At 54.4% G+C, this 55,949-nt stretch carries 53 protein-coding genes, 3 tRNA genes and 1 pseudogene (1 of these 57 running past the window's edge); 21 read left to right on the top strand and 36 right to left on the bottom strand.

All coding sequences use genetic code 11. The features are described from left to right. On the bottom strand, nt 1-321 hold the 5' portion of the coding sequence (gene rsmD / locus BM114_RS09195) for a 16S rRNA (guanine(966)-N(2))-methyltransferase RsmD (RefSeq protein ID WP_092112705.1). 258 nt of this gene lie to the left of the window's left edge; the window shows 321 of its 579 coding nt (coding positions 1-321); its start codon is at nt 319-321; its stop codon lies off the left edge, out of view. Continuing rightward, nucleotides 318-1,136, bottom strand: coding sequence for a DUF3822 family protein (locus BM114_RS09190; RefSeq protein WP_092112702.1), 819 nt, complete (start codon nt 1,134-1,136; stop codon nt 318-320). Before BM114_RS09190 ends, rsmD begins: the two co-directional genes overlap by 4 nt. Nucleotides 1,137-1,262: 126 nt before the next feature. On the opposite strand from BM114_RS09190, the gene BM114_RS09185 reads away from it, so the two are divergent. The 3 genes from BM114_RS09185 to BM114_RS09175 all read left to right on the top strand — a co-directional run bounded on the left by BM114_RS09185 (nt 1,263) and on the right by BM114_RS09175 (nt 4,534). Next, entirely contained in the window at nt 1,263-2,687 is a 1,425-nt protein-coding gene (locus tag BM114_RS09185) for an ATP-dependent DNA helicase (RefSeq protein WP_092112700.1), read from the top strand. An 80-nt stretch (nt 2,688-2,767) separates the two neighbouring features. Further along, on the top strand, nt 2,768-3,859 hold the full coding sequence (locus tag BM114_RS09180; protein WP_177207085.1) for a metallophosphoesterase: 1,092 nt from the start codon (nt 2,768-2,770) through the stop codon (nt 3,857-3,859). A gap of 24 nt (nt 3,860-3,883) precedes the next feature. Then, complete coding sequence (locus BM114_RS09175; protein ID WP_092112698.1) at nt 3,884-4,534, top strand: SprT-like domain-containing protein; 651 nt, start codon at nt 3,884-3,886, stop codon at nt 4,532-4,534. A 43-nt stretch (nt 4,535-4,577) separates the two neighbouring features. Here the strand turns inward: BM114_RS09175 and BM114_RS09170 are convergent, their stop codons facing one another. The 3 genes from BM114_RS09170 to alaS all read right to left on the bottom strand — a co-directional run bounded on the left by BM114_RS09170 (nt 4,578) and on the right by alaS (nt 9,652). Beyond that, nucleotides 4,578-4,985: an OsmC family protein gene (locus BM114_RS09170; RefSeq protein WP_092112696.1), complete on the bottom strand. Its 408-nt coding sequence runs from the start codon at nt 4,983-4,985 to the stop codon at nt 4,578-4,580. 118 nt (nt 4,986-5,103) lie between these two features. Beyond that, nucleotides 5,104-6,903, bottom strand: coding sequence for an alpha-L-rhamnosidase-related protein (locus BM114_RS09165; RefSeq protein WP_092112694.1), 1,800 nt, complete (start codon nt 6,901-6,903; stop codon nt 5,104-5,106). 88 nt (nt 6,904-6,991) lie between these two features. Then, the gene (alaS, locus tag BM114_RS09160; RefSeq protein WP_092112692.1) at nt 6,992-9,652 is read right to left on the bottom strand and encodes an alanine--tRNA ligase; all 2,661 of its coding nucleotides are present in this window, start codon (nt 9,650-9,652) and stop codon (nt 6,992-6,994) included. Between the two features lie 99 nt (nt 9,653-9,751). On the opposite strand from alaS, the gene BM114_RS09155 reads away from it, so the two are divergent. After that, the gene (locus tag BM114_RS09155; protein ID WP_092112690.1) at nt 9,752-10,102 is read left to right on the top strand and encodes a MerR family transcriptional regulator; all 351 of its coding nucleotides are present in this window, start codon (nt 9,752-9,754) and stop codon (nt 10,100-10,102) included. Nucleotides 10,103-10,340: 238 nt separating this feature from the next. On the opposite strand, the gene BM114_RS09150 is transcribed toward BM114_RS09155, so the two are convergent. The 5 genes from BM114_RS09150 to BM114_RS09130 are packed head-to-tail and all read right to left on the bottom strand — an operon-like array spanning nt 10,341 to nt 16,358. Continuing rightward, nucleotides 10,341-12,608, bottom strand: a complete 2,268-nt coding sequence (locus BM114_RS09150) for a RelA/SpoT family protein (protein WP_092112688.1) — start codon at nt 12,606-12,608, stop codon at nt 10,341-10,343. Nucleotides 12,609-12,633: 25 nt separating this feature from the next. Next, nucleotides 12,634-13,971, bottom strand: coding sequence for a lytic transglycosylase domain-containing protein (locus BM114_RS09145; protein ID WP_092112737.1), 1,338 nt, complete (start codon nt 13,969-13,971; stop codon nt 12,634-12,636). A 10-nt stretch (nt 13,972-13,981) separates the two neighbouring features. Beyond that, nucleotides 13,982-14,629, bottom strand: a complete 648-nt coding sequence (locus BM114_RS09140) for a DUF5683 domain-containing protein (protein WP_092112686.1) — start codon at nt 14,627-14,629, stop codon at nt 13,982-13,984. A 51-nt stretch (nt 14,630-14,680) separates the two neighbouring features. Continuing rightward, nucleotides 14,681-15,589, bottom strand: a complete 909-nt coding sequence (locus BM114_RS09135; RefSeq protein WP_092112683.1) for a ParB/RepB/Spo0J family partition protein — start codon at nt 15,587-15,589, stop codon at nt 14,681-14,683. A 4-nt stretch (nt 15,590-15,593) separates the two neighbouring features. After that, the gene (locus tag BM114_RS09130; RefSeq protein WP_092112681.1) at nt 15,594-16,358 is read right to left on the bottom strand and encodes a ParA family protein; all 765 of its coding nucleotides are present in this window, start codon (nt 16,356-16,358) and stop codon (nt 15,594-15,596) included. Nucleotides 16,359-16,460: 102 nt separating this feature from the next. Between BM114_RS09130 and surE the strand changes: the two genes are divergently transcribed. Together surE and lpxB are read left to right on the top strand one after the other, a co-directional pair. Beyond that, on the top strand, nt 16,461-17,243 hold the full coding sequence (gene surE, locus BM114_RS09125) for a 5'/3'-nucleotidase SurE (RefSeq protein WP_143089296.1): 783 nt from the start codon (nt 16,461-16,463) through the stop codon (nt 17,241-17,243). Then, nucleotides 17,240-18,418 carry a lipid-A-disaccharide synthase gene (gene lpxB / locus BM114_RS09120; RefSeq protein WP_092112679.1) on the top strand — a complete coding sequence of 393 codons (1,179 nt, stop codon included), beginning with the start codon at nt 17,240-17,242 and terminating at the stop codon, nt 18,416-18,418. Before surE ends, lpxB begins: the two co-directional genes overlap by 4 nt. A gap of 451 nt (nt 18,419-18,869) precedes the next feature. Here lpxB and BM114_RS09115 read toward each other — a convergent pair whose 3' ends face one another. Genes BM114_RS09115 through rsfS form a run of 4 tightly spaced genes read right to left on the bottom strand, consistent with a single transcriptional unit; the run spans nt 18,870 to nt 23,177 of the window. Continuing rightward, nucleotides 18,870-19,823, bottom strand: coding sequence for a glycoside hydrolase family 5 protein (locus BM114_RS09115; protein ID WP_092112677.1), 954 nt, complete (start codon nt 19,821-19,823; stop codon nt 18,870-18,872). Nucleotides 19,824-19,827: 4 nt separating this feature from the next. Further along, entirely contained in the window at nt 19,828-20,691 is an 864-nt protein-coding gene (locus BM114_RS09110; RefSeq protein ID WP_092112675.1) for a phosphatidate cytidylyltransferase, read from the bottom strand. Nucleotides 20,692-20,696: 5 nt separating this feature from the next. Continuing rightward, nucleotides 20,697-22,766 carry an ATP-dependent zinc metalloprotease FtsH gene (ftsH, locus tag BM114_RS09105; protein WP_092112672.1) on the bottom strand — a complete coding sequence of 690 codons (2,070 nt, stop codon included), beginning with the start codon at nt 22,764-22,766 and terminating at the stop codon, nt 20,697-20,699. Between the two features lie 51 nt (nt 22,767-22,817). Continuing rightward, nucleotides 22,818-23,177, bottom strand: a complete 360-nt coding sequence (gene rsfS, locus BM114_RS09100) for a ribosome silencing factor (RefSeq protein WP_092112669.1) — start codon at nt 23,175-23,177, stop codon at nt 22,818-22,820. 167 nt (nt 23,178-23,344) lie between these two features. Here rsfS and BM114_RS09095 point away from each other — a divergent pair. Continuing rightward, nucleotides 23,345-23,415, top strand: a tRNA-Gln gene (locus BM114_RS09095). A 313-nt stretch (nt 23,416-23,728) separates the two neighbouring features. Here BM114_RS09095 and BM114_RS09090 read toward each other — a convergent pair. Continuing rightward, nucleotides 23,729-23,803 (bottom strand) — tRNA-Pro (locus tag BM114_RS09090). 155 nt (nt 23,804-23,958) lie between these two features. On the opposite strand from BM114_RS09090, the gene BM114_RS09085 reads away from it, so the two are divergent. The 6 genes from BM114_RS09085 to tsaE are packed head-to-tail and all read left to right on the top strand — an operon-like array spanning nt 23,959 to nt 32,196. Then, nucleotides 23,959-25,167: a zinc-dependent metalloproteinase lipoprotein gene (locus BM114_RS09085; RefSeq protein ID WP_255406477.1), complete on the top strand. Its 1,209-nt coding sequence runs from the start codon at nt 23,959-23,961 to the stop codon at nt 25,165-25,167. A 6-nt stretch (nt 25,168-25,173) separates the two neighbouring features. Continuing rightward, the gene (locus BM114_RS09080; protein WP_092112666.1) at nt 25,174-26,424 is read left to right on the top strand and encodes a 3-phosphoshikimate 1-carboxyvinyltransferase; all 1,251 of its coding nucleotides are present in this window, start codon (nt 25,174-25,176) and stop codon (nt 26,422-26,424) included. Nucleotides 26,425-26,430: 6 nt separating this feature from the next. After that, a complete protein-coding gene (locus BM114_RS09075; RefSeq protein ID WP_092112663.1) occupies nt 26,431-26,820 on the top strand; it encodes a hypothetical protein in 390 nt (129 codons plus the stop codon). After that, nucleotides 26,821-30,222, top strand: a complete 3,402-nt coding sequence (locus BM114_RS09070) for a type IX secretion system periplasmic lipoprotein PorW/SprE (RefSeq protein WP_369808416.1) — start codon at nt 26,821-26,823, stop codon at nt 30,220-30,222. 3 nt (nt 30,223-30,225) lie between these two features. Continuing rightward, nucleotides 30,226-31,779, top strand: a complete 1,554-nt coding sequence (locus BM114_RS09065; RefSeq protein ID WP_092112657.1) for a T9SS response regulator signal transducer PorX — start codon at nt 30,226-30,228, stop codon at nt 31,777-31,779. 6 nt (nt 31,780-31,785) lie between these two features. Then, nucleotides 31,786-32,196 carry a tRNA (adenosine(37)-N6)-threonylcarbamoyltransferase complex ATPase subunit type 1 TsaE gene (tsaE, locus tag BM114_RS09060; protein ID WP_092112655.1) on the top strand — a complete coding sequence of 137 codons (411 nt, stop codon included), beginning with the start codon at nt 31,786-31,788 and terminating at the stop codon, nt 32,194-32,196. Between the two features lie 77 nt (nt 32,197-32,273). Here tsaE and trxA read toward each other — a convergent pair whose 3' ends face one another. Both trxA and dnaE read right to left on the bottom strand, forming a co-directional pair. Continuing rightward, nucleotides 32,274-32,588, bottom strand: a complete 315-nt coding sequence (trxA, locus tag BM114_RS09055) for a thioredoxin (RefSeq protein WP_092112653.1) — start codon at nt 32,586-32,588, stop codon at nt 32,274-32,276. A 74-nt stretch (nt 32,589-32,662) separates the two neighbouring features. Continuing rightward, the gene (gene dnaE / locus BM114_RS09050) at nt 32,663-36,382 is read right to left on the bottom strand and encodes a DNA polymerase III subunit alpha (protein ID WP_092112650.1); all 3,720 of its coding nucleotides are present in this window, start codon (nt 36,380-36,382) and stop codon (nt 32,663-32,665) included. A 141-nt stretch (nt 36,383-36,523) separates the two neighbouring features. On the opposite strand from dnaE, the gene BM114_RS09045 reads away from it, so the two are divergent. From BM114_RS09045 to BM114_RS09035, 3 genes are read left to right on the top strand one after another with little or no spacing between them, the layout of a single operon-like run. Beyond that, nucleotides 36,524-37,216, top strand: a complete 693-nt coding sequence (locus BM114_RS09045; protein WP_092112648.1) for a phosphatidylserine decarboxylase family protein — start codon at nt 36,524-36,526, stop codon at nt 37,214-37,216. Between the two features lie 11 nt (nt 37,217-37,227). Next, nucleotides 37,228-37,929, top strand: a complete 702-nt coding sequence (locus tag BM114_RS09040; RefSeq protein WP_092112646.1) for a CDP-alcohol phosphatidyltransferase family protein — start codon at nt 37,228-37,230, stop codon at nt 37,927-37,929. Continuing rightward, complete coding sequence (locus tag BM114_RS09035) at nt 37,930-38,190, top strand: DUF4834 family protein (RefSeq protein WP_092112643.1); 261 nt, start codon at nt 37,930-37,932, stop codon at nt 38,188-38,190. It begins immediately after the preceding gene. A gap of 199 nt (nt 38,191-38,389) precedes the next feature. Here the strand turns inward: BM114_RS09035 and pyrH are convergent, their stop codons facing one another. The 3 genes from pyrH to BM114_RS09020 are packed head-to-tail and all read right to left on the bottom strand — an operon-like array spanning nt 38,390 to nt 40,225. Then, a complete protein-coding gene (gene pyrH / locus BM114_RS09030; RefSeq protein WP_092112641.1) occupies nt 38,390-39,100 on the bottom strand; it encodes a UMP kinase in 711 nt (236 codons plus the stop codon). 8 nt (nt 39,101-39,108) lie between these two features. Further along, entirely contained in the window at nt 39,109-39,840 is a 732-nt protein-coding gene (locus BM114_RS09025) for a biotin--[acetyl-CoA-carboxylase] ligase (protein ID WP_092112639.1), read from the bottom strand. 10 nt (nt 39,841-39,850) lie between these two features. Continuing rightward, the gene (locus tag BM114_RS09020; RefSeq protein WP_092112637.1) at nt 39,851-40,225 is read right to left on the bottom strand and encodes a YraN family protein; all 375 of its coding nucleotides are present in this window, start codon (nt 40,223-40,225) and stop codon (nt 39,851-39,853) included. An 89-nt stretch (nt 40,226-40,314) separates the two neighbouring features. Between BM114_RS09020 and BM114_RS09015 the strand changes: the two genes are divergently transcribed. Beyond that, complete coding sequence (locus tag BM114_RS09015) at nt 40,315-40,770, top strand: nucleoside deaminase (protein ID WP_092112635.1); 456 nt, start codon at nt 40,315-40,317, stop codon at nt 40,768-40,770. Between the two features lie 520 nt (nt 40,771-41,290). On the opposite strand, the gene BM114_RS09010 is transcribed toward BM114_RS09015, so the two are convergent. Next, entirely contained in the window at nt 41,291-42,139 is an 849-nt protein-coding gene (locus BM114_RS09010) for a Cbp1 family collagen-binding glycoprotein adhesin (protein WP_092112632.1), read from the bottom strand. Between the two features lie 4 nt (nt 42,140-42,143). Further along, complete coding sequence (rsmI, locus tag BM114_RS09005) at nt 42,144-42,842, bottom strand: 16S rRNA (cytidine(1402)-2'-O)-methyltransferase (RefSeq protein WP_092112629.1); 699 nt, start codon at nt 42,840-42,842, stop codon at nt 42,144-42,146. A 93-nt stretch (nt 42,843-42,935) separates the two neighbouring features. Here rsmI and BM114_RS09000 point away from each other — a divergent pair, with 93 nt between their 5' ends. The 4 genes from BM114_RS09000 to BM114_RS08985 all read left to right on the top strand — a co-directional run bounded on the left by BM114_RS09000 (nt 42,936) and on the right by BM114_RS08985 (nt 46,144). Further along, complete coding sequence (locus BM114_RS09000; RefSeq protein ID WP_092112627.1) at nt 42,936-43,553, top strand: thymidine kinase; 618 nt, start codon at nt 42,936-42,938, stop codon at nt 43,551-43,553. After that, nucleotides 43,525-44,637 carry an AI-2E family transporter gene (locus BM114_RS08995; protein WP_092112625.1) on the top strand — a complete coding sequence of 371 codons (1,113 nt, stop codon included), beginning with the start codon at nt 43,525-43,527 and terminating at the stop codon, nt 44,635-44,637. The genes BM114_RS09000 and BM114_RS08995 overlap by 29 nt, the downstream gene beginning before the upstream one ends. 61 nt (nt 44,638-44,698) lie before the next feature. Next, nucleotides 44,699-44,771, top strand: a tRNA-Lys gene (locus tag BM114_RS08990). A 149-nt stretch (nt 44,772-44,920) separates the two neighbouring features. Further along, the gene (locus tag BM114_RS08985) at nt 44,921-46,144 is read left to right on the top strand and encodes a phage integrase SAM-like domain-containing protein (protein ID WP_092112623.1); all 1,224 of its coding nucleotides are present in this window, start codon (nt 44,921-44,923) and stop codon (nt 46,142-46,144) included. A gap of 22 nt (nt 46,145-46,166) precedes the next feature. Here the strand turns inward: BM114_RS08985 and BM114_RS08980 are convergent, their stop codons facing one another. The 14 genes and pseudogenes from BM114_RS08980 to BM114_RS14380 form a co-directional block, all read right to left on the bottom strand. Further along, nucleotides 46,167-46,388, bottom strand: a complete 222-nt coding sequence (locus tag BM114_RS08980) for a helix-turn-helix domain-containing protein (protein WP_092112621.1) — start codon at nt 46,386-46,388, stop codon at nt 46,167-46,169. Beyond that, entirely contained in the window at nt 46,385-46,603 is a 219-nt protein-coding gene (locus tag BM114_RS08975; RefSeq protein ID WP_092112619.1) for a hypothetical protein, read from the bottom strand. The genes BM114_RS08980 and BM114_RS08975 overlap by 4 nt, the downstream gene beginning before the upstream one ends. A 38-nt stretch (nt 46,604-46,641) precedes the next feature. Beyond that, nucleotides 46,642-46,929, bottom strand: coding sequence for a hypothetical protein (locus BM114_RS08970; protein ID WP_092112617.1), 288 nt, complete (start codon nt 46,927-46,929; stop codon nt 46,642-46,644). Nucleotides 46,930-46,957: 28 nt separating this feature from the next. Next, nucleotides 46,958-47,317 carry a hypothetical protein gene (locus tag BM114_RS08965; protein WP_143089295.1) on the bottom strand — a complete coding sequence of 120 codons (360 nt, stop codon included), beginning with the start codon at nt 47,315-47,317 and terminating at the stop codon, nt 46,958-46,960. 246 nt (nt 47,318-47,563) lie between these two features. Beyond that, the gene (locus BM114_RS08960; RefSeq protein ID WP_092112613.1) at nt 47,564-48,064 is read right to left on the bottom strand and encodes a DUF6808 domain-containing protein; all 501 of its coding nucleotides are present in this window, start codon (nt 48,062-48,064) and stop codon (nt 47,564-47,566) included. A gap of 85 nt (nt 48,065-48,149) precedes the next feature. Continuing rightward, nucleotides 48,150-48,584, bottom strand: coding sequence for a DUF5675 family protein (locus BM114_RS08955; protein ID WP_092112611.1), 435 nt, complete (start codon nt 48,582-48,584; stop codon nt 48,150-48,152). After that, entirely contained in the window at nt 48,568-48,828 is a 261-nt protein-coding gene (locus tag BM114_RS08950; protein WP_092112609.1) for a hypothetical protein, read from the bottom strand. The genes BM114_RS08955 and BM114_RS08950 overlap by 17 nt, the downstream gene beginning before the upstream one ends. Nucleotides 48,829-48,834: 6 nt before the next feature. Then, nucleotides 48,835-49,338 carry a phage holin family protein gene (locus BM114_RS08945; protein ID WP_092112607.1) on the bottom strand — a complete coding sequence of 168 codons (504 nt, stop codon included), beginning with the start codon at nt 49,336-49,338 and terminating at the stop codon, nt 48,835-48,837. A gap of 17 nt (nt 49,339-49,355) precedes the next feature. Beyond that, nucleotides 49,356-49,649, bottom strand: a complete 294-nt coding sequence (locus BM114_RS08940) for a hypothetical protein (RefSeq protein ID WP_092112605.1) — start codon at nt 49,647-49,649, stop codon at nt 49,356-49,358. Nucleotides 49,650-49,684: 35 nt separating this feature from the next. After that, nucleotides 49,685-50,461: a hypothetical protein gene (locus BM114_RS08935; protein ID WP_092112603.1), complete on the bottom strand. Its 777-nt coding sequence runs from the start codon at nt 50,459-50,461 to the stop codon at nt 49,685-49,687. An 11-nt stretch (nt 50,462-50,472) separates the two neighbouring features. Continuing rightward, nucleotides 50,473-50,970, bottom strand: coding sequence for a hypothetical protein (locus BM114_RS08930; protein ID WP_092112601.1), 498 nt, complete (start codon nt 50,968-50,970; stop codon nt 50,473-50,475). 20 nt (nt 50,971-50,990) lie between these two features. After that, nucleotides 50,991-51,731 carry a leucine-rich repeat domain-containing protein gene (locus BM114_RS08925; RefSeq protein ID WP_092112599.1) on the bottom strand — a complete coding sequence of 247 codons (741 nt, stop codon included), beginning with the start codon at nt 51,729-51,731 and terminating at the stop codon, nt 50,991-50,993. Further along, the gene (locus BM114_RS08920; RefSeq protein ID WP_092112597.1) at nt 51,728-52,243 is read right to left on the bottom strand and encodes a hypothetical protein; all 516 of its coding nucleotides are present in this window, start codon (nt 52,241-52,243) and stop codon (nt 51,728-51,730) included. Before BM114_RS08920 ends, BM114_RS08925 begins: the two co-directional genes overlap by 4 nt. Nucleotides 52,244-52,295: 52 nt before the next feature. After that, nucleotides 52,296-55,949, bottom strand: a pseudogene (locus tag BM114_RS14380) (hypothetical protein); the annotation flags it as partial.

The following is a 55,949-nucleotide window of genomic DNA, read 5'->3' as shown; positions in this document are numbered from 1 at the left end:
TGTTTTCAGGAATCGGAACGCATCGCCGCGGATGAGGATGTGCCTGTCGGTATCCAACTTCTTCATGCACTGCCGGATGAAGTTGGCATGGTCGCGGTCGGATTCCACGCTGACCACCGACGCGCATCCTCTGGAAAGCAGCTCGAGCGAGATGCTTCCCGTGCCGGCAAAGAGGTCGAGGGCTGTGCCGTCTTCAAGGTCCATGTATCCCTGAAGCACATTGAAGATGTTCTCCTTGGCGAAGTCGGTGGTAGGGCGCGCCTTGAAGGAGCGTGGAATGTCAAAATGCCGGCCCTTGTATATCCCTGTGATGATTCTCATTTCCCTTTTAAGAATAAGGTGATCAGGTCGAGCGTGATGCCCTTTATCTGGGTGATGGGAGCACGGTTGAACTCTCCGGCGGGGTTGATGCAGTAGGCCTGACGGATGTATTTCTTCAGCATTTCCAGCACCTTTTCCCTGTCGGGAGCCTCTCCGGCGATGCAGAGCTCGTCTTTCTCGGCGTCGAGATTCAGCTGGTTCCACACATAGAGCAGGAAATAGACGGAGTCGTTGGCGCGGTTGGTGTCATAGCAGTTGCAGAACTTGAAGCGGTTCTTGTCAAAACTGAAGATGTCGAGCTTGTCGTCGTGAAAGTAGCCGTACAGCTTTCGGTTGTTTCCCGTGAAGCTGCGATTGTGCATGTAGCTCCACACGGGCTGGACTACGGGCGTGTATCTCACATCCGGGAAGTGGTCTTCGATGACCATTTTCAGGTCCTTGTTGATGCCGAACACCGCTACGCTGTTCAAGTCTGGCACAATGCTCTGTATGACGATGTCGTTGTCGGAATCTGGAAAGCTGTGGCGGTAGAGGGCTTCCTTCGTGCTTTCGTCAAACTCCTCGACGGGAATCATCAGCACTCTCGTGTCTGATAATACCTGTGCCCGCTGATAGCCGCGGTTCAGGAGGGCTGCCGTCCTGAACGCCTCCCTCATGTTTGCGGCCGTGGAAATGCCGCTTTTTGCCATGAACGGCTCGTAGGCAATTTGTGTCTCCACGGTGTTGTCTATGACGGAAAACGACAGGCTCTTGCTGCTGATGCGCAGCGTGATGCGGGGGCGCTTGATGATGGTGCTGGTTTCGAGTTCCTGCATATTTGGCGGTTTGCTGGTTTCTGTATGGCGGGGGCTTGCGATAAAATCTTCTGTAGACTATCGCTGTTTCCCCGTCTTTTTATTATCTTTGTAAGTGCAAAAATACAAAAAAAGTATTGAATATCAATGATTATTGACGAATTAACTTGCCAAATCCGACAACAATTGGGTTTCCGTCCCACCGAAGACCAGGAAAAAGCACTTCAGGCATTTGCCTCCTTCCTCTTCGATGGCGATGCCCAGGCCTTGATGATACTGCGCGGTTCGGCGGGAACGGGCAAGACAAGCCTGGCGTCTGCCATCGTCAGGGCGATGGCCGGGCTGAAGCAGAAAGTCGTCTTGCTGGCTCCAACAGGGCGTGCGGCCAAGGTGTTTGCACTCAACAGCGGCCATCCCGCCTTTACGATACATCGCCGCATCTATCGGCAGAAGGTCTTTGCGGGCGATGGGGGCTTGTTCAACCTGAACGACAACCTGCATGCCGACACGCTCTTCGTGGTCGACGAGGCGTCGATGATTGCCAACGAGGGGCTCTCGGAAACCACTTTCGGGAGTGGCAGGTTGCTCGATGACCTGGTAAGATATGTCTATTCGGGTCGTAATTGCAGGATGATGCTCATCGGAGACAAGGCTCAGCTGCCCCCCGTAGGCGAGGAGGAGTCGCCGGCATTGAATGCTTCCGTGATGGCGGGCTACGGCATGAAGGTGTTCGAGTGCGACCTGACGGAAGTGCTCAGGCAGGAGGCGGAGAGTGGAATCCTCTACAACGCCACGCTCATTCGGCAGCTGATTACTCGTGGGGTGGCCACCGCCCTGCCAAGAATCAGGTTCTCGGGCTTTGCCGATATACAGATGCTGCCGGGAGGCGAGCTCATAGAATCCTTGAACTCCAGCTACTCCGAGGTGGGCATGGACGAGACGATGGTGGTTACGCGGAGCAACAAGCGTGCCAATATCTATAACCTCGGCATCCGTAACACGGTGCTCGACCGGGAGGAGGAACTGTCTACGGGCGATATGCTCATGGTCGTGAGGAACAACTATTATTGGTCGGAAAAGGAGAAATTGCCTATCTCTTTCATTGCCAACGGCGACCGCGTGCGGGTGCGGAGGGTCAGGAATGTGCATGAGTTGTATGGTTTTCACTTTGCGGATGTATGGTTGCAGATGCCGGACTACGACAATCTGGAGTTTAAGGCGACGGTGGTTATGGAGAGCCTGACCACCGAAGCCCCTGCCCTGACGCATGAACAGAGCGAGGAACTATATAATAAGGTGATGGAGGACTATGCCGATGTACCTCTGAAAGCCGACCGCATCAGGCAGATCAGGCACGACGACCACTTCAATGCGCTGCAAATCAAGTATGCCTATGCCGTTACCTGCCACAAGGCGCAGGGCGGACAGTGGGCGCACATCTATCTTGACCAGGGCTACATGACGGACGACATGCTGACCCCCGACTATATCCATTGGCTCTATACGGCCTTCACACGGGCTACGGAGAAGCTGTTTCTCGTGAACTGGCCTAAGGCGCAGACGGAGGAATAGGGAATGAAATCCGTAACTCTGGTAGAAGAACCAGAAATATATATCCTCTTTTTTCAGGAAAACTGCTTACCTTTGCACTCATGAGAATTTGGTTTCTTTTGTTCTTGGTGCTGCCGCTGATAGGGATAGCCTATACATTCTGGCATACATGGCAGGTTCTGCCGTGCTCGGCGCCGTGGAAGATTGCCGTCCTTGCAGTAATGGCCCTGTGTTTTTTCTGCTTCTTCGCGAACTTCGGGATATGGAGCCTCGACCGGATGCCAATGCCTGTTGCCACCGTTGCTTACAATGTGGGCAACTCCAGCATATTCCTTTTGCTCTATCTCGTCATGCTCTTCCTGCTCCTCGACCTTGGCAGATGGGTGCATGTAGTGCCACCAGACTTCCTGCACCACAGCCTTAAGGGGACGCTCTCGGTGCTGGTTCTCATGGTGGGATTGTTCACCTATGGCTATGTCCATTATCGGGATAAGGCGCGCCAGCCGCTGACTCTGACGACTTCGAAAAAACTCGAAAGGCCGTTGAAAATCGTCATGTTGTCTGACTTGCACTTAGGATACCATAATCAGATAGGTGAGCTTAACCGCTGGATAGACCTCATGAACCGGGAGAATCCGGACCTTATTCTCATCGGCGGCGACATCATCGACGGACATATGCGCCCCCTCATTGAGCAGAATATGGCACAGGCGTTCCGCAATTTGAAAGCTCCCGTGGTGGCCTGCCTTGGCAACCATGAGTACTATACGGGAGAATCTGCCGCCATGAAGTTCTATGAAGATGCCGGGATACACTTGCTCGTAGACTCCGCAATGACGCTGAAAGGCGTGAACATCATAGGTCGTGATGACCGCACGAATCCCGGTCGCAAGAGTCTGGAAGAACTTCTGGCTGGGGTTGACACGGCTCGCTATACCATCCTTCTCGACCATCAGCCCTATCATCTGGAACAGGCAGAGCAGAATGGGGTAGACTTCCAGCTGAGCGGGCATACCCATTACGGTCAGGTATGGCCGATTTCGTGGATTGAGGATGCCATCTATGAAGATGCCTACGGCCCCCTGCAGAAGGGGAAAACGCAGTATTTCGTTACGAGCGGAATCGGCATCTGGGGCGCTAAGTTCCGCATCGGCACCCGCTCGGAATATCTGGTGGCGGAATTGAAAAACTAAGATAACACGGGAGAAAGCCTTACGATGCAGATAACCTTGGAGTGGATGTCGCACTGGTTTGCGAAGTTTAATGCCGACTATTTCGGTGGTGGACTTCCACAGCCGCGGCTTGCCTTGTCGAAATCTAAGACCCGCCTCGGTTCCATGTCCTGCAAGAAGCGTGTCCGGCTCTTCCGGACGGAGTGTTGCGACTATACGATCCGCCTGTCAAACTATTATGACCAGACCGAGCGGCAGTATCAGAATGTCCTGTTGCACGAGATGATTCATTACTCCATCGCCTATACCCGGCTCAAGGATACATCGCCCCACGGCATCGTGTTCAGGGGCATGATGGAGAACCTGAACCGCAAATACGGATGGGAAATATCGGTAACGACTTCCATGAAAGCCACGCCGAGGGCGGGCGGGGTGCCTAAGAACAAGACCTATCTGGTATTGGCTTTGGAAACATGGGATGGCAAGAATTTCCTTTCCGTGGTCAACCCTCGCTTCGCAGGGCAGCTGGAGAGGCAGATTGTCCTCGTAAACAAGATAAAGGCGCACCATTGGCTGCGCACCAAAAGTTCCTATTTTTCTGACTTCCCGGCCGTGAGAAGTCTTCGTGCAAAACGAGTTTCAAGGGAAGTCTATGAGCGTTTTGCCAAAGACTTGCCCCTTGAAAGTACCCTATAAGCTAATCCCCGCACCTTGTTCAGGCAAGCGGGGATGCGGCTGTTTATAAATCGTACACGAAGGTGAAGTCCTTCTCCGTGGTCAGGGAGTTGCCCACGAAGCAGGCACGATGCGAGAAAGCCTCGAGCTTCTTGCGGAGCTTCTCGTCGTATTCGGCCTTCAGGTGGAAGGTGATGCTGATCTTGGTTACCACGAATTTGTTGAAGTCTTCCTCGTAATTCGTTACCTCGGCATAGCATCCCGTGAAGTCCAATCCGGACTTCTCGGCGTTAAGGCCGGTTACCGTGAGGGCACATGCGGCGAGCGCGGTGCACAACACCTCTACCGGGTTGCCGTGTTCGCCATATCCGCCGGCTGCCTTTCCTGCGTCGGTGGTTATCTTTTCGCCGGTTGCGTTATATACTGACTCTACGCGAGCCTTGCCTAAATACTTGGTTGTTACTACTGACATAATCTTTTGTTTTATGGTTTCGCTACAAAGATAGCTATTTCCCGAAAATCCTGCAAGCGTTAGCCGAAAAAAATCGAGGCTTCTCTGGCGTGGGGATTGACGCCTCCCTGACGGGGATTTAGTAGTCTGAAATCGTGCAATTCTTGCTGTTGCATACGATTTCCACGGCTTTTGGCTTTCTAATGGAGCTCTTGACGGAGCCGTCAGGCTGCTTCTCATGGATTGCGCTTACGATTCCAAAGGGAGTAGGGTAGCTTCCCTTTACCCATGTGAGGTCGCCCAGATGAGGCTCCACGCTTATCTTTCTGCAGCCTGCCTCTATGGTTCTGAACCCTAATACATGGCGGGAGAGCCATGCGGTTGGGCCGGAAGCCCAGCCGTGGCACAGGCTCAGGCGGAATCCGGGGTAGCAGTAGGCCCCGAAACTGCCGTGCGCATTCTTCTTGTCGGGGTCTCCCAACTCGTCGATTCGGTTGGTGTTTTCAGCCCATTTAAGGTCAAAGTCTTCCCAGAAGGTGGTTGCCCCGAGATCGAGCATGCCTCCCCAATACTCACGGATGACATCCAGGGCCTCCTGGTATCTGCCTGCCAGGGCTTCCGCCTCCAGCATATAGTAGCCGTAGAAGGTGGAAAAGCCCTTTGCGCCGTCTGCCTCAAGATATCTTTTGAAAACCTCCTTGGGATTCATCGTGCCGGCAATGGCTTCAAGAGCTGCCGCCTGCTTCAGCGATTTCGGTTTCCGGATGTTCTTGCGGAGACGGCTGATAATACTCTCGCAGACGCTTTTATGTCCGGCATCTCCAAATAGGTCGCAGAGTTTCCTGCCGTCCTTCATGGCCCAGATGAGTAGTGCCTGTACTCCGGTTTTCACGCCTTCCTTGTCGGGAGAAGAAGGCCAGTCGAGGAAGCTTGTCCCTTTCAAGACGCCTTTCTCATCAATGGATTTGTCGAACAAGTCAATCAGTCCGATGATGTAATCATGGTGCCTGTCAAGGAAACTGCGGTCTGCATTCTGCATCCACCATTCATATTGTATGATGAGATACCACATGGAGTAGGCGGGCATGTTGTTGAGCCAGCGGGGCAGGGGAAACTCCTGGCAGGCAAAGTCGAGCGAGCGGGGCACGACTTCGTTATTGCCAAAGACGCTCATGAGGGTCGAGACTTCGGGGTGCAGGTCTCCGACCCAGACCAGGCGGTCGCGCTTGATGCCGTCCCAGAGGAATTCCTGCATGTTGAGATGTACGGTATAGGCCCCCGTAAGCCAGATGCTGTCGAGTCGGGAGTCGCTCGACTGGAACGAGCCGAGATAGGGGATGTCGCGGAAGCGGAAGATGGCCGTGGCTTCTTTGATGGATATTTGTGCCTCGGGTTGCAGCAGGTCGATGCGCACGAAGCGGAATCCCGTGTTTCCGATTTCTATCTGCCCGTCTCTCGGAATCTCCAGGATGATGTCGCGTTTGGCGTGGTCGTCGTCAGAAAGGTTGGGCTTTTGCCACTTGTTATAGTCCGAGTTGTCGCATACGCTGTTGCATTCCTGCACCGATTCGCCGAATCTGATTCTTACTTTTGAGGGCTCTCTGCGGTTGCCGCTCCCCATCGTGAGGTGCAGTCCGCCGTGTATTTCCCTCCCGTAGTCGAGCAGAATCGAGGCGGTGTCCTGCCCCCGGGTTCGCATGAGGCACATGCCGGCCTTGCCCAGCTCGGGTTGCCCGTTGGTCATTTGCAATAGATTGTGCTCGTAACTGACATTCCGCTTCCACACGATGCGGGTCGGGAGCAGATAGGCTCGCTTCAGTTCGTCGGCACGGACTCTGTTCTCCTCGCCTTTGAAGGTGGGTGGGAGATCTGTCTGCGCCCATGTCAATGTCGATATGCAGGTGAGTATGATGGCTAAGACGGCTTTTTGATGTTTCATGATTTAGAAGTTTCTGCGGGACAAATATACGAAAAAAGTTGGTATTCTCTATACGGGAATGCCAACTTTTTGATTTTATAAGGCTTTGTTAAAGATGTGCCAACTCAATGACTTTGTCGACGGCGGCATTCAGTCCGTCGACATTTTTTCCGCCGGCCTGCGCATAGTGGGGCTGTCCGCCGCCGCCGCCCTGGATGAGTTTGGCTGCCTCGCGGATAATCTGGCCTGCGTTCAAGCCGTGTTCCTTCACCATGTCTTCGCTCAGCATGACGCTCAGCATGGGCTTGTCGTGCGACTTGGAGCCGACCACGCAGACAAGATTCTGCGGGATAGCCTCACGGATTTTGAAGACAAGGTCTTTCGCCTGGGCGGGCTCAAGGGGCATTACGGCCCTGACTACGGTTACTCCGTTGACAGTCTCGGCACGCTCTATGAGGGCGTTCTTGGCACGCTCCACGGCCTGTGCGACGAATTGCTCAAGTTCCTTGCGCATCTGGTCGTGCTCGTCGATATACTTGCGGACGACGCCTTCAAGGTCTTTCGCGTTGTTGAAGAGGGTCTTCAGGTTGCGCACGGTGTCCTCGAGCGCATATACGGCTTCCTCGCAAGTCTTGCCTGTCATGGCCTCTATGCGGCGTATGCCGGCAGCGACGGAGCTTTCGGAAACGATTTTGAACATTCCTATGCGCCCTGTCGATCTGACATGGATGCCGCCGCAGAATTCGCAGGACGGACCGAAGCGCACCACCCGCACTTTCTCGCCGTACTTCTCACCGAAGAGAGCGACGGCCCCAAGTGCCTTTGCCTCTTCTATCGGGGTGTCCCGATGCTCGTCAAGAGGGAGGTCCTGGCGGATCATGTCGTTTACCAGACGCTCTACCTGACGCAGTTCCTCGTCGGTAACCTTTTGGAAATGAGCGAAGTCGAAGCGTAGTGTGTCGGCACTCACATACGACCCCTTCTGTTCCACATGGTCGCCCAAGACTTGCTTCAGGGCATAGTCCAGCAGGTGGGTGGCCGTATGGTTGGCGGCCGAGGCGTCGCGTTTGTCGATGTCTACGCAGGCCATGAAGTCGGCTCTCGGCTCCTTGGGCAGTTCCTTGACGATGTGGATGCTCTGGTTGTTCTCGCGCTTCGTGTCGATAATCTCTATGGTTTCGTTCTCCGAAACGAGGACTCCGGTGTCGCCCACCTGTCCTCCCATCTCACCGTAGAATGGCGTATGGTCGAGCACCAGTTCATAGAAAGAGCTCTTCTTCTGGGTTACCTTGCGGTAGCGGAGGATGTGGCATTCGTATTCGGAATAGTCATATCCCACGAATTCCTGTTCTCCTTCCATGAGCACCTCCCAGTCGCCGTTTTCCACGACGGCTGCGTTGCGGGCACGCGCCTTCTGCTTCTCCATCTCCTCATTGAAGCCTGCCTCGTCGACGGTATAGCCGTTTTCGCGGCAGATGAGCTCCGTGAGGTCGAGCGGGAAGCCGTAGGTGTCGAAGAGGCGGAACGCGCTCGTGCCGTCGAGTTGCGTCTCGCCGTGAGCGCGCAGCTCGTCCATGTCGCCGTTAAGCAGCTGTATGCCTTTCTCCAGCGTGCGGAGGAAAGAGTCCTCCTCTTCCTTCATTACCCGGCCGATGAGTTCCTGCTGGGCGGAAAGCTCGGGGTAAGCCTTGCCCATTTCCTGTACCAAGACGGGCATGAGTTTATACATGAAGGCGTCTTTCTGGCCGAGGAATGTGTAGGCATAGCGCACCGCGCGGCGCAGGATTCGGCGGATGACATAGCCCGCCTTGGCGTTGCCGGGCAGCTGGCCGTCGGCAATGGAGAAGGCCACGGCACGCAGGTGGTCGGCCACCACGCGCATGGCGATGTCTATCTTCTCCTGCTCGTCGGCTCCTTCGCCGTTCTCGCCGGTGGGCGTGGTGAAGCCGTATTTCCTGCCCGAGAGGGCTTCTATCTGCTTGATGACGGGCTGGAAGATGTCGGTGTCATAGTTGGAGTGCTTGCCCTGAAGCATGCGCACCAGCCGTTCGAAGCCCATTCCCGTGTCGATGACATTCATGGAGAGGGGTTCGAGCGTGCCGTCCGATTTGCGGTTGAACTGCATGAAGACGATGTTCCAGATCTCGATGACCTGCGGATCGTCCTTGTTCACGAGTTCCCGGCCCGGCACCTTGGCCTTCTGCTCGTCGGTGCGGGAGTCGACATGGATTTCCGAGCAGGGGCCGCAGGGGCCCGTGTCGCCCATCTCCCAGAAGTTATCGTGCTTGTTGCCCTCAAGGATATGGTCGGCGGGCAAGTGCTTCGCCCAGTATCCGGCGGCCTCGTCGTCGCGGGCGATGCCTTCCTCGGGAGCCCCCTCGAATATCGTTACATAGAGGTCTTTGGGGTTGAGGTGGAGCACATCCACAAGGTATTCCCACGCATAGTCTATCGCGCCCTCCTTGAAGTAGTCGCCGAAGCTCCAGTTGCCGAGCATCTCGAACATGGTGTGATGGTAGGTGTCGTGGCCCACTTCCTCGAGGTCGTTGTGCTTTCCGCTCACCCTGAGGCATTTCTGCGAGTCGGTGCGGCGGCGTGGCTCGGGGTCCTTTGTTCCCAGGATGATGTCTTTCCATTGGTTCATGCCTGCGTTGGTGAACATCAGGGTGGGGTCGTCCTTGATTACCATGGGTGCCGACGGCACGATGGTGTGCCCTTTCGATTCGAAGAACTTCTTGTAGGAATCGCGTATTTCGTTAGCTGTCATCATATTTTTTGCTTATTTTCTCAATTCTTTTCAAAAACATTTGCAAAGATACCAAGTTTTCATTATTTTTGCAAATAAATGTATTAAAAAAGGTGCGAAAATATGGCTTTGAACACGAACAAACCTCTCAAAATCTACTATTCCATTCGTGAGGTCTCGCAGATGGTGGGCGTAAACGAGAGTACTCTCCGCTTTTGGGAGAAGGAAATACCTCAATTGAAGCCGAAGGTGCAGCCCGTTTCTCGTATCAGGCAATACACGCAGGAGGATATAGACCTCGTAAAGAGCATCTATAACCTCGTGAAGGTGAGGGGCTTCAAGCTGGCATCGGCCAGGAAGATGCTGGCTGCGAACCGCGATGGCATCGACCATACGAAGGAGGTGCTGGACACCATGATTTCCCTGCGCGACCAGCTGCAGGAGCTCAAGCAGCAGCTCGGAAAGCTGGTGTAGGCAGCACTTGCATGGACAGATAGCGGCTCTCCTCGGAACGGGGAGCCGCTATCTGTGTTGTAAGGGGTGGCGGGGTAGAATGCTGTTTGCCGCAAACTGGCTGACAAAATCGGCGAGATTGTCCGACAAAATCGCCGATTTTGCCCGATGAAATCGCCGAATTTGTCAAGTGGGAAGCGGCTGGCAGGTTTTCGGGGGAATGCCGCGGGCATCGGAAAAGGATGCTGGAGGTGGGTCGTCAGATAATCTGAATCACTTCCTGAATGCCCTCCACGGTCTTGAGATTGCCGATGACGAGCTTCACTTCTTCACGGTCGTGTACCCGGATTTCTATCGAACCGTCGAAGATTCCCTGGTCGGCACCGATGGTTACTCTATGGATGTTTACATTCATCTGCTCCGAGATGACCCTGGAGACATCGCGAATCATTCCCTTGCGGTCGATGCCCCGGATTTCAATGGTCGCGTCGAAGAAGAGCTGCTTGTGCATGTCCCATTTGGCGTCGAGGATTCTGTTGCCGAAGCTTGACTTGAGTTTGGAGGCCACGGGGCAGTTGCGCTTGTGGATTTCCACATGGTTCTGATTGTCAATATATCCCAGGATGTCGTCGCCCGGGATGGGGTGGCAGCAGCTGGGGAAGATGTACATTCCGATGCTTTCCTCGGTAATGCTGCACGGAACCTTCTTGTTGAAGTCTTTCCCCACGACGAGGAGTTCGTGCCTGATTTGCGGCTGTTGCTCCTTTTCCTTGTTGCGGCCGAGAAAGGGGACATATCTCCGCCATCCCTTCGAGTTCTCCTTATGGTTCTTCCCGTAGATTTCATCGAGGTCTTTCTCGCCCAGAAGGATGGTTCTCTCGCCGATTGCGAGGAAGAAATCGTCATGTTTCGGGAAGTCGTGGAAGTCGCACAGCCTGTCGAGGATGGAACTCGTCATTTCCAGTTCATTCTTCTTCAGCCATTCGCTGAAGATTTCCTCTCCTTTCTTCTGTATCTCCCGGTTGTTGCGGCGGAGGATGGCCTGAATCTTTCCCTTGGCCTTTGCCGTGGATACGAAGTGTATCCAGGAGGGCTGCACATGCTGCGACTTGGAGGTGAGGATTTCCACCTGGTCGCCGCTTTGCAACTTATGGCTCAGCGGCACGAGCTTGTGGTTGACCTTCGCGCCGATGCAATGGCTGCCGAGGAAGGTGTGAATCTCGAAGGCGAAGTCGAGTGCCGTGCAGCCGGCCGGCATCGTCTTGATGTCGCCCTTTGGCGTGAAGACGAATATTTCGGAGGCGAAGAGGTTGAGCTTGATGGCGTCGAGGAAGTCCATGGCGTCCGGTTGGGGGTCGTCGAGGATTTCCTTGATGGTGCGGAGCCAGTCGTTCAGTTCGCTTTCGTCTTCCTGTATGTCGGCCCCGTCCTTGTATTTCCAGTGGGCGGCAAATCCCTGCTCGGCTATCTCATTCATCCTGTCGGAGCGTATCTGCACTTCTATCCATCGGCCCTGGTTGCTCATCAGCGTTACATGGAGCGCCTGATATCCGTTGGCCTTGGGGTGGTTGATCCAGTCACGGAACCGGTCGGGGTGGGATTTGTATATCTTGCTCAGTGCCACATAGATGTTGAAGCACTCGCCTACCTCTTCCTCCCGGCTCTTGGGCGTATAGATAATCCTGACGGCGAGGATGTCGTAGATTTCCTCAAAGGTAACCCGCTTGGTCTGCATCTTGTTCCAAATGGAGTACGGACTCTTGACGCGGGCCTTGATTTCGTATTGGATCCCCATCCTGTCGAGGGCTTCCCGGATGGGCTGGGTGAAGTCCTTGAAGAGCTTGTCGCGCTGTTCCTTGGTGAAGTTCAGCTTGTTGGTGATGCTGGCATACTCCTCCGGATGCTCAAACTTGAAGCTCAGGTTCTCGAGTTCGGTCTTTATCTTGTTCAGCCCCAGGCGGTTTGCGAGCGGGGCGTAGATGTATAGGGTCTCGCCGGCAATCTTGTATTGTTTGTTGGCCGGCTGTGAGTCGAGCGTCCGCATGTTGTGCAGGCGGTCGCAGATCTTGATGAGGATGACGCGGATGTCATCGCTCATGGTGAGCAGGAGCTTCTTGAAATTCTCGGCCTGGGCCGATGCGTGTTCGCCGAAGATGCCGCCGCTGATCTTGGTCAGCCCGTCTACGATCTGGGCTATCTTCGGTCCGAAGATGTTCTGGATGTCCTCTATCGTATAGTCGGTGTCCTCCACCACATCGTGCAGCAGTGCCGAACAGATGCTGGTGGAGCCTAATCCCATTTCCTCACAGGCAATCTGCGCTACCGCGATGGGGTGCATGACATAGGGCTCGCCGGAAAGTCTGCGCACGCCTTGGTGCGCGTGTTTGGCGAAGTTGAACGCCTTGTTGATGATGTCGACCTTCTTCCTATGGCGGGAAGCCAGATAGGTTTCAACAAGGTGTTGATAGGCTTCGTCGATCAATTTGTTGTCGGCGTTCTCTTTCTCGGTCAGTTCCAGGTCATCCATTACTGTACTGTTATAATAAGGTATATTACTTCACTTTGATTTTCTTGCCGGCACGGATGTTGCTGCCCTTTATCTTGTTGAGCTTTCGGAGCTTGCTCACAGTGGTGTGGTTGCGCGCGGCAATTTCGGAAAGGGTATCTCCGCTCTTGATGGTGATGCTCTTCCCACGATGACTCTTCTTGTGTCTTCCCCTGCCATAGCGCCCTTTGCTTCGGCTTCTTCCTTTCTTGCTACTGTAGCTGTAGCGTGTGGGGGCATAGGTGGGAATGCTGTTGTTTACTTCCACTTCCGTGCGCTTGTTCAGCAAATCCTCGGCGTTGTAGGCGTAGATATTATCTTCGTTGTCAATAAACTGGTTGACCAGAGAGGAGGGAAGGCGGAGTGATGCCAGCTCGCTTTTCCCGTTTATGATGTTGCGACGATACCTCGGGTTGAGTTCCTTGAGCTGATTGATGTCTACATTCAGGAAGTGGGCTATCTGCTCGAAGTGCACATCACGGTCTACCATCACGGTATCCGTCTTCTCCGGAAGTATGGTCCGCATCGGGCAGATGTTGTGGTCGCAATAGTAATTCATGATGTAGTTGGCCGCGATGAACGCGGGCACATAGCCCCGGGTTTCTCTTGGGAGGTAGGGATAAATCTGCCAGTAGTCCTTTTTCCCTCCTGCCCGGTGGATGGCCTTGCTGATGTTCGTAGGACCGCAGTTATAGGCGGCAATCACGAGATTCCAGTCGCCGAAGATCTTGTAGAGGTCGCCCAGATAGCGGGCGGCCGCATAAGATGACTTTACGGGGTCTCTGCGGTCGTCGACGAGGGAGTTGATTTCGAGGCCGTAGTTCTTTGCGGTTTCGACCATGAACTGCCAGAGGCCGGTGGCGCCGACGCGGGAAACGGCTCTCGGATTGAGGGCCGACTCGATGACGGGCAGATATTTCAGCTCCAGCGGCAGGCCGTAAGTCTCCAAGGCCTGTTCAAAGATGGGCATGTAGAAGTTCTGTGCGCCGAGCATCAGGCTGACGGAACGGCGCAACTGCCCGCTGTATTTGTCGATAAACTTCTGCACAACCTCGTTGTAAGGCATCTCTATTACCGACGGGATCCTGCTCAAGCGCTCCTTGTAGACCTGCTTGTCATATACGGGATTGATGTCCGGAAGGTTGCAGCTGGTATCTGCCTTGAGATAAGTCTTCGAGTTATACAAATACATCAGGGAGTCGAACTCGCTGGTCATGCCTTCCGGAAGGTCGATGACTTCTTGCTTTCCTTCTTCGTTTGTTACGGTGATTTCATTGTTGTTCTGGGCTTGGATGGTTACAGAGCCCAGCATCATTGTGGCAATTGCTATATATATACTTTTCATTTTCATATCCTTAGAAATTCAGGCTGCACTGCAATCCTACCGCAGAAGATTTCATAGGATTGCGTGATTCGCCGTGGTTGATGACCGTGGGCTCCACCCTCAGGCTGAGGTCGCGCGAGATATCGAACTCCGAAAGGGAGGCGTCGACATAGGCGTCGATTACCGAGAGGGCGTAGACTCCTATCATCGCGAAGAGGCTGAGGTCGCGCCAGCGGCGATATCTGTCCTTTCGCTTCTTGAAGATTTCCTGATAGCGGGCCTTATTGCTGTCGTCGATGGTGTTGCCGAGATGCAGGAACTGGTTGTAGCTCTGCGTGCCGGCGTCGTCGTCCATGATGTCCATATAGGCCTGGGAATAGTCCTTGTACATCATGTTATTCCATCGCATGGCGTAGATGCAGCCGACGAAGCCACCGTAGACGATGGGCAGCTTCCAGTATTTTCGATTGTAAATCTGTCCCGCACCGGGAAGAACCAGCGAGAGCCAAAGTGCTCTCTTGGCATTCGGTCGCCATGTTGCCCAGTCGCGCCCATGCCTGGCGGGCAGGACGGAGTCGCCTTTCGTCAGCTGTATGGAATCCTTCTTGGTGAGGATTTCCTCAGCCTTTATTGCGCCCTCTGCTACTTGGGCCAATAGCGGGGATGGCATCAGCAGCATGCATGCGACGGCAATGAGCGACTTGATATGGTTCACTATGTTCACGATCAGTTATGCTTTAATCTTCCCCAGGATATCCATGATTCGGGTCAAGTCGTCTTCACCGGTGAAGGGAATCGTGATTTTGCCCTTTCCCTTGGCAGTGGCCGAGAGCTGGACTTTGGCGTTCAGGACCCCGGAGAGTTGCTTCTTGTAGTTCTCGTAAGTCTTGGAGAGCTGGGTCTTGGCGGTAATCTTGCGTTTTCCGCTTTCTATATCCTCCCCGTTCTTGAGGAGTCTTACCATGTCTTCAACCTTCCTCACGGAGTATACATTCTTTATAATCTCCTTGTAAAGCTTAATTTGAAGGGCGGGATTCTCAAGTGCGAGCAGCGCACGGGCATGTCCCATGTCGATTTCTTTCTTCTGGAGCGCCATCTGGATTTGTGCCGGGAGTTTCAGCAGCCGCAGATAGTTGGCGATGGCGGTGCGGCTTTTGCCCACGCGCTCACTCACCTTTTCCTGGGTCATGCCCGTTCCTTCCATCAGATGCTCATAGGCAAGGGCTATCTCGATGGCGTTCAGGTCTTCGCGCTGAATGTTCTCCACGAGAGCCATTTCCATGACATTCTCGTCGTCGATGGTGCGGATATAGGCCGGCAGGGAGTTCAGTCCGGCGAGCTGCGAGGCTCTCCAGCGTCGCTCCCCGGCAATGATCTGGAACCGGTTCGACGCTACCTGCCGAAGCGTGATGGGCTGTATGATGCCGATTTCCTTGATGCTTACGGCCAGCTCATGAAGTGCCTCCTCGTCGAATTCGTGGCGTGGCTGGTTGGGGTTGGCCTCTATCTGCGAGATGGGAATCTCGTTGATGGTAGAGGAGCCGCCGGTGGTAACGCTGTCCGTGGAAATCAGCGCGTCGAGTCCTCGCCCCAGGGCGTTGTTCTTCATGCTGGTGTTGTATTTCTTGTGTACCGCCATTTCCTTAGTTGTTCTTGTTCATGATTTCCTTGGCAAGTGCCATATAGTTCTTGGCGCCGGTGGAGTCTGCGTCATACAGGATGGCCGGCAGGCCGTGGCTCGGACTCTCGCTGAGCTTCACATTGCGCTGGATGATGGTCTTGAAGACCAGTTCCTGGAAGTGTCGCTTCACCTCGTCGTATATCTGGTTGGCGAGGCGGAGGCGGCTGTCGTACATCGTGAGCAGGAATCCTTCTATCTCGAGCTTCGGGTTCAGGCGGCTCTTGATGATCTTGATGGTATTGAGCAGCTTGCTGATGCCTTCCAGGGCGAAGTATTCGCACTGCACGGGGATGATGACGGAGTCGGCCGCCGTGAGCGCGTTTACGGTGATGAGCCCCAATGAAGGCGAGCAGTCGATGAGTATATAGTCATATTCGTCGCGGATGGGGTCGAGTACTCCTTTCAGAATCTTTTCCCGGTTGTCGAGGTTCAGCATCTCGATTTCCGCCCCGACGAGGTCGATGTGGCTCGGAATGATGTCCAGCCCTTCGATGTCAGTCGTATAGATGGAGTCGCGCACATCGGCGTGGCTGATGATACACTCATAGATGGAGCACTCCACCTGCGTGATGTCGACGCCCAAACCGCTGGATGCGTTGGCCTGGGGGTCGGCATCCACGATGAGCACCGACTTCTCCAGGGTGGCCAGAGAAGCGGCAAGGTTAATCGAGGTGGTAGTCTTTCCCACGCCGCCTTTCTGGTTTGCGATTGCAATTATTTTACCCATTTCAGCCTCTTTTTATATTAAGTTTTGATTGCAAAGATACATATTTTACGGGAGAAAGTCGTAAGATTAACCTTTTTTTCGTACTTTTGCGAGGAAAATAGAATGAATATTATGGATATTGAAAGACCGTTAATACTTATTTCCAACGACGACGGCTACCACTCGGTGGGTATCCGGGCCCTCGTGAACATGGTGAAGGACTTTGCCGATGTGCTCGTCTGTGCGCCAGAGTCGGCGCGCTCGGGCTATTCCTGCGCCTTCTCGACCGTGCCCCCCCTCCGCCTGAAGCGTCGGCATAACATGGGAGAGGGCATAGAGGTGTGGTCCTGCAACGGTACCCCGGTCGATTGCGTGAAGCTCGCGATAGACCAGTTCTGCCAGGAGCGGAAGCCCGATCTCATCCTCGGCGGCATCAACCACGGCGACAACTCCACGGTGAACGCCCACTATTCGGGCACCATGGGTGTGGCGATGGAAGGCTGCATGAAGTATATCCCGTCGATAGCGTTCTCGAATTGCAACTACGACGAGACGGCCGATCAGGGCAACCTCACCTCCTATGTGCGGCAGATTGTGAAGCGCGTATTGGCAGAAGGGCTGCCGAAAGGCGTCTGCCTGAATGTCAATTTCCCGAACTGCGAAGCCTTCAAGGGCGTCAGGGTGTGCCGCATGGCCTATGGACGCTGGGTGGAGGAAATCGTGAAGGAGCATCATCCGCGCGGCTACGACTACTTCTGGGTGGTGGGCCGATATGAGAGCGACGAGCCCGATGCCGAAGACAGCGACCAGTGGGCCGTCAGCCACGGGTATGTGGCCATTACGCCGACTACCATGGATGTAACGGCCTATGAGGCGATGGAGCGAATCAAGGGGTGGCAGTTATGAAATACTATCTCATCGTGGGCGAGGCAAGCGGCGACCTCCATGCAAGCCGCCTGATGGCCTCCCTGAAGAAAATTGACAGCGAGGCCGACTTCCGCTTCTTGGGAGGCGACCTCATGAGTACCGTCGGCGGCACCCGTGTGAGGCACTATAAGGAGTTGGCCTACATGGGCTTCGTGCCCGTGCTTCTCCACCTGCGCACCATCTTCCGAAACATGGCGATGTGCAAGAAGGACATCGTGGCCTGGAATCCCGATGTGGTAATACTCGTAGACTATCCGGGCTTTAACCTGAAGATAGCCAAGTTTCTCCGCCGGAAGACCCGCATTCCGGTCTATTACTACATCTCTCCGAAGATATGGGCATGGAAGGAATGGCGCATCAAGAGCATCAAGCGGGATGTCGACGAGATGTTCTCCATCCTGCCGTTTGAGGTTCCCTTTTATGAAGGGAAACATCATTACAAAATCCATTATGTGGGAAACCCGACGGTGGAGGAGGTGCGCGGTTTCCTCGACGGCTATCATGAGAGCCGGGAGGAGTTCTGCCGGCGCCACCATCTGGATGCCTCGAAGCCCATCATCGCCCTGCTGGCCGGGAGTCGGAAACAGGAAGTCAAGGACAACCTGCCCGCCATGACCTTCGCTGCCGGAGCCTTCCCCGACTATCAGCAGGTGCTGGCTTGCGCGCCATCCGTCGACGATGAGTTTTACGACAGGTTCCTGGCCAACGCCAGTAGGTGCTGCGATTTAGTGCTTCCGAGGGTGAAAAACGAGACCTACGCTTTGCTCCGCCATGCCACGGCGGCCCTCGTAACGAGCGGAACGGCCACGCTCGAGACGGCTCTCTTCGGCGTTCCGCAGGTGGTTTGCTATGAAACGCCCGTGCCGAAGCTGATTCGATTCGCCTTCAACCATATCATCCAGTGCCGGTATATCAGCCTTGTGAACCTCATAGCCGACCGCGAAATCGTGCCGGAGCTGATGGCCGACCGCTTCTCGGTGGACAATATCAGGACGGAGCTCGGCAAGCTGCTTCCCGGAAGTACGGCCCGCGAGGAGATGCTCAAGGCCTATGGCGAGGTTCGCGGCCGTCTCGGCGACACCGTAGCACCGGATAATGCGGCGCGGATAATGGTCGGCCTGCTCAGGAAAGACAGCAGGCAGAGCCCCTGTTAGCCGCAGCCGGCAGACAGGCTCGTGGCAGGAGAGATGGCGGCCGGCCGTTATCAGTTTGACAAAATCGGCGAAATCATGGGACAAAATCGGCGATTTTGTGGTATAATCTCGGCGATTTTGTCAGGCAGGAGGCGGCCTTTTGGATTGCGGGCAGGGCTTACTTGTTTTATTGACCTTTATCAATAAAATCACGATATATGATATAAATCATCGGAAAACCTTGTGCGGGTGCACGGGGCGGAGTACCTTTGCGCCGGATTTAAACGAGAATATATCAATTAAAAGGTTTAGAGATGGGAACATTTGCATTGGTTCTGGGTATTGCCGCAGTTTTGGTCTGCAAGACCCTGGAGGTTAAGGATATGAGCAACAAGTAAGGCTTGCTGCTGCACGACCTGAAGAATGAGGCCCGTACTTTTCATGATGAATCGTACGGGCCTCATGCGTTTTCCTATCGGTTGTATTTCTTCAGGGCTGCTTTCGCCATCTTGCCCCAGGGCTTGATGACCTCATCGGGCCAATGCCCCTCGCTCTTTGCCGTGGGAAGCAGCATGGAGCAGGTCTCATTCTTGTCGCTGACCGACCAGAGCACCCAGCTCAGCTTGAGGCGCTCCAGCGTGTCTACCCATCGCTGGAACTCGCCCGCGTCGATGGGGCCGTCGCCTGACGCCTCCATTCCCGCACACTCGCTGACGAAGACGGGCACGCCGGCCTTGACGGCATTCTCCATGCGGTCGCGGAGCTCCTGCTTATGAGTGGCGGCATAGAAGTGGACGGTATACATGATGTTGCTGAATCCCTTGAGCGGGCTTGCCGCCACCTTGTCGATGTCCTGGTCCCAGTGAGGGCATCCCACGAGGATGATGTTGTCGGGGTCATGCTGCCGGATGGCCTTGATAACCTCGCCGGCATAGGTCTTCAGAGTTTCCCACGAGTCCTCTACGGGCTCGTTGAAAATCTCATAGATCACATTAGGCTTGTCGCCATACTTCCTTGCCATCATGCTGAAGAACCTCACGGCCTCGGCAGTCTGTATCTTGTGGGAGTGCCAGTCGATGATGACATAGACCCCGTTGGCCACGGCTCCGTCGACGATATTCTCTACACAGCGGATGGCTTGGTCGGGATTGTCTACATAGTTGTTGTCGAAAATGGTGCCCATTGCGGCTCTTACGACCGTTGCCTTCCAGTCGCTGGACAGCCATCCTACGATGGGCTTGTTGTAGAAGCGTGGCCAGAAGTTGTGCCAGCCGAGGCTGACGCCCCTGAGTGAGACGGGATTTCCGTTGTGATCGCACAGCTGCGTGCCGGCCACTTGCAGCTGTCCCCATCGCTGGACGGGGGTGGCGGCATAGCTGGCAGCCGTGAACAGGACTGCTATGAAAAACACATGGATTCTTTTCATAAGGTTAGAATAATGTTAAGGTGTAGAGATAGATGACCGAGGCGGGGATTGCCATGAGCGAAGAGTCGAAGCGATCGAGCATGCCGCCATGGCCGGGAAGGATGTTGCCGCTGTCCTTGATGCCCAGCGTGCGCTTGAAAAGGCTCTCCACGAGGTCGCCCCATGTGCCGAAGAATACTACGGTCAGGCCGAGCCCTATCCACTGCGGGATGGTCAGGCCGGAGAGGTTGGTGCCCTGGTTCTCGAAATATCCGATGGCTCCGGCCGTGATGAGCACGAGCAGGCCGCCGCCGATGCTGCCCTCCCACGACTTTCCCGGGCTGATGCGGGGAAACAGTTTGTGCCGTCCGAAGAGCGATCCGCTGCAGTAGGCGCCGGTGTCGTTTACCCACAGGAAGATGAATACGCAGAGCGGCAGCAGATAGTAGAAGTTGACGGTGCCGTCGGCCGACTGGCGGAAGGCCAGCACATTGATCATGGAGAGCGGCAGCGCGATGTACATCTGGGCGAGCATGGTGTATGCCCAGTCGTTGATGGCGTTGGCGTTCTTCGTATAGAGCTCTGATATAAAGAGGTAGACAATGGTGAGCAGATAGGGGATGAAGACGCCGTTGGTCTGTATGTAGCCGCTGTTGATGCCCGCCACGGCAAGGAAGAAATAGACTCCTGCCACGGTTGAGATGAACCGGTTGACGGCGATTTCCTTCTCCGCGTTTACCAGTCCGCAGTATTCCCAGATGGTCATGCCCGTGATGAGCGAGAAGAGAAACACCATGGCGACGGGCCGCAGGAAGCAGACCACCATGATGGCTACGAACAAGGCTCCGGTAATGGCTCTCACAACGAGGTTCTTCATCTTATCACTCATAATCGCTATTCCTCTTCTTTAGATTCTTTTTCGTCGTTCTCCCCGGCAGCCTTTGCGGCTTCATGCTCGGCCTGTGCCTGTTTCACGATGTCGGGCATGTCCTCCAGTCGGGGAGCGTCGGCCTTGTTGGCCTCGATGATTTCCTCCGAGCGGCTCGCCCACGGGCGCTTGCCGAAGATGCGTTCCACATCCTCCGCGAAGATTACCTCTCGCTGGAAGAGCAGGTCGGCGAGTTCATTGTGCCCTTTGGCATGCTCCGTGAGAATCTGCTTTGCACGCTCATACTGCTCGTTGATCATCTTCAGCACCTCGTCGTCCATCACCTTTGCCGTCGTCTCGGAGTACGGCCGCTGGAACTGGTATTCCTGATTGTTGTAGTAGCAAATGTTCGGCAGTTTGTCGCTCATGCCCGCATAGGCCACCATTCCGTAAGCGCTCTTGGTGGCGCGCTCAAGGTCGTTCATGGCTCCCGTTGATATGCTGTGCACGAAGAGGTCCTCGGCAGCCCGGCCGCCAAGGAGCGCGCACATCTCGTCGAGCATCTCCTCCTTGGTCGTGATGACGCGTTCTTCAGGCAGATACCATGCTGCTCCGAGAGCCTGGCCGCGCGGAACGATGGTAACCTTGACGAGTGGATTGGCGTGCTGGCAGAACCAGGATATGGTGGCATGTCCTGCCTCGTGGATGGCGATGGCCCGCTTCTCGTCGGCGGTCATCACCTTGGTCTTCTTCTCCAGGCCGCCGATGATGCGGTCTACGGCGTCCAGGAAGTCCTGTTTCGTTACATGGTTGCTATTGTGGCGGGCAGCAATCAGGGCAGCCTCGTTGCATACATTGGCGATGTCTGCCCCCGAGAAGCCGGGCGTCTGACGGGCCAGAAAGTCGATGTCTACGGTCTCGTCCTTCTTGATAGGCCGCAGATGTACATTGAATATGGCCTTGCGCTCTGTCAGATCGGGCAGGTCTACATGAATCTGACGGTCGAAACGACCGGCACGCAGCAAGGCATTGTCGAGCATGTCGACGCGGTTGGTGGCAGCGAGGACGATGACTCCCGAGTTGGTTCCGAATCCGTCCATCTCTGTGAGAAGGGCGTTCAGGGTGTTCTCGCGCTCGTCGTTTCCGCCCATTGACGGATTCTTGGAGCGTGCGCGGCCCACGGCGTCAATCTCATCGATGAAGATGATGCAGGGCGCTTTCTCCTTGGCCTGGCGGAATACATCGCGCACACGGCTCGCTCCCACGCCTACGAACATCTCTACGAAATCCGAGCCGGACATGGAGAAGAAGGGTACGCCGGCCTCACCGGCAACGGCCTTGGCCAGCAGCGTCTTACCCGTGCCCGGAGGGCCGATGAGTAGTGCGCCCTTGGGAATCTTTCCCCCAAGGTCGGTATATTTCTTCGGGTTTTTCAGGAAGTCGACGATTTCCTGTACTTCCTGCTTTGCGCCTTCCTGACCGGCCACATCCTTGAAGGTAATGCCCATCTCGTTTCCTTTCTCGTAGAGCCTGGCCTTGCTCTTGCCGACATTGAACACGCCTCCTCCGGCACCTCCCGCGCCACCGCTGAAGCCGCGCATTAGGAACCACCAGAGGAGCAGGAGACCAGCAAACGGGCCTATTCCCCAGAGCAGGTTCCACAGACCGTTCTCCTCCTTGTTGTCGTAGGCGAAGTCTCTTATCTTTCCGGCCTTCTGTGATTCATCCAGATATTTTTCCAATTCGTCGACGGAACCGAACTGAACCTTCACAAAGGGGCTCTGTCCCACCTGCTTGGCGGGCATCTGGAATACATCCCGGATGTTCTTCGCCTTGACATACATCTTCAGCGTGTTGCCTGTCTTGTTGACCACCACCTTCTCGGCATAGCCCTTGTCTACATACTCCTTGAACTTGGTATATGTAACCACTTTCGAGACGCCTTCGCCCGCGAGGAAGTCTCCGCCACCATTGAGGAGGACCAGGGTTATCATTACGAACGCAATGACATAGATCCAGGTCATGTTAAACCTTGGCATCTTGGGCTGGTTGCCGTTCTTGTTGTTCCGATTATATCGGTTGCTGTTATTGTCCATAAATTAAAATAAATGTATAATATGATACATTCTGGCAAATAGTATGCCATGTTAGTCAAGATTCGGAATCGTTGTCAGTTTGGCATCTTGCCAGAGATTTTCGAGGTCGTAGAACTCTCTGATTTCCGGCAGGAATATATGCACGAGAACATCGGTGTAGTCCATAGCCACCCACTGGTCGTTTCCGAGCCCCACTACATTTACGGGCTTCTCGCCTTGGTCTTTCCTTGCGACCTCGCCGATGGACTCTGTAATCGCCTCCACCTGCGATGGGGAGTTGCCCTGGCAGATAACAAAGTAATTGGCGATAGCTCCGTCGATGCCCGCAAGATCTACGATGGTGATGTTCTGTCCCTTCTTCTCTTGGATTCCCTTGATGATAGTTTTTACTAACAGTTGTGTCGTTGTCATTCAAAAAAATTATGTTATACGATACAAAGATAACCCTATTTATTTTAAAAAAACATGTTTCAAGATTGTTTTTGCACTTTTTTATGAAAAAAGTTGGGAAATCTTTTGGAATGTCGCAAAAAAGCAGTAACTTTGCAAACGCAATTGAAAGGTCAATGTGCGAATAGTGGGATATGGTGTAATGGTAACACTACAGATTCTGGTCCTGTCATTCCTGGTTCGAATCCGGGTATCCCAACTTCTTGAATAATGCAGGTCATCGGTTTCCGATGGCCTGCATCATTGTTTACTGCGCTTGCGCTATGTCCGGACAGTATCTCGCTAATAGTTCTCCATGCCACGGCCTGTTGAACCGGAATATCCAAGTGGACTAAGTCAAGGAGTGTTAAATTTCATGCCATGTTTCTATTCTCTGTCCGCTACTTTTGTTTTTTGATGTTTAAGGAAGAAAATCAACGAGTAAGGGAGTGAATGTTCGCCGACTTTTAGCCAGGCTCTTTACCCTGACAAAACAAACGGGGCTGATAATCAGCCCCGTTGCTTTCCGTGAGTCGGGATGACTGGACTCGAACCAGCGACCACTGGTCCCCCAGACCAGCATTCTAAACCTACTGAACTACATCCCGATTTAGCAGCTGCAAAGATACTACATAATTGTGAGATGTGCAAGTTTGGGCGGGCTTTTTTTCAAAAAAATAATAATTTTGGTAAAATCCACACGAAAAGCCTGATTTCTCCGTTATTTTTTACTACTTTTGTAGTAAAGATAGAATCGTAGAATATGAAAAAGAATATATATATGTGCCTTGCGGTGCTGGCACTCTTTCTTGCGTCGTGCTCTGAAGGCGATGCCCCTTCTGGTTCTCCGAAGGTTGCGGTGGACGAAGACGAGGATAAAACTACCGCTGTAATCGACGAGTCGTATACTTATAAATTGCCCGTTATCTTCCATGTGCTCTATCAGGATGCGTCTGACGAGAGCCAGTATATCCCGCAGGAACGGCTAAGGCAGATTCTTGCCAATGTGAACGACCTCTATGCAGGAAATGTGTATGCCTCGCAGTGGGATTCGGAAAGTGAGGACATCCGCGTGAGGTTCGTCCTCGCTGAGTATGACGAGAGAGGGCGCAAACTCCCTGTGCCCGGTGTGGAATATGTGAAATGGAACGGGACTTACCCCATTGATCCCTACGATTTCATGGGTAACCACAAGGACTATGTGCGCTATATCTGGGAGCCCAATGAGTATATCAATGTCATGATGTATCATTTCGCAGGTGATGACGACTCCCAGTCGGAGACGCTGGGCATCACCCACATGCCCTATGCGATAGAGGACGACGACATTGAGGGACTTACCAAGATTGGTACTGACAAGGCGGGTATCACCAAGTCCAATCTCGGATTTGCCTACTGCGCGTCTATCAACAGCAAGTATGCCTGGAAGGATGCCGGCGGCAACTATTACGAGTCTGACCGTTATACCAATGCCGACCACCGAATGTTCCGTCAGGCGCAGAGCACCGAGCTCATAGCCAAGGATATGAATGTTACGCTGGCTCATGAACTGGGGCACTATCTGGGCCTGCATCACACTTTCGCGGAGCGGGAGGAGGACGGTGGATACGAGATGACCGACGATTGTGCGGACACCGACTATTGTGGCGATACGCCCAGCTATGTGCGTAAAGGCTATGTGGACGGCGTTCATCAATACATGAATTCTGTCTCTTCTGAAGAGCCTCTGAAGGTGAGCGTGCTGATGGCGCGTACCGGATGCGACGGCAAGGAGTTCCAGTCGGCCAACTTCATGGATTACTTCTTCACCCTGGGATTCAAGTTCTCTGCCGAACAGAAAGCCCGTATGCGCCATGTGCTCTACTATAGTCCGCTCATTCCCGGGCCGAAGAAGGAACGCACTCGTGCCACCCGCACCTTGAAGGGCAGCGTGAAGGGCATTGTAGAACTGCCTATTAGAATCGTGAAATAGAAAGCTATGAGATATTCCATTCTGGCTCCTCCGCATTTCGATGCGACCATAGATCTGCCTGCATCGAAAAGCATCAGCAACCGTGCCCTCATCATCAATGCCCTCGCGGGAGGCACGCTCAATCCGAACAACCTTTCCGACTGCGACGACACGAGCGTGATGCTCCATGCGTTGCGGGAATTGCCTGAAGTCATCGACATCCAGGCTGCCGGGACGGCCATGCGCTTCCTGACGGCCTATCTGAGCGTTACCGAGGGCACGCATGTCATCACGGGTACCGAACGCATGAAGCATCGCCCCATCGGGGTGCTCGTCGACGCGCTGCGCTATCTGGGTGCCGATATCTTCTATCTAGGAGAAGAAGGCTATCCGCCGCTCCGAATCACGGGCCATCACCTCAAGGGAGGGCATATCGATATGCCGGGAAATGTGAGCTCGCAGTATGTGTCGGCCTTGATGATGACGGGTCCTGTCATGCAGAAAGGGCTTGAGCTGCGCTTGACCGACGAGATTGTCTCCCGTCCCTACATCGACCTTACGCTCTGGGCGATGCGTGAGTTCGGGGCCGATGCGGAATGGTCGGATGTAGATACGATTACCGTGAAGCCCAAGCCCTATGCCCGACAGGAATACTTGATTGAGAACGACTGGAGCGGTTCGTCGTATTGGTACGAGATACTGGCGCTCTGCGGCGACCTCGAGAGCCGGTTCAACCTCTCCGGACTGATGGATGGTTCGCGGCAGGGCGACTCCGTGGTGCGTTATATCTTTTCCCTGCTGGGCGTGAAGACTTCGTTCGGAGTCCATGAACAGGGAGTTTCCACCACCGTTGCGCTCAGTCGCCATCTGCGCACCATTCCTCGGCTGGACTATGATTTCATCTATTCTCCCGATCTTGCTCAGACCCTTGTGGCAGGCTGCTGTGGAATGAACATACCTTTTCACTTTAAGGGACTGGGAAGTCTGCGCATCAAGGAGACTGACCGTATCGAGGCTTTGAAGGCCGAACTGAAGAAACTGGGCTATGTCCTGGAGAGCCGGAACGGCACCGAACTCCTTTGGAACGGAGAGCGCTGCGAGGCAAGCATGGAGCCTATTGACACTTATGAAGACCATCGCATGGCCATGGCCTTCGCTCCGCTATCCGTGGTCTTTCCTGGTCTTAGAATCAATGAGCCGCAGGTTGTGAGTAAGTCGTATCCCCGTTTCTGGGACGACTTGCGCCACGCAGGCTTTACCATTACCGAGGAGGAATAGCCGGATATGCTCTATTTACTGATTATTCTCATCGTGCTTGGTGTTCTTGTGGCAGTCTTCAGCCTGATATTCAGGAAGAAGGGAGAGACTGATGAGATTATACAGGCTGGCTCTTCGTGCAGTACCTGCTCGGGTGTCGACCCGCAATGTGAACAGGAATGTATGATGGAGGCCGCCACCAAGGAAATTGAATATTATGCCGATGAGGAACTCGATGCCTATCGAGGCCGGCCGTCGGATGCCTATACCGACGAGGAGGCCGAAGAATTCTCGGAGGTTCTCTATACCATGCGCCCGGATGAGGTGAAGGGTTGGAACCGTAGCCTCATCCTCCGGGGCATCAACCTGCCCGACCAGATCAAGGACGAGGTCATCCTGATGATAGAAGGAAAATAAGTGAAACGCAATCGACGATACCCACTTGTGCTGCTGACGGCTGTCGCGCTGACACTCATCACGGCCTGCTCAACCCAGAAGAATACTCCCGGGTCGAGATGGTGGCATTCGTTTAATGCGCGGTATAACACTTATTATAATGGCTCCCAGGCCTACATAGACGGCTCGCTTGAGAAGGAGACGGGCAACAGGGATAACTTCACGGAGCTGATTCCTCTCTATACCGTGGGTAATAAGAACAGCCGCGAACTGGGAAAAGCTAACTTCGACCGGGCCATAGAAAAGTCGGAGAAGGCCATCCATCAGCATAGCATCAAGCGCAGGCCGGTCTGGGACAAGCAGCGACGCAAGACCGAGAAAGACCGCGAGTGGCTTTCCCGCCGGGAATATAACCCGTTTCTGTGGAAAGCATGGATGCTCATGGGGCGGGCACAGTTCCACGAAGGGGCTTTCGACGAGGCTGCTTCCACCTTCTCCTATATGAGTCGCCTCTATGCCACGCAGCCCGCCATCCTCGGCAAGGCCCGTGCCTGGCTGGCAAAGTCGTATATCGAGAACGGATGGCTCTATGACGCAGAGGATGTTATCCGCAATATGCGCCGCGACTCCATGGACTGGCGTGCCATGAAAGAATGGGATTACACCCATACGGACTATTATCTCCACACGGGTGAATACGCCAAGGCTATTCCTTATCTGCGCAAGGTAATCAAGCACGAGATGCGCCGTAAGCAGAAAGCCCGCGAGTGGTTTCTCATGGGGCAGCTCTATGCCCGCCTCGGACAGCGCGACTCTGCCCATAAGGCCTTTGCCCATGTCATTCGCATGAATCCCCCTTACGAGCTCGAGTTTAATGCTCGTATTGCCCAGACTGAGGTGATGGCGAGGGGACAGTCAAAGAGCATGATCAGCAAGCTGCGCCGTATGGCGGCATCCGACAACAACAAGGAGTTTCTTGAACAGGTTTATTATGCCATCGGCAACATCTATCTGGCTGACCGGGATACCATACAGGCCATCTATGCCTATGAGGAAGGCAACAGGCGAGCCGTGCGCAGCGGCATAGAGAAAGGGGTATTGCTCCTTCGTCTGGGCGATCTCTATTATGCGAAGGAGAAGTTCGGCGACGCCCAGCGGTGCTATGGCGAGGCCATCGGTTTGCTCGACAGGGACCGTGAAGATTATCAGCAGCTTTCCGAGCGCAGCAAGGTACTCGATGAGCTGGTGCCGTATACTTCGGCAGTAGAGCTTCAGGACTCCCTGCAGGCACTGGCCAAGATGAGCGAGAAAGACCGTAATGGGGCCATCGACCGTGTCATCAATGATTTGAAAAAGAAGGAGAAGGAAGACGCGCGTGCCCTGGCAGAGCGTGAGGCAGCCCAGGTGCAGCAGCGCAATGCGGGCGGAGCGGCTATGGAGAACTATCAATTGCGGCAACAGGCAGGCACAGGCCATCAGGAAGCCATGTGGTATTTCTATAACCCCATGATCGTGGCGCAGGGCAAGGAAACCTTCCGCAAGCTATGGGGCAATCGTGAGAATGCGGACAACTGGCAGCGGGCTAACAAGACGGTAGTGGCCGGAATGGGCGGCGAGGTCGTCGGCGACGCTGCTGCCCAGAACGATTCTACTGCCCGTGAACAGTCGCCGCAGAACTCAATGGGGAGCACCGTCGACAGCGTCAGGAACGACCCGCACCGTCGGGAGTACTATCTGGCCCAGATTCCGTTCACTCTCGATCAGACGGAAGCCAGTAACAAGATTCTGGAAGAAGGGCTTCACCACTCCGGCGTTATTTTCAAGGATAAGATGGACAATCTCCGTCTGAGCGAGCGCAACCTGCGCCGCATAGTCGATCAGTATCCTGACTACGAGCAGATGGATGATGTGTATTATCACCTCTTCTTATTATATAATCGGATGGGGCAGCCCGATAGGGCGGAGGCTTATGTGCGGAAACTGAAGGCGGAGTATCCGAGAAGCCAGTGGACGGCCATCCTCAACGATCCGTATTACAAGGAAAATGCCCGCCTGGGTGTGCATCTGGAAGACTCGCTCTATGCCGCCACCTATACCGCTTTCAAGGCCGACCGCCTGAACGATGTGCGTGCTAATGTGCGTTTGTCGGAGACCCGTTTCCCAATGGGCGCCAACCGCGACAAGTTCCTCTTCATCGGAGGTCTGGGCAAATTGAACGGAGGTGATGTAGAAGGTTGCCTTCGGGATATGAGGATGGTGCTGGAAAAATACCCGGAAAGTGCCTTGAGCGAGATGGCCGGAATGATAGTGAACGGGGTGAATGCCGGGCGGAGACTGCGCGGCGGTCGTTTCGACATCGGTGATGTGTGGAGCCGGCGAAGCGTCGTGCTCAACGACAGCGACTCTATAGCTGCCCGCGCATTCAGCAACGAGCGCAATGCCGACTTTGTCTTCATGATAGTCTATAAGCCGGATTCCGTGAATGAGAACCAGTTGCTGTTCGAGTTGGCGCGGTTCAACTTCACCAACTTCCTGGTGCGCAACTTCGAGATCACCGTCGAAGAGGATGCCGGACTCCGCCGCATGCAGGTAAAGGGCTTCCGCAACTATGACGAGGCTCTGCAGTATGCGCGTCAGTTCCATCGTCAGCAGGCCATCGCGCGCCGTCTGGGCAATGGCCGGACGATTATTATCAGCGAGCCTAACCTCGAGATGATAGGCAATCCCTTCAGCTACGATGACTACGATGCGTTCTATGCCAAACACTTTGCCCCGCTGAAGGTGAGCACCTTCCGGTTGCTTGCCGAGCCCGAGGAGGTTACGACAGAGAAACCCGCGGAGCCGACGGTAGAGGAGATAGACCGTCGCCTCGACCGTGGCGTGTTTATTGACAATGGTCTTGATGTCAGACCAGAGACCACCGGAACGACTGTGATTCCAGACATAGAGGAGAAAAGGAAGGAGCAACCTGCCACCACCGTAGTTCCCCCCGACGGGCAACGACGCGTGGAACCTGTGGGCACTACGGTGATACCACGCGAGCCGGAGAAAGTCGCAGAGCCGGCCAGGGGTACCACCGTCATCCCCGACGAGCCCCGCGGAAACCCCGTGGAGGGTACCCGGGCAACGACGGTGGCTCCTGAGCGCACTCCCGCTCCGCAAGTTTCCAAGACTTCCCCGACTGCGCCCCGTCCTGCCGCCAAACCGGCCCCAACCACGAAACCGGCTCCCGTGAAGAAGCCTGCTCCCGCACCCAAGAAGCGCACCAGCACGGGCATCTACTTCAACGACGGGTTCGGCCTTGAGCCGGGCGACACGATCAAGGGCAAGGGCAAGAGGCGGCCGACCGGGAAGACGCCCAAGAAGCCGAAGGCCAAGACCTTTGACTTGGAAGACGAATATTATGATTTAGAAGGATTTTAAGATATGAGCAACGGATTATTATTATGGGTGGACGACGAGATTGAGCTTCTCAAGGCCCACATCCTGTTTCTGGAGAAGAAAGGCTATGAGGTCGTTACGGTGAGCAACGGCTCCGATGCCATCGACCAGGTGAGACAGCGCACCTTCGATCTCATCATGCTCGACGAGATGATGCCCGGCCTGACGGGATTGGAGACGCTGCAGCGCATCAAGGAGATAAGCCCCGCCACGCCCGTGGTGATGGTTACGAAGAGCGAGGAGGAGGACATCATGAATCAGGCCATAGGCTCCAAGATAGCCGACTACCTTATCAAGCCTGTCAACCCCAGCCAGATATTGCTGACCCTGAAGAAGAACATCCACCAGCGGGAAATCGTTACGGAGGTTACGCAGAGCGGCTATCAGCAGAACTATCAGGACATCGCGACGCAGATTTCCAGCAGCCGGACGCTCGACGACTGGAAGGAGGTCTACAGGCGGCTGATACACTGGGAACTGGAACTCAGCTCTGCCGACAGCAGCATGACCGAGATGCTGGGCATGCAGAAGGAGGATGCCAACCTCGGATTTGCCAAGTATGTCAAGAGCCATTACCTCGACTGGGTGGCTCCGGGGGTAACCGAGCGACCGGTGATGAGCCCCGACATCTTCAAGAGCAAGATCTTCCCGCTGCTGGACGAGGGAGAGAAAGTGTTCCTCATCGTCATCGACAATTTCCGCTACGACCAGTGGCGCATGCTCTCACAGGAAATCGGAGACATGTTTGATATAGAAGAAGACATGTATATCAGCATCCTGCCCACGGCCACCCAGTATGCGCGCAATGCTATTTTCAGCGGTCTGATGCCCAATAAGATTGCCGAAATGTTCCCCGAACTGTGGGTGGACGAGGACGAGGAAGAAGGCAAGAACCTCAATGAAGGTCCTCTCATTCAGACGCAGATAGACCGCTATCGCCGGCACGAATCGTTTTCCTACAGCAAGATCAACGACTCAGCGAACGCCGCCCAGTTTCTCGACAGGCTCAACAGCCTGAAGGGAAACCAACTGAATGTGGTGGTTGTCAACTTCGTTGACATGCTCTCCCATGCCCGCACGGAGTCGAAGATGATTCGCGAGCTGGCCAACAACGAGTCGGCTTACCGCAATATTACTGTCAGCTGGTTTCGCCATTCTGTCATGTCAGACCTTCTGAAGGCTCTCTGCCAGACTGACTATAAGATCGTCATCACCACCGACCACGGCAGCATACGGGCCTCGAAGCCTATTAAGATTGTCGGCGACCGTAATACAAATACCAACCTGCGTTACAAACTGGGCAAGAACCTGAACTATAACCCGAAGGAAGTGTTCACCATCAAGGACCCCCGCAAGGCGCAGTTGCCGTCGCCCAATGTCAGCACCACCTATGTCTTTGCCACGGGCGACGCCTTCTTTGCCTATCCTAACAACTATAATTACTATGTGTCTTATTACAAGGACACCTTCCAGCACGGCGGAATCTCCATGGAAGAGATGCTCATTCCGCTCATCACACTAAAACCCAGAAAACGATAAAGAAATATGCAGATAAGAATAGAGTCATTAGACAGGGTTCACGAGGCCGCTCGTGAGTTCATCGAGAAGAAGGGCGAGGGCAAGGTCTTTGCCTTCTACGGGAAGATGGGAGCCGGCAAGACCACTTTCATCAAGGCCGTTTGCGAGGAGTTGGGGGTGGCGGATGTCATTACTTCGCCCACTTTTGCCATTGTCAACGAGTACACCGACGGCAAGGGAAATCCGCTCTATCACTTCGACTTCTATCGCATCAAGAAACTCGAAGAGGTGTATGATATGGGTTATGAGGACTATTTCGACAGCGGGTGTCTCTGCTTTCTGGAGTGGCCGGAGCTCATAGAGGAACTCCTGCCGGAGGATGCTGTAAAGGTAACGATTACCGAGGAGGAAGACGGCTCTCGGCTCGTGGAATTCTAAAAGGCTGCTAAAAGCAAAACAAAAGACGGCCTTCTATGGAGTAGAGAGCCGTCTTCCGCTATATCAAGAACCTCTTTTTACAAGAGGGCCTTGAACTTCTCGTCGAGAACCTCCTTGGGAGCCGCGCCCACGAACTTGTCTACCAGCTGGCCGTTCTTGAAGAAAAGGATGGTGGGGATGTTGCGCACTCCGAAGTCCATGGCGATGTCCTCGTTCTCCTCTACATCGCATTTTCCCACTACGATCTTGCCGTCGTAGTCGTTGGCGAGCTCCGAGATGATGGGACCCACCATGCGGCAGGGACCGCACCATGTGGCCCACAGGTCAACTACCAATGGCAATTCGCCATTCTTATAACTCTCGAAATTCTCGGTTGTGATTTTAACTTCCATCTTTATTCTTGTTATGTTATGTTTCTTGCAAATATACGCAATTATCTTCTATTCTGCAAACATCATGCCAGAATTTAGTTGATATAATATTCAAGGTCGGGCTGCGACTCCACGAAAGCTATCACTTTCCTGTTCAGGTTGAGCCTTTTCCGCCCGGCATGGAGCACCAGCCGCTGTTTGCTTTCAGGGTTTTTGATGCTGAAGTAGAGCTGTACATTACCCGGATTGTCATCCACCACCGTCAGAATGTCATTCACCAAGGCCTCGTCGAGCTTGTCGCTGTCCACCTGGAGGGTGATGCGCTCCAGGGCGTTCTCTTTCACATCGTTCAGAAACTGTACATCCTGGATCTTCAGGCTAAACCTGCCGCTGCCCTTGAAACGCTCCGCGCAGCTCGCCGTAACATAGATGGTGTACTCGTTGGCAAACATCCCGCTGAACCTCGTCCAGTCTTCGTCGAAGAGGGTGAACTCGCCGGTTCCCGTATAGTCCTCGATGGTGATGATGCCGAAAGGCTTGTTGGTGCGCGAGGAGAAGCGCTGCTTGACATCGGTAACGATACCGCCGAAGTTCAGGGTTGTCTTCTTGGAGAACTCTCCGAGGTCGGTGTCGCGCCCCCTGAGATCGGCACACGATACATTGCAGAGCTTTTCCAGAATCACCTTGTAGTCGTCCAGCGGGTGGGCCGACAGGTAGATTCCCACAAGCTCGCGCTCGCGGTTGAGCTTTTCGATGGTATTCCATTCCATGGCTTTCGGGATGGAAGGCTTTACTATTTCGACGCCTCCGAATCCGAAGAGTGAGTTTGCGGCCTCGGCCGCTCCTTCCTGATAGCGCTGCCCGTAGCGGACCAGGGCATCGAGGAAGGTCTCGTCGCGCCCCGACGGCTCGAAGTATTGCTCGCGCATCAGGTTGAGGCTGTCGAAGCCTCCGCTGTATGCAAGGCTCTCAAAGGCCTTGCGGTTTACATAGTGATAGTCCACCCGTTCTGCGAAATCGAATATATCTTTATAGGGCCCGTGTTTTTCACGCTCTTGGATAATGGCGATTGCAGCCTGGCTTCCCATGCCTTTGATGGCAGCTAATCCGAAGCGGATGCCCCCGTGTTTGTCAACGCCGAAGAACTCGTAGCTCTCGTTCACATCCGGTCCCAGCGTTGGTATGTTCATCGAGCGGCATTCATCCATCAGCTTGGTGATTTCCTTGATGTCGTCCTTGCGGCGCGTCATGATGGCAGCCATGAACTCCGCGGGATAGTGGGCTTTCATGTAAGCAGTCTGGTAGGCCAGCCATGAGTAGCAGGTGGCGTGCGACTTGTTGAACGCATAGGAAGCAAACTTCTCCCAGTCGCCCCATATCTTCTCCAATATCTTCGGATTGTGGCCGTTTTCCTGACCCTGCTTGATGAACTTGGGCTTCATCGCGTCGACGATGGCCTTCTTCTTCTTGCCCATCGCCTTGCGGAGTGCGTCGCTTTCGCCGCGGGTGAAGTTGGCGAGCTGTCGCGACAGAAGCATCACCTGCTCTTGGTATACCGTGATGCCATAGGTGTCCTTGAGATATTTCTCCATGCAGGGAATGTCGTATTCGATGGGCTTGCGGCCGTGTTTGCGGTCGATGAAGTCGGGGATGTAGTCCATCGGTCCGGGACGGTAGAGGGCGTTCATGGCAATGAGATCCTCAAACACGGTGGGTTTCAGTTCCCGCAGATACTTCTGCATGCCGGGCGATTCGAACTGGAAGGTGCCTATGGTGCGCCCCTCCTGATAGAGCTTGTAGGTGAGTTCGTCGTCAATGGGAATATGGTCGATATCCACCTCGATTTCCCTGGTCTGCTTCACCACCTTGCAGGCTTCCTTAAGCTCGGAGAGGGTCTTGAGCCCAAGGAAGTCCATTTTGATGAGCCCGGTGGATTCTATGACATGGCCGTCGTATTGCGTGACGGCCGTTTTTATCTCCGGGAAATCTGGGTCGTCGGCCGTGCTCACGGGCACCCACTGGTCGATGGGGGTCTGGCAGATGATGAATCCGCAGGCATGGATACCGGTGCTGCGCACGGTTCCCTCGAGCATCTTGGCATACTTGATGGTGTTGGATTCCCTCGGGTCGTCGGAAGCCTCGGCCGCCCTCAGCTCCGGAGTACACTTGATGGCGTTCGGCAGATTCATCTTCATGCCGTCGGGGAGACGGTCGGGAATGGCCTTGCAGAGGGCATTCGACTTGTCGAGAGGCAGCTGCTCCACGCGTGCCACATCCTTGATGGAGTTCTTGGTGGCCATCGTTCCGTAGGTGATGATATGGGCGCAGTTCTCCTTGCCGTATTTGTTCATCACCCATTGGAGCACCTTGCCACGGCCGTCGTCGTCGAAGTCGGTGTCGATATCGGGCAGGTTCACCCGGTCAGGATTCAGGAAACGCTCGAACAGGAGGTCGTATTTCAGTGGGTCGATCTTGGTGATTCCCAGGCAGTAGGCCACCACGGAGCCGGCGGCGGAGCCACGACCCGGCCCCACCCATACGCCCAGTTCCTCGCGGGCAGCCCTGATGAAGTCCGACACGATGAGGAAGTATCCCGGGAAGCCCATCGTCTTCATCACATGCAATTCGAAGTTGATGTGCTCCTTCACCTCGTCGGAGAGGGGGTCGCCGTAGAGCTTCCGGGCACCTTCGTATGCCAGATGGGCCAGATAGTCGGCCTCGAACTTGATGCGGTATATCTTGTCGTAGCCTCCCAGCCGTTCTATTACTTTCTGTCCTTCCTCGTCAGAGAGCGAATTCTCGCCGTTCTCATCGCTTGTGAATTCCTTGTAGAGGTCTTGCTCCGAATACTTCTGCCTCCACTGCTCTTCGGTTCCGAATTCCTCCGGGATGGGGAAGAAAGGCATGATGGGGCCGTGGTCGATGCTGTAGGTCTCCACCTTGTCGAGAATTTCGAGCGTGTTGGAGAGCGCCTCTGGGATGTCGGCGAATATCTCGTTCATCTCCTCGCGGGTCTTGAACCACTCCTGCTTGGTGTAGAGCATGCGGGTGGGATCGTCCAGATCCTTGCCCGTGGAGAGGCAGAGGAGGTGGTCGTGGGCCTCGGCGGTCTCCTTCTCCTCAAAGTGGCAGTCATTGGTGCAGATCAGTTTGATGCCGTATTCCCGGGCAAACTCTATGAGCACTCGGTTGGCTTTCTGCTGCAGGGGATAGGTCTCGCGGTTGGCCCGGATGGACGGATCCTTCACCTCGTGCCGCTGCAGCTCCAGGTAATAGTCGTCGCCGAAGACACGGTGATACCACTCGCAGGCCTCCCGGGCTCCCTCGATGTCGCCCTTGAGAATCTTCGCGGGCACCTCTCCGGCAATGCAGGCGGAGCACACGATGAGGTCTTCGTGATACTTCTCGAGGTCGGCCCGGTCGGTGCGTGGACGATAATAGTAGCCGTCTACCCAGGCGTTGGACACGAGCTTGATGAGGTTCTTGTATCCGTTATAGTTCTTCGCAAGGACGATGAGATGGTATCCGGAGTTGTCGCCCTTTTCCTTCTCCTTGTCTTCCTTGCGGCGGTGAGCCACATACATCTCACATCCGAATATGGGCTTGAAGAGGTCCAGCCCTTCCTTCTTGCGCTTCTTGTTGATGCCTTCACAGTAGTCGGAGAATTCCTTGATGCCGTACATCACTCCGTGGTCGGTGATGGCCATGCCTTTCATGCCGTTGCCGACGGCCTTGTCCACCAGATAAGACACCTTCGACTGCCCGTCGAGGATAGAGTAGTGCGTATGGACATGCAAATGTATGAAATCTTCCATTATCTTTCAATAAGAGTTAGTGCGTTCGGAGCTTCAAAGTTACGGCTATTTTACGACATGTCCAAAAGAAAAATATGAAAAATTTGCGAGACCGATAAAAATATCGTAACTTTGCAATCGTTAAACTCTCATCTGCTTATAATGGGAAAGAGAATCAAAAAACTCAAGAAAATACGCATCCACCGTGAAGGCACGGACACACTGATTTATGGGTTCATTGCCATTGCGGCCGTCGCCCTCTTGCTCTTCAGGCTGGAAAGCAAGATACCGTTCTGGGTATTTCTTGTGGTGTTCGGCGCATGCTATTGCATCGTGCTGAACTTCTATAGGTGCCCGGTCCGCTACTTTAAGGACGAGGATACCGAGGGCATCGTGGTGGCTCCGGCCGACGGGAAGGTGGTGGTTGTCGAGGAAGTCTTCGAGGACACTTACTTCCATGAGAAGCGCCTGATGATTTCGATTTTCATGAGCCTCTTCAATGTTCACGCCAACTGGTTTCCCGTAGACGGGCAGGTGAAGTTCGTGAAGCACTTTAAGGGCAACTACCACAAGGCCTGGCTGCCCAAGGCGAGTGAGGAAAACGAGCATGCCGATGTGATGATTACCACTCCCGAGGGCATCGACATCCTCTGCCGGCAGATAGCCGGAGCCGTGGCGCGCCGCATCGTTACCTATGCCATGGACGGCGAGGAGTGCTACATCGACCAGCATCTGGGCTTCATCAAGCTGGGCTCTCGCGTGGATGTGTTCCTCCCCATGAACTCCGAGGCGTGCGTGAAGATGGGGCAGGCCACCACCGGCGACCAGACCGTAATCGCCAAGCTGAAGGCTTAATCATAAGACCTATGAAGAAGCATATTCCCAACATGATTACCTGCTGCAACCTCATCTCGGGTTGCATAGCCACCTATTACGCCTTTCTGGGACTTCCCCTGATGGTTTTGCTGTGGATAGTCGTTGGCGCGATATTCGACTTCTTCGACGGGATGACCGCCCGACTGCTCCATGTATCGTCGCCCATCGGGAAAGAACTGGATTCCCTGGCCGACGACATCACCTTCGGTTTTGCCCCCTCGGCATTGATATTCTATGAGCTTCAGGTCATCGACTATCCCTCGTTCCTGGAATCCTTGCGGGGCGTCTTGCCTTATTCCGCCTTCGTGATGGCGGCCTTCTCGGCCCTCCGTCTGGCCAAGTTCAATCTCGACGAGCGTCAGGCCCTGGGTTTCATCGGCCTGCCCACCCCGGCAAACGCCCTCTTCTGGACCTCGTTGATAGCGGGCGGCGGACAGTTCATCGTCTCTTTCGGGTGGGCAATGCCCTGCATCCTGTTGATGGCGGGGCTGTCGAGCTGGCTGCTCGTAAGCGAGATTCCCATGTTCGCCCTCAAGTTCAAGCATTGGGGATGGAAGGGCAACGAGGTCAAGTATGTATTCCTGCTCAGTTGCATTCCCCTGCTCCTGATATTCAGAATTTCGGCCTTTGCCGTCATCATAGCATGGTATGTGGTTCTTTCCATTTATGTAAACTTTAAGAATAAACGCTAAATGATATTGCTTCGCATTCTGTTTCTATTTTTCCTGGCCTGTTTCATAGCGGCCCTCTACATAGGCTACAGCTTCTATAAGCGCATTCATCAGACCACGAAGACTTTTCGTGATCAGATGGAGCAGCAGCAGAGGCGGCAGCAAGGCCATACCTATGGCAACCAGGAAGGCGTGGTGGACCAGCGTGAACCGCAGAAAGCCAACCAGAAGATTATCCCCAAGGACGAGGGCGAATATGTAGATTTCGAGGAAGAGAAGTAGCTTTTCGCACTTCTCGGAATGACAAGAAAGAGGGCGGCCTGCAGCAGGTCGCCCTATCGTTTGCCGTTTGTCCTTGGAACCATAGCCGTAGTCCATTCGACAAAATCGCCGAAATCATGGGGCAAAATCGCCGATTTTGTCAGACAATCTCGCCGATTTTGTCAGCCGGAAAGCCGTTGGAAGGGATTGGGGGCGATGCTCAGTTGTGCACCAGCGTGCCGATGTCCTCGCCGTCCATCACCCTTTTCAGGTTGCCCACGATGTCCATGTTGAAGACATAGATGGGCAGGTCGTTCTCCTGGCACATGCAGATGGCGGTGAGGTCCATCACCTTCAGACCCCGCTCGAGCACCTCCTTGTAGGTGATTTCGGTGAACTTCCGGGCTGTGGGGTCTTTCTCCGGGTCGGCCGTGTAGACACCGTCTACGCGGGTGCCCTTGAGCATCACATCGGCCTCTATCTCTATGCCGCGGAGCGAGGAGCCCGTGTCGGTGGTGAAATAGGGGCTTCCCGTTCCGGCCGAGAAGATGCAGACGCAGCCCTGTTCCATGGCCTCGATGGCCTTCCACTTGCTGTAGAACTCGCCGATAGGCTCCATGCGGATGGCGGTGAGCACCTTGGTCTTCACGCCGACGGCACCGAGTGCGGAGCTCAGGGCCAGTGAGTTGATGACCGTGGCGCACATGCCCATCTGGTCGCCCTTCACGCGGTCGAAGCCTTTCTGGCTTCCGCTGAGCCCGCGGAAGATGTTGCCGCCGCCGATCACGATGCCTATCTGTACGCCCATGTCGTGTATTTCCTTGATCTGGCGGGCGTAGTCGGCCAGCCGCTCGGGGTCGATGCCGAAGCTCTGTCGGCCCATCAGGCTCTCGCCTGAGAGCTTGAGGAGAATTCTCTTGAATCTTGCCATAGTCTTTCTTATATAATAAATTCTACTTCCTTGAACGCATAGCTGCGCATGCGGCACTGCCTGTCGCGCAGGATGAGATGGCCGTCGTCCTCCACTTCCACGATGGCTCCCTCGAACTCTCCCTGCCCGTCGCGGAAGCGGTGGAAGCCGCGGGCGCGGTAGAGGGCGGCATGATAGAGGGCAGCGATGTCCTGAAACCGGTTGTCGTGGAGCATGTCGAGGTATTTCTCGATGGCGTCGAGTATCTCGTCGAGCAGCTCGTCGAGGTCGGTCTCGCGACCTGTAATCTGGCAGAGCGATACGGGATTGGGGGCATTGCCGCGGAATTCGCGCTGGTTGATGTTGATGCCCGTGCCGTAGATGCACCGCTTCACGCCCTCTCTCCCTATGCGGGTCTCAATGATGGTGCCGCTTATCTTGCGGTCGTTCCAGTAGATGTCGTTCGGCCATTTCAGCGTGAAGCCGTCGGCATAGCGGTCGAGCACCTCCTTGACAGCGAGTGCCTCGGCCTCTGAGAGCAGGAACTGCCGCTGTGCGGGCACATGCCTGGGGTGCACCATGACGGAGAAGAGCAGGTTCTTGCCCGGCTCGCTCTCCCAGGTGTTGGTGCCGTTGCCGCGCCCGGCGGTCTGGTAGTCGGCCCTTACTACGGTCATCTCCTCGCCCTCGGGCGGCTCGTAGTCGTGCAGGCGGCTGCTGGTGGAGTCGGTTTCCCTCAGATGTATAATCTTCCGTTTCATCTACCTTATATTATAATAGCAGCGGGTTGAAGGCGTTCTCGGTATGCTCGATGCGGGCGCCGGCCTCTTCCGTCCCCACGATGGTCAGGATGTCGAAGCGTATCTCGTAGTCGAGGGCGAACTCCTTGATATAGGCGTTGGCCGCGATTCCGAGGTTGCGTATCTTCTTTGGGTCGACGGCGGCCTCGGGTTCGGCGAACTTGTCGTTCTGCCGCGTCTTCACTTCCACGAACACGAGCAGGTTCTGCTGCTCGCTGACGGCGACGATGTCGAGGTCGCGCTTCCCGAATTTCCAGTCGTAGTCGCGGATGTAATAGCCCTTGTCTGTCAGGTAACGCTCGGCAAGCTGCTCGCCCCATTTTCCCAGTTCGTTGTGCCTTGCCATTGTCCGAATGCTGATTTCTTCCTGCAAAAATAGCATTTTTCGGCCATACATCCAATTATTTATCGTATTTTTGCAAGAAAATAGGAAATATGACGAGTGCGGACGAGCAATTGAAAAAAGACGAGTTTTACATGCGCAAGGCGTTGCAGGAGGCCGAGGCGGCAAGGCGAGAGGGCGAAGTTCCCATCGGTGCGGTGGTCGTGGCGGGGGAGAGGATCATCTCGCGGGCGCACAACCTCACGGAGACCCTCCGCGATGTAACGGCTCATGCAGAGATGCAGGCCATCACGGCAGCCGCCGACATGCTGGGCGGGAAATATCTGCAGCAGTGCACCCTGTATGTAACGGTGGAGCCGTGCGTGATGTGCGCCGGTGCCATCGGATGGGCGCAGATAGGCCGGATAGTGTATGGAGCGCCCGACGAGAAGCGGGGCTACCAGACTTTTGCCCCCTGTGCGCTGCACCCCAAGGCGGCGGTTACGAGGGGAATCCTTGAGGATGAGTGCCGCCGCATCGTGCAGGACTTCTTCCGGGAGAAGCGGTAGCGCATACCGTAGGTCTCAAAAGCCTGTTCTTAGGGGTCGGCAGGCCAATGGCGAGGATGGGTAAATATGGCAGGCAAGGGCAAATTCACTCTACCCGTCTGTTGGATTTTCCGACGGCGTTATCCTGCCTTTCTCCTTCCTGCATGAACGGATTGGGGAGCATCCTGCCCTTCCTCTGCAGGGGAGGGCTGTGGGGTGGTTTTCCTTTTAGCCGTTAAAAGGAAAGCTTTTAGCCGTCTTTTACTCGCCTTTTAGCCGTTAGAAGGCGAGCTTTTAGCCACCTTTTACCTGGCGGCCTCCTGGCCACCCTCCCGTAGAGGGGAAAGAGAGGGCTTCTTGTTCCTCTGCCTTGCGCTCAGTTCTTTCTATTTCGAATAGCAAAGCTTGCTGCTCAGCCCGCGCCTTTTCCCTGTTTTGTGCCATGAAAAGCCCCGCTGGCTCCTCAAGAGAACCGGGAACAAGAAGAAAGGGCTGTCGCTTTCGTGCGGCAGCCCCTTTGGTATGCTTGGATGTTCAGGCCTTACTTGACGAGGACTACGAGATACTTGCTCGTTGACCAGAATATCTGCGGGTTGTTAATGCGCAGGACATACTGGTTGTTGGCGTCGCGGCTGAGCGTGTAGCTGCTTGACGGGTGCATGGTGAGCACCCGGGCCGACTTGGAGTAGAGCTTGATTTCCTTGTCTACGCGGATGTCTACCTTGGTGAAGTAGTTCCGGTTGAAGTTGGACTCCAGCACCTTGCCACTGACGAGGATGTGCTGGTCTTTCAGTTCCTTCTTCGTACCGAAGACGAACCACGCGGTGTTGAGCTGCTTGTCCTGATCGCTGATGGTCTGGCTCTTCTGCTCCGACTCGGTTTTCAGGTTGGAGACATTGGTGTTGAGGTTGTTCACCGTCTCGTCCAGTTCGGCGATGTGTATGTCCTTGGAGTCGAGCTCGGTGCGCAGTTGCTGGAGCTGCTGGTTCTTCTCGTCGAGCTGCTGCGTGAGGTTCTCAATGGTCTTCTTCAGCTCTCCGCCGTTGAAGCGGCTGTCGCGCAGTTGCTGCTGCAGTTTCTTGATGAGCTCGCGGTTGCGCTGCATGGTGTTGGAGATGAACTGGATGTTCTCCTTGATCTGCTGCTTCTTGTTGCTGCCCTCACCGTCCTTGACGATGCTCACCCGGTTCTCGGCCTCGTTAATCTGGCGGAATCCTTCGGTGATTTCGTTCAGGGTGCCCATCATGTCGTTAATCTCATTGTCTCTCTGGGCAATGACCTGCTGGAGAGAGTCATTTGCCGAATAGTCGATGGAAGAGCTGGCCTTCTTCTGTGTACAGCCTGTGAGCACAAGCGCCGTCAGGCAAACGAAATAGATAACTTTTTTCATTGGATTATTCCTTTTTAGGTTTGTTGTCTTTATAGTTCTTTCCCGCAAGGACGATGACGATTTCACCTCGTGGAGGCGTCTCCGTGAAGTGGCGGATAGCTTCCTCCAGCGTGCCACGGACATGTTCTTCGTGCATCTTCGATATCTCGCGGGCCACACTCACCCGACGGTCGCCGCCGAAATACTCGGCAAACTGCTGCAAAGTCTTGAGCAACCTGTATGGTGATTCATAGAATACCATCGTGCGCGGCTCGTCCCTGAGCGACTCCAGATGAGTCTGCCGTCCCTTTTTCTGGGGCAGGAAACCCTCGAAGCAGAATCTGTCGCAAGGCAGACCCGACGATACGATGGCGGGAATACATGCTGTGGCACCTGGCAGGGTCTGAACCGTGATGCCCTCTCTTGCAGCCTCTCGGGCAAGGAGGAATCCCGGATCACTGATGCCAGGTGTGCCGGCATCACTGATGAGGGCAATGGTCTGGCCGGCCTTCAATCGCTCTACGATACCGGCCGTGGTGCCATGCTCATTGAACTTATGGTGCGACAAGAGGTGATTCTGAATGTCGAAATGCTTGAGCAAGATGCCCGATGTGCGGGTGTCTTCGGCCAAGACGAGGTCGGCTTCTTTCAGGATGCGGATGGCGCGGAGCGTCATGTCCTCCATATTTCCTACCGGGGTAGGTATAATATATAATGTCCCCATATTCGATACAAATATAGTTATTTAATCTTCATAAACAAAAAAAGCGGTCATTTCTTTGCAATTTTTAAAACGCTTTTGTAAATTTGTACCGTAATGATGGAAAATCTCATCGGGGAAACACACCGCCCCGGCAGGATAGAAGTGGTGTGCGGATCGATGTTTTCCGGCAAGACGGAGGAATTGATCCGACGCATGAAGCGGGCGAAGTTCGCCCGGCAGCGTGTTGAGATATTCAAGCCTTCGATTGACAAGCGGTATTCCGACGAGGATGTGGTCAGCCATGACAAGAATGTCATCCCCAGTACGCCGGTCGACTCGTCGGCAACGATTTTGCTGCTTTCTTCAGATATAGAGGTGGTGGGCATCGACGAGGCGCAGTTCCTGGACGACGGCCTCGTGGATGTTTGTAACCAGTTGGCCAATAGGGGGGTGCGCGTAATCGTCGCAGGCCTTGACATGGACTTTAAAGGCATTCCCTTCGGGCCGATGCCGGCATTGTGCGCCATTGCCGACGAGGTTACCAAGGTACATGCCATCTGCGTCCGCTGTGGTGCCCTGGCCTATGCAAGCCATCGTCTGGTGAAGAACGATAAGCAAGTGATGCTTGGCGAGAAGGCGGAGTATGAGCCGCTGTGCCGTGAGTGTTATCAGAAAGCTATAGAGAAAGAAAAATGTGAGGAAGATGGAGGAACCGCGGAAAATAACGCTTGACAAGCTCGTCAGATGGGTGGGAGTCATCCTTCTGATCTGTATCATACTTTATTTCGTGAACTATCTGAGTGCGGTGCTGCTTCCGTTCTTCATCGCATGGCTTTTCGCCTATCTGCTCTATCCGGTAGTGAAATTCGTGGAGAACAAGATGCATGTCAGGGTTCGTGCGCTGTCCATTCTCATCACGATGGTATTTGTCATAGCGGTCGTCGGACTGCTGGTCTACTTCATTGTGCCCCCGATGATCGAGCAGTTTCAGAAACTTGGGCAGCTGATTTCGCAATGGGTGCATAACACCACGCACACCAATGACATCTCCGCGTATATCTCGGACTGGATAGAGGAACATCAGAAAGAAATAGAGGAGTTTTTCAAGAGCAAGGACTTCGCGGACGCCGTGAAGACGACCATGCCCAAGCTCTTTGACTTCCTCGGACAGACGGCAAGCATTGTCATCAGCGTCGTGGCGTCCATGATCACCCTGCTCTACATGTTCTTCATTCTTCTGGACTACGAAGAGCTTACCGACAACTGGATTCGCATCTTCCCAAAGAAGACCCGTCCGTTCTGGTCAGGACTGATGAAGGATGTGGAGCACGAGCTGAACAACTATATCCGAGGGCAGGGCATGGTGGCTTTCTGTATGGGCGTGATGTTCTGCATCGGCTTTACCATCATGGATTTCCCGATGGCGATAGGCCTGGGAATCATGATTGGAATCATGGACCTCGTGCCCTATCTGCACACTTTCGCACTGATTCCGACGGCTTTTCTCGCCATGCTCAAGTCTGCCGAGACCGGCCAGAACTTCTGGCTGGTGTTCGGACTGGCAGTGGGGCTGTTCGTTGTCGTGCAGATTATCACCGATATGATTGTTACTCCGAAGATTATGGGGAAGGCAATGGGACTGAACCCCGCTATACTCCTGCTCTCGCTCTCCGTCTGGGGATCATTGTTAGGCTTCATTGGACTGATTATCGCCCTGCCTCTCACCACCTTGATTATCGCCTATTGGCAGCGGTATGTTACCAAGGAGCAGGAGAAGCCTCCAATCAAACAAAAAGAGCAAAAAACAGCAGAATAATTTGGCCGTTTGGAAAAAACATACTACCTTTGCATTCGCTTTCGCAAGAAAGATGGGGATTGACTCGCTAGCTCAGCAGGTAGAGCATCACACTTTTAATGTGGGGGTCATGGGTTCGAGCCCCATGCGGGTCACTAAGAGGAAAGAACGCACAATGGCGATGTATGCGTAATTTCTTAAGTCCCAACAAATAATATATCAGTTAAAAAAAAGAGATTATTTTCTCAAATTTGACGCAAAGTGCGTATCTTTTGAGTATCTTTTAATTTTAACTTATATAAAAATGGCTACACTTTCATTAACTGTTTTTAAGGCGAAACAACTTTCAGACGGAAGGCATAAAATCAGAATTGCCGTAAGGCATCACCATGAAACTTGTTATATCATCACGCCATATATAATAGATGATATATCTCAGTTTAAAAATGGGCAAGTAGTAAAAAGGCATGATGCAAACATAATGAATATGCAATTGCGTACACTACTTAACAAGTATCAAAGTATTGTTAATGAAATCTACAATGTTGGCGACCTTTCGGCAAAAGACCTGAAGAATTCTATTCTTGCATATCGTCAGAAAGACGACAATGTAACGATAGGAAAAATATGCGAAGACTATGTAAAAGAACTGATAGAAGACAAAAGAACTGGATATGCAAGCCTTATAGAACATTGCGGAAAAACCTTTTTAGAGTTCTCCAAGGGGGATATTCCTGCAAAGACAATAACTCCTATAACAATAAGTAGCTTTGAACGATTTTTACGGAACAAGAAAAAGTATAACCAGACAACAATAGGGATGTATCTAACTCGTTTACGGGTACTGACAAATTTAGGAATGAAGCGATATTTCGTAAAACAAGAAATACCACCTTTTCAAGACTACAAGATTCCACAACCGTTAGAGCGACAACTTGATATTTCAATAGGACAATTTAGACTCTTAAAGGAATACATTCCAACGACTAAAGCAGAAGCAATAGCAAAGGATCTATGGCTTTTAAGCTTTTACCTTGGCGGTGTAAACTTAATTGACCTTCTTAACATAGATTTTTCGAACGAAAAAGAAATCGAATATACAAGAACGAAAACTAAAAACACGAAACGAGGGGATAAACGAATCTGCTTGGCTGTGCCAATAGAAGCAAGAAAAATAGCAGACAAGTATATCGAACCTGATGGGAAATTGAGATTTGGTTATAATTTCACATATAAAAATTTCAATAGATACATAGCACGGACGATTAATAAAATTGGGAAAAACATAGGCATTAAACGACTATGCTACTATTCTGCTCGTAAATCTTTTGTTCAATACGGATTTGAGCTTGGTATACCGATAGAAATCCTTGAATACACGATAGGGCAATCAATGAAACAGAATAGACCTATATATAATTATATACGAATAATGAAAAAACATGCCGATGAAGCAGTTTCAAAAGTAATTGACTATGCTTTGTATGGAGACCGCCAGCGCGGAACATCCCGAGTTTCTCGGGAATGACATCAAAAAAGCGGGGAAGTAATCACTCCCCCGCCTCTACGAAGTCAACCGTGCACCCGAGGGCCCGTGCTATCGTCTCGAGCGTGTCGAGCCCGACGGAGTACCGCCCCAGCTCAATCCTCGAGATGTTCCCTTGTTTTATGCCAGTCAGGCCGGCCAGCTGCGTCTGGCTTATTTTTCGTGCCGCCCTAATCTCGGCTATGCGGAGACCTATGCGCCGCCTTGTCTCGTCCCTGTCTGTCATATCAAGTCTTTATGGTTTTCGTACATGTACTCGCCTATCTCCCTCATCACCCGTGCAACCGCCATGTAGTCTGATACGGGCTCGTCGTTGAGCCCGGTTATCTTCTGGCTCTCGTTAAAGCGACCCTGCTCGAACCGCACCACGACGGCGTTCTGGGTGTCCGTGAGCACCCACCAGCCCGGGCGGGTGCTGCGCTGTAGAATAAACCTATCCATCTTAGTGCCCGTCGTGCCGGTAGCGCAGCGTTGATATGTTACTCGTTTATCCAATAGTTGTCAGAGGTCTCCACATCCTCGAAGACGGTGTCGTCCTCTGTGTCTGCCAATGCAATGTAGAGATTAGTAAGGTTATGCCTGCACTCGTCGTCGGACGGGTCGTAGTCAAGATCTGATACCTTCGTGTTTCTTGTAGCTTTCAGCTCTTTGTCAAAAGCCGCCTTCGCTTCTTTCAAGTTGTCGAATTCTGCCGTTTCTTTGTCAAGGCTCTGTAGATATGAGCCGTAGCATTCTGTCGTCTGCCAGCCTAATACATACTTTTTCATAATCTTCTGTTTTTATGATTGTTTCTAATTATTTATACAAATTCTGTTTCTTCAGCATGTAGGCCATGCCCGGTGTCATGATGTCTTCGAAGTCGGCGAACGAAGCCTTGGCGATTGCGTATGCGCCCTGGTTCACGGCACCCAGCTTCCAGTTGCAGGAAGCGCAGCGACCCCAATGGTCGGCCTTTCTATAGACGATGCCGTTCTTCTCGTCAACGAGATATTCAGACCCGCTGCCCTTGGGGCTGACGGTATGCTCGAAACCGCGGCTCATCAGGTCGTGCCAGACCTCGTCCAAATCCTCGTGGCTCATCGTGCAGCACTCGTGAACAACTGCGAATGTAACCTTGGTTGCAAGAAAGTAGTTTGCTGAATTGATGGTTCTCATGTCTCTGTGCCGCTTATAGGTTGCCGCCCTGTTCTAAATTGGTTATTGTTTTATTTTCTATTGCAAAGATAATAATAATTTTTGAATATATCAAATTTGATATAAATTATTTTCTGTTTTTAACTAAGTTTTAACACTTCGGCGTTGATTTTAAGGTTTGTTTATAGAAAATCCCGCCTATCCATCACGGACGGGCGGGAAACCAAACTAAAAATAAAAAAAAAATAAAACTAACCTAACTATGAATCAAAAGTACCAGCATCCGCCGATGCCGATGAATATGTCGGGCTTGCCGTTAACGAGGCCGTACCCCACGCCGCCCGTCAGTCCCCAAGAGAGCCGCCGCCTGCGCTCCACGGTCTTCGTTACGGTAATCGTGCTCCTGTATATCTGTATGCTGTCGAGCCTCGGGCGGTATCCGCTCACCCAAGCCTTATAGCCGCTGTCTGCGAAGACTTCCTGCGTAATCGGGATGCTTACCCGTACGCTGTCCGAAAGGCTGTCCTGCGGCGTTTCTGACCCCTCTGCGGCGGTTTTTCCTCCATGGATGTACACGGGTGCCGCCCTAAGCCATGCGGTGTCGTGCCTGACGACCCTCCGCTCCACGGGGACGGGCGAGGCGTAGCGCACGGTGTCCCGCAGCGTGTCCCGGGTGATGCCCGCGGGCTCACGGTGCCTGTACTGGCATACATTGAGGGCTATGGAGCCCGCAAGCAGCACTATCAGCAGTAAAAGTATCTTCTTCATACACATAAAATTAGCGGCAGCCCCAACAAATAATGTCAAAGAACGCCTTTGTTATTATTTCAAACCGTGAATATCCGTCACGGGTTCATCTTGTTATCGTTATCCAGACCCTCTCCCTGCGGTTCAGCGCACGCTGGATGAGGTCGATGAGCCTGTCCGTCCAGTAGCGGGAGTTGACGACCCCGCCCACGACCTTGTTAAGCCCCGGCAGGATGCATCCCGCGGAATCCGCGGCGGTGTTGCCCGGATGGATGCGCACGCCCTCGTAGCAGGGCACGTTGAGCAGTATCGGCAGCTTCCTGCGGAACCTCGGGGACAAGGTGATGAGCACCTCGTACTCGCCGTAGGGTATCGCCGTCTCGCCGGCCACCTTGCGCTTGCGTATCTCGGAGAGCGGCATGGAGGCGTCGAGCCCCCTGTCCCTGTCCTCCACGCAGTCGCAGAGGTATGTCCCGTTCACGGAGAGCCTGCCTATCGTGTAGGCATCCCTTTTCCACTTCCTATCAATTCTTATCCTCATTCTTATTATCCTCCCTTGTCAGCTTTGCGACCGCCGCCATCCCCGCGGGTATGCCTACGAGGTAGGGGAACGCCGTCTCCCACCATCCGGGGACGGAAGCCCCGCTTGCGGCGAGCGTACCCTGTATGGCTACGGCGACCGTGGCGATGCCCGTGCCGGCCTTTATGATGTTGCCGAAAAACTTCGGGGTCTTAGCCCTCCAGCGTGCCGCGACCAGCCGCCATAATGTCTTTATCCTGTCCATAAGAAACTATTTCCTGCTGTTCCACTTCTTCTCCTCACGCCTGCGGATAATCTCTATCCTGTCCTCCTTGACGATGTTCTCGGCCTCGTCCTTGTCCAGCCCGAGGCGGCGTATGGCGAACATCTTCACGAAGGTCTTCAGCGACAGGTCTATCCCGTATGGCTTGAGGATGTTGCCGATAACCGACAATCCCTCTATGCCGCAGATGAACAGGCACGACCACTTGGCAATCGCGGTGCCGCCGTTCGCGGACACATCCACGAAGCACACGGCACACACGAACGCGAAGTAGGTAACGAGCTTCCCCATGGTGCTCCTGAACGCCGTGCTGATGGAGATGTGCACATGCAGCTTCAGCGACTTGCGCAAGCCCGCCACGAAGTCCGCGCCCACCACGAGCGTGATGGCTATTATCCACGGTATCATCAGGCGGAGACTCTGGTCTATCAGCAGCCACATCAGCGAGGACACCACGGTGCTCGCACCCTGTATCGTACTCTGGTCTCTCATCCGCAGTCAAAAATTAATCACATGCCCAGCGCGAACAGGAACGCCACGGCCGCGCCTACAAGGTCTGCGAGCAAGTCCTTGGCATCGAACCTCCCGTAGCGAAAGAAATCGACCACCTCCTTGGCCACGCCGCAGCAGGTCGCCGCCACGAAGCCGATGAAGCCGCATGCGGCGTTGGCAAACAGTTCCGTCTCCCCGCCGTAGCTCCACAGCGACTTGGACACCAACGCCACTACGGCGGCGATTACCAGACACGCCACGATGTGATACCAGTGGCTCATGTCTCCGAAAAACTCCTTAATCTTCTTCATTTTTACAAAATATTTAAGTTAAAACTAAAAATCAGTTACGCTTCCTCCACGAACTTCTGCGCCACGAGGATGGCAAGGTCGTACATGCAGTTCGGCAGGTCTCTCAGGCACTTGTAGACGATGCCCGCCTGCTTATAGTATTTTTCTGTTACCAACCCCATGCCTGCCCGGAACTCTATCGGGCTGTCCTTGGAGCTCCCCGCCTCCGCGGTTTCCGCCGTGCCGCCCGTCTCCGGGTCGTACACCTGCGCATAGCGGGGTATGTCCTTGAGGTTCCACACGCAGTTGGCAAGTCCCTCGACGCACTTGTACAGCACGCCGTCCTGTGTGTAGATAAGGCCCTCCTTGAGCTCCATGCCGACCTGAAAGCTGATGGGGTTCTCAATCGTGCCCTTGGTCGGGTCGGTATCTCCGATCTCCGCATAGAGGGCTGCCGTGTACACGGACGGCTGGTGCTGGAGCTCCGGGGTGTGGTCTTGCAGAACCTTGTAGAGCCGGCCATTGAACCACAGCCTCTCGCCGGCCTTGACCTCCATGCCGACCCTGCTTGACCAGCTCGGGAACAGGGCGGGCTTGGCCGCCGCCTCCTCGTCGGAGAGCTCCGTAACCTTGTCGGCGAGCAGTTCCTTCAGCTGGTTAATCACCTCGCCCGTGTCGGGTTCGGCCCGTACGGGTACCTCGGGCTCGTACTCCTCTTTTTCGTAACCCATCTGGACGAGCATGTCTTCCGTGGGGTTGACTATCACCATGCCGTCCACCTTGATGTAGCGGCCGTTGTAAATCTCGTTGTCTTTGTTTCTGAATCGTATCATATCATGTTTTGTTAGAATTTCAATTTCTTAAACTCGACATTCGGAGAGGCACCGAAATTATCTTTCTCCTCGAAGCTCTCGATATTCTCTTCCGATGCCCAGACGCACAGCAGATTCGGACACTTTGGCCTGAATTGATAACTATTGTGTATAAATACTGTACCTTCATACAGGAATATTATTTTTTGTAAATGGGTAGCCCAGAAAGTGAAGGCGTTGAATCTATGCAGCTGCCTTGGGAATGAGACCAGATGAATATTAATCGTAGTGTAGGAATTCTGTTCCCTGATATAGCTTCCACCAATGCTCTGTATGGCAGTATTCAGCTTCACGCGCCCCAGCCCGTTCTCATAGGTGTTGCTGACGACTTCAAGCCCCGGCTGCGAGCCGTATCCCCCTGTAGGTAATACCTGCTCGCAGACCTTCCCGTCCGTGGAGACATACCATATCTCATCGTCCGGCTGCCGCGAGAAGTCTATGCCTTCTATCATCCTGAGTGTCTTCATCATTATTTGTCTCCTATTGTTCCTCATGCCGCCCTCCTTTCTCCGAGGATGACGACACGGGCTTTTTTGTAAATATTATTTACCCCCCCTACATACTCGCTCACGGGACGCACCTCGGTTCCGAACCAAAGTATGTTCGGCGCGGCCCGGTATGCCTCCAATGCCATGTCCGGGACATAGACAGGTTGTTTCTGACGAAGGGCATAGCCCCCATTGGTAATAGCCGGAGGGACAAGCCCCCTGAACACGAAAGTAAGGTTGCTGTTGTTACCCAGGGCGTTGGTATTGATTGATTTGACAGTAGTCGGGATCTTTATGACGACGCCCGCGGTTTTATCAAAAGCTCCCAGCAGGGAGAAGTTTCCTATTGAGGTTATACCTTCGAGAAAAACGACGCGCTTGAGTTTGTTAATGTACAGATAGGTCATAGCCCTTTCGCATAAGTTGAAGGCGCTCCCGAAAGTAATCTCCTCCAGGCTGGAGAACTTGAAGAAAGGATTCCAGACGACTTTCGTCAGCCCCGTGAAATACCGGAACTCATGGAACCTCACGATGTTCGGAGCCTCCGGATGACTCCGGAAGTTGCTTTCGGTAAGGGTCCTCACCCCAGCCATGTCTCGCGGCGTAACCTCGCCGTCCCCGTCGGAATCGCACAGGCCGACGCACAGGGCCTTGGCATGCTCGTCCTCGAACCGTATCGGGGTGTCCATCCATATCCTGCGGGCGGCATTCTCCGCCATCAGCCTTCTTCTGATGTTCCTCATAATGCCCAGCTGTATATCATTCCGTAATACTTCTTCGAAACCGCATCATAGCGGATGGAGAACTCGTAGTGCGTGTTGGCCACGATGCTCATGTCGGCCTCGCCCCAGTTGACATCGGCGGGGAAGGTGATGGTGGGCGCGGTCGCCCCCGTGTCGAATCCTCCCTCGTAGTCGTTGGTGTTAGCCGTGTCCGTCGGGGCCTGCAGGGTGAGCGTGTACGCCCCGCCCGTCTCGGGGATGGAGAAGCGGTAGAACTTGTTCGGGAGCAGGTTGACCGTCGTCGATGACACCTGCACCACCGGCTTCTTCACCGCGTCGAGGTTCTTGTTGAACTCCGTGCTCTTCTCCTGCAGGAATGTATTCACGGGTTTCTTGCACTCGTTCACGAACTCCTCCGCCCCTGCCACTACTATTCGCTCGCCCTGCACGAACGGCAGGGTAACGCCCGATATGCTGTCCGCCACCGGGAGCTCGGAGGGGTTCTTGATTTCCAGTTCTGATACTTTTGCCATATCTCTTTGTTTTTTTGATTATATTTTATTCATGCTTGATGTTCAGTCTGATTTACGGGCGGATGGCAATGAGCGGAACGGTCATCTGCTCCGTGTAGTCCCCGCCGTTGAGACTCAGCAGGTACCTGTCCTGCCCCGCCCCGTAGTAGTCTTTCAGCAGGCTGACTTTCAGCCTCTCCGCCGCCTTACCCTCCTCGTTCGGGTAGTTGTAGACGATGGCCGTGGAGTGCAGGTGTCCTGACGGGTCGGAGGTGTCCCACACGCCGATGTAGGCTCCCTGCCCGTCCTCCGGAAGCCTGTTGCCAGTCGGCTTGTTGTCTCCGTCCACCGCAGGGCTGTCGTACATACCGTTGTACACGCCGCCGTACTGGTACAGCCTGCCTCCCTGCCCGTCGAGGGTATAGGCCTCGGTGTACAGCCATGATGTATGCCTGAGCGTGCCGTACTGGGTGGTCTGCAAATCACTCCACAGCTCGACGGCGGTAAGCACCGTGCCGGGCGGTATGGGACCGAGGCGGTTGGATTCCTCCATGCTGTAGGGAGTCGCGTGGCCGATGATTTGCTGCATGCCCATGCGGCCGAGGTTGTATAATGGCGTTACTCCGTCTTTGTCGTAGATGATGAAGTATACTTCACCCCCTGGGCCTACTCCCTGGGACATGAACATCTTCCCGGTCGTGTCGTAGTATGCGACGGAGTTGCCCACGAAGCGGATGTTCGGCCTCTCGGTCGAGAACAGGTGTATGCCGACGGCCTCGAGCCCGGTCTTCAGGTCGGTTATCGACAGGGAGAGATTCGTGATGCTCATCTTCAGCTCCGTCAGGAACGCCTCCGCGTCCTCGGGTGCGGGCTGCCAGTCTACGAGCATGTTCCCAGAGGTGAGCATGGGCTCGGCTATCTGCATGCCTCCGTTGCGGATGTTAAAGAAGTTCACCTCTATTTCGTAGACGCCCTGCGGGACGGTGAAGGTCTTGTGGAACCTCTGCCATACCCTGAGCTCGGACGGCCTGATGCTCTCCGTGGCGAGTATGGTACGGCCGCCCTGCGTGTCGGCGGCGTAGGAAACCTCGATTACGGCATCCTTGTCAAAGCTGGCGGGGTCGCCGTGCGACCATACTGATGCGGTGTACTTCTTTCCGGGCTCCACCTCCGCACGGAAGTATGCGCCCTTGTACATGTCCCCGGTCATGCCCGTGAGCGAGCAGTCGACGCTGTTGTGTCCGCCGTGCTTGACGCTTGGCCAGATAGGAGCACCACCCCGGAGCTCGAACCAGTCGGGGTGCTCACGCTCGAACGCCGTCCCCTTGAGCAGGTTCCGCCCTCCGCCGGCCATGCCCTGCACACGGGCGGAAATCTCGCCGACCTGCCCGTTGATGTCGAGGGCGGCCACGGCCGAGAAGGTAACGGGCACCGTCCTGCGGTCGAGGACATTGCCGTCCTTGTTGAGGAGCTCAACTATGATGTAGTCGGGGTGCGGGACATGCGTATAGTCCTCCAGCACATAGGATGCCGACGGGGTGTCGCCGTAGCCCATCACGGTGTCGGCGGGCGTGCCCGTGTCGCCGCGGTAGCGTACCTTCATGCCGCTTGCGGACGCATCTTCCATCTTGGTAGTTGCTCCCCTTACATGCTCTATCTGGTAGGACAGGTTCACGGTGAGATTTCCGCTGCCGTCCACCTGCGCCTTCTCCGTCCCGGCACGGAGCCTGTATATCTCTGCGGACTGACCGTCCGTGCCCTTGACCTCGCTCCACGAGTATGCGGATGCCTCCATGGGCGGATAGGGTCTGTCCCATGCCGCCACGCCGAGCCATGCGCCGGTGGTGAGCCCGAACTGCTGGTCCTCGGGGGCGGGAGTGTATTCCGTGGCGGTGTCGCCTATCTCTATCTTGATGTCTTTAATAACAAGTCGCACTCCTGATGCAAGTGGTTCACCCTCCCTTTTCGACAGACTGATGTTAGTATGACTTATCTCGGTAAGGACATGTCCCGAGAGGTCAATAGTCCTCGAATAGCGCATGCCGGGAATTGTGTCCGCATTTTTAAACTGAGCGTTCTTGTTAAAATTACTCCATACTCCCGTGCCGTCTGCGAATTTAAAATACAGGTCTACCATATAGTGAGAGACGGACGGGTCGTTGAGGTTCTCGCCCTCGACATACGCACTCAGGGTTACCTTCTGCCCGCTTACAGCGTTCACGACTCCCTCGGGAAGAGCGAAAGAGTATTGATTCGGGATACCGTTAAACTCGCAGGCGCGCTTCCCGATGTACAGGTTGCGCCCGTTTCCGTACTCCCCGGTCTCCGCCCAAGGCTTCGCCGCCGTGAAGGTCTGCCCCCCGTCGTCGGAGTAGCGGAAAAAAGTATAGGAGCTGACGGCGTTGCCCTGCTCTCCCTTGTCGCCTTTCTCGCCCCTGCCGACCTGCTTGTGCCATACCGCCGAGCCGTCCTGCGGCCTGTCGGCCACCGTGGCACCCGCAGGCCTCGTGCAAAGCCATATCGAGCCGTCGCAGTCCACCTGCGAGTAGTAGGGGTACGGCCGTGCCGTCCACGCCCCCATGTAGCAGGGTACGCGGTGTTCCTCGGGCGTGCCGTCCGGGGCTTCGGAGACGATGGTGAGGCGGTTGACTTCCAGCTCCACCGTGTCGCCGATGTGCTGCCTGCGCTTGCCCTCGTAGGTAAAGCCGTCGATGCCCCTGTACTTGCTGATGCCGTCGTCCGCGTCGATGACCAGCAGCCCCTGCCTGCCCTTGTCCACCTGGTTACCCTCCTGCGCGATGTCATCGCCCGTCATGGGGGCGTCGTTGTCCGCGGAGGGGTCGTAGCCCTGCAATACCTGCGCTGCCGCCGTCGTCTCTATCCACAAATCGCCGTTGTAGTCGAGGTCGGCACTGTAGTACCTCCCGTCCGCCGTGCGGTAGATGTCGTCCTGCTCCGGCACGAGTACCGTGTACTCCGTGTCCGTGGTATAGGTGATGACCTCGGGCTGCGTGCCCGCCCCGTCCTCATGGGCATAGAGGTACACATCCCCCGCCTTCGGGACGAGATTGTATCTTGCTGTTATCCCGTCCCAGTCCGGCATATCGTCTTCTTTGCCATAGAAAGCCAAGGCTTCTCCCTTGATTATCATAGGCATCTCCACCACGGGGCTCTCCTCGTTGGACAGGTCTACATAGTGGTACTCCCGGCCGTCCTCCAGCGTCTCCGTGCCCTTGCCCACGACGAGACGCCAGTAGTAGCGGTTCGCCGCATTGTGCGTCGTGCCCTCCGTGAGGTTGCTGGTCTGGCACTTCGCCTGGTCCCCGGCCTTCCAGCAGTTGTCCACCGTACGCTCTCCGTCCGTGCGCAGGAAGTAGCAGCGGTACCATGATGGGGTCTCGTTCTCGGACACCTTGCCCAGCACCGTTACGCTGCCGTCCTGTACGGCTATCGCAGCCCCGCCCACGGCGAACACCATGTCCGCTATGGGCGTGCCGTCCTGCCTGAAGGACTTCACGGCGAATATCGTGTTGCCGGCCTTGCCCAGGGAGAGGTTACCGGAGGTGTAGGTCTTCTTCCTGACCTCGAGCTCGGCGATGCTCATCTGCCTGCGTACCTTGAGGTTGTCGACCTCGAGCGTGCCCGTGCCGTCCTCGCTCTCGTAGAGGGAGTAGCCCAGACCCTCGTCGCCAGCCGTGTAGCGGCTGCTCGTTACGGAGCTTGCCAC

Source organism: Prevotella sp. KH2C16, assembly GCF_900113305.1.
Lineage (GTDB): Bacteria > Bacteroidota > Bacteroidia > Bacteroidales > Bacteroidaceae > Prevotella.
Note: the sequence above shows the minus strand (reverse complement) of the source record. Positions and strands in the feature narration are given on the sequence as shown.

What these genes read in the sequence shown, in the direction of transcription:
- ftsH (WP_092112672.1), bottom strand. Translation starts at nt 22,766, where the DNA reads ATGGACAATAACAGCAACCGATATAATCGGAACAACAAGAACGGCAAC.
- trxA (WP_092112653.1), bottom strand. Translation starts at nt 32,588, where the DNA reads ATGGAAGTTAAAATCACAACCGAGAATTTCGAGAGTTATAAGAATGGC.
- BM114_RS09180 (WP_177207085.1), top strand. Translation starts at nt 2,768, where the DNA reads ATGAGAATTTGGTTTCTTTTGTTCTTGGTGCTGCCGCTGATAGGGATA.
- BM114_RS09135 (WP_092112683.1), bottom strand. Translation starts at nt 15,589, where the DNA reads ATGGCGGTACACAAGAAATACAACACCAGCATGAAGAACAACGCCCTG.
- BM114_RS09185 (WP_092112700.1), top strand. Translation starts at nt 1,263, where the DNA reads ATGATTATTGACGAATTAACTTGCCAAATCCGACAACAATTGGGTTTC.
- BM114_RS09140 (WP_092112686.1), bottom strand. Translation starts at nt 14,629, where the DNA reads ATGCTGCTGATGCCATCCCCGCTATTGGCCCAAGTAGCAGAGGGCGCA.
- BM114_RS09130 (WP_092112681.1), bottom strand. Translation starts at nt 16,358, where the DNA reads ATGGGTAAAATAATTGCAATCGCAAACCAGAAAGGCGGCGTGGGAAAG.
- BM114_RS09015 (WP_092112635.1), top strand. Translation starts at nt 40,315, where the DNA reads ATGACGAGTGCGGACGAGCAATTGAAAAAAGACGAGTTTTACATGCGC.
- BM114_RS08985 (WP_092112623.1), top strand. Translation starts at nt 44,921, where the DNA reads ATGGCTACACTTTCATTAACTGTTTTTAAGGCGAAACAACTTTCAGAC.
- BM114_RS08935 (WP_092112603.1), bottom strand. Translation starts at nt 50,461, where the DNA reads ATGATACGATTCAGAAACAAAGACAACGAGATTTACAACGGCCGCTAC.
- BM114_RS09045 (WP_092112648.1), top strand. Translation starts at nt 36,524, where the DNA reads ATGGGAAAGAGAATCAAAAAACTCAAGAAAATACGCATCCACCGTGAA.
- BM114_RS09150 (WP_092112688.1), bottom strand. Translation starts at nt 12,608, where the DNA reads ATGGATGACCTGGAACTGACCGAGAAAGAGAACGCCGACAACAAATTG.
- BM114_RS09085 (WP_255406477.1), top strand. Translation starts at nt 23,959, where the DNA reads ATGAAAAAGAATATATATATGTGCCTTGCGGTGCTGGCACTCTTTCTT.
- BM114_RS09080 (WP_092112666.1), top strand. Translation starts at nt 25,174, where the DNA reads ATGAGATATTCCATTCTGGCTCCTCCGCATTTCGATGCGACCATAGAT.
- BM114_RS09025 (WP_092112639.1), bottom strand. Translation starts at nt 39,840, where the DNA reads ATGAAACGGAAGATTATACATCTGAGGGAAACCGACTCCACCAGCAGC.
- BM114_RS09020 (WP_092112637.1), bottom strand. Translation starts at nt 40,225, where the DNA reads ATGGCAAGGCACAACGAACTGGGAAAATGGGGCGAGCAGCTTGCCGAG.
- BM114_RS09110 (WP_092112675.1), bottom strand. Translation starts at nt 20,691, where the DNA reads ATGAGTGATAAGATGAAGAACCTCGTTGTGAGAGCCATTACCGGAGCC.
- BM114_RS09035 (WP_092112643.1), top strand. Translation starts at nt 37,930, where the DNA reads ATGATATTGCTTCGCATTCTGTTTCTATTTTTCCTGGCCTGTTTCATA.
- BM114_RS08930 (WP_092112601.1), bottom strand. Translation starts at nt 50,970, where the DNA reads ATGATGAAGACACTCAGGATGATAGAAGGCATAGACTTCTCGCGGCAG.
- BM114_RS08965 (WP_143089295.1), bottom strand. Translation starts at nt 47,317, where the DNA reads ATGAGAACCATCAATTCAGCAAACTACTTTCTTGCAACCAAGGTTACA.
- BM114_RS08945 (WP_092112607.1), bottom strand. Translation starts at nt 49,338, where the DNA reads ATGAGAGACCAGAGTACGATACAGGGTGCGAGCACCGTGGTGTCCTCG.
- BM114_RS08920 (WP_092112597.1), bottom strand. Translation starts at nt 52,243, where the DNA reads ATGGCAAAAGTATCAGAACTGGAAATCAAGAACCCCTCCGAGCTCCCG.
- BM114_RS09145 (WP_092112737.1), bottom strand. Translation starts at nt 13,971, where the DNA reads ATGAAAAGTATATATATAGCAATTGCCACAATGATGCTGGGCTCTGTA.
- BM114_RS09165 (WP_092112694.1), bottom strand. Translation starts at nt 6,903, where the DNA reads ATGAAACATCAAAAAGCCGTCTTAGCCATCATACTCACCTGCATATCG.
- dnaE (WP_092112650.1), bottom strand. Translation starts at nt 36,382, where the DNA reads ATGGAAGATTTCATACATTTGCATGTCCATACGCACTACTCTATCCTC.
- tsaE (WP_092112655.1), top strand. Translation starts at nt 31,786, where the DNA reads ATGCAGATAAGAATAGAGTCATTAGACAGGGTTCACGAGGCCGCTCGT.
- BM114_RS08950 (WP_092112609.1), bottom strand. Translation starts at nt 48,828, where the DNA reads ATGGACAGGATAAAGACATTATGGCGGCTGGTCGCGGCACGCTGGAGG.
- BM114_RS09115 (WP_092112677.1), bottom strand. Translation starts at nt 19,823, where the DNA reads ATGAAAAGAATCCATGTGTTTTTCATAGCAGTCCTGTTCACGGCTGCC.
- rsfS (WP_092112669.1), bottom strand. Translation starts at nt 23,177, where the DNA reads ATGACAACGACACAACTGTTAGTAAAAACTATCATCAAGGGAATCCAA.
- BM114_RS09065 (WP_092112657.1), top strand. Translation starts at nt 30,226, where the DNA reads ATGAGCAACGGATTATTATTATGGGTGGACGACGAGATTGAGCTTCTC.
- BM114_RS08960 (WP_092112613.1), bottom strand. Translation starts at nt 48,064, where the DNA reads ATGAAGAAGATACTTTTACTGCTGATAGTGCTGCTTGCGGGCTCCATA.
- alaS (WP_092112692.1), bottom strand. Translation starts at nt 9,652, where the DNA reads ATGATGACAGCTAACGAAATACGCGATTCCTACAAGAAGTTCTTCGAA.
- BM114_RS08925 (WP_092112599.1), bottom strand. Translation starts at nt 51,731, where the DNA reads ATGAGGAACATCAGAAGAAGGCTGATGGCGGAGAATGCCGCCCGCAGG.
- BM114_RS09170 (WP_092112696.1), bottom strand. Translation starts at nt 4,985, where the DNA reads ATGTCAGTAGTAACAACCAAGTATTTAGGCAAGGCTCGCGTAGAGTCA.
- BM114_RS08980 (WP_092112621.1), bottom strand. Translation starts at nt 46,388, where the DNA reads ATGACAGACAGGGACGAGACAAGGCGGCGCATAGGTCTCCGCATAGCC.
- BM114_RS08940 (WP_092112605.1), bottom strand. Translation starts at nt 49,649, where the DNA reads ATGAAGAAGATTAAGGAGTTTTTCGGAGACATGAGCCACTGGTATCAC.
- BM114_RS09190 (WP_092112702.1), bottom strand. Translation starts at nt 1,136, where the DNA reads ATGCAGGAACTCGAAACCAGCACCATCATCAAGCGCCCCCGCATCACG.
- BM114_RS09010 (WP_092112632.1), bottom strand. Translation starts at nt 42,139, where the DNA reads ATGAAAAAAGTTATCTATTTCGTTTGCCTGACGGCGCTTGTGCTCACA.
- pyrH (WP_092112641.1), bottom strand. Translation starts at nt 39,100, where the DNA reads ATGGCAAGATTCAAGAGAATTCTCCTCAAGCTCTCAGGCGAGAGCCTG.
- lpxB (WP_092112679.1), top strand. Translation starts at nt 17,240, where the DNA reads ATGAAATACTATCTCATCGTGGGCGAGGCAAGCGGCGACCTCCATGCA.
- BM114_RS09040 (WP_092112646.1), top strand. Translation starts at nt 37,228, where the DNA reads ATGAAGAAGCATATTCCCAACATGATTACCTGCTGCAACCTCATCTCG.
- BM114_RS08955 (WP_092112611.1), bottom strand. Translation starts at nt 48,584, where the DNA reads ATGAGGATAAGAATTGATAGGAAGTGGAAAAGGGATGCCTACACGATA.
- BM114_RS08975 (WP_092112619.1), bottom strand. Translation starts at nt 46,603, where the DNA reads ATGGATAGGTTTATTCTACAGCGCAGCACCCGCCCGGGCTGGTGGGTG.
- BM114_RS09000 (WP_092112627.1), top strand. Translation starts at nt 42,936, where the DNA reads ATGATGGAAAATCTCATCGGGGAAACACACCGCCCCGGCAGGATAGAA.
- BM114_RS09155 (WP_092112690.1), top strand. Translation starts at nt 9,752, where the DNA reads ATGGCTTTGAACACGAACAAACCTCTCAAAATCTACTATTCCATTCGT.
- rsmI (WP_092112629.1), bottom strand. Translation starts at nt 42,842, where the DNA reads ATGGGGACATTATATATTATACCTACCCCGGTAGGAAATATGGAGGAC.
- BM114_RS09075 (WP_092112663.1), top strand. Translation starts at nt 26,431, where the DNA reads ATGCTCTATTTACTGATTATTCTCATCGTGCTTGGTGTTCTTGTGGCA.
- BM114_RS08970 (WP_092112617.1), bottom strand. Translation starts at nt 46,929, where the DNA reads ATGAAAAAGTATGTATTAGGCTGGCAGACGACAGAATGCTACGGCTCA.
- BM114_RS09175 (WP_092112698.1), top strand. Translation starts at nt 3,884, where the DNA reads ATGCAGATAACCTTGGAGTGGATGTCGCACTGGTTTGCGAAGTTTAAT.
- surE (WP_143089296.1), top strand. Translation starts at nt 16,461, where the DNA reads ATGAATATTATGGATATTGAAAGACCGTTAATACTTATTTCCAACGAC.
- BM114_RS08995 (WP_092112625.1), top strand. Translation starts at nt 43,525, where the DNA reads ATGGAGGAACCGCGGAAAATAACGCTTGACAAGCTCGTCAGATGGGTG.